This is a genomic window from Paraburkholderia xenovorans, assembly GCF_046030735.1.
Classification (GTDB): domain Bacteria; phylum Pseudomonadota; class Gammaproteobacteria; order Burkholderiales; family Burkholderiaceae; genus Paraburkholderia; species Paraburkholderia xenovorans_A.
This window is the reverse complement of sequence record NZ_JAQQBV010000014.1, coordinates 1-57,671: the sequence shown is the minus strand read 5'-3', so window position 1 is coordinate 57,671 and position 57,671 is coordinate 1. Positions and strand designations below refer to the sequence as shown.

The following is a 57,671-nucleotide window of genomic DNA, read 5'->3' as shown; positions in this document are numbered from 1 at the left end:
ACATTCGCGCGGCGGTTGCGTGGCATTTCATGTCGCGCGCGAATATCCGCGGCTCGTGAAAACGCTCACGCTCGCGGACCCGGGCGGCCCGTTGCAGATCGACGGGATGCCCGACGCGGCGCTGCCGCCCGCCACTAACGTACTGCGAACGCGGGTCGTCGAGTTGATCGAGAGCCAGCAGATCGACGAGGGACTCGAGCTTTTTGTCGACTCGGTGAGCATGCCCGGCGCGTGGCGCAAGAGTCCGATCGCGTTCCGCACGATGGCGATCGATAACGCGGGCACGTTGCCCAAGCAACTGCGCGATCCGTTGCCAGCTTATTCCCGCGACGCGGCGAGCGGTGTGAAATGCAGAACCTTGCTGATCGATGGGCAGCGCAGCCCACGCATGTTCCGCAATAACGTCGAAAAGCTCGTGGAATGGATCGACTACGCGGACAGACAAACCATTGCTGGAGCGTCGCACGGTATGAATGTGTCGAACGCCGGCAGTTTCAACCGGCTTGTGCAGGCGTTCGTCAGCTTTTGAGCGGCGGCGTCTGAAACGTTCAATGCGGGGAAAAGCGCGTCGTCGACTACAACCGACGCGACCAGCATGTACCCATCGCGATGCCGATCGTATTGCGCAATACAGACGCTAAGACTCGCTGCGACTCCGCGAATCGAATTCCTGCCGCGACTGTTCTATCGTCGGCCAGTTCTCCCGAATCCATGCAGTGAATCCCTCCAGCGCGGGCAACATGCTCTTTCCCATTGCACTCAATTCATATTCGACGCGTGGCGGCACTTCCGCGAAGTAATGCCGCACGAGAAGTCCGTCACGCTCCAGATTCTTGAGCGTGACTGTCAGCATGCGTTGAGAAATACCGTCGACACCTCTCTTGATCTCCGAAAATCGCAACCGATGATCCGGGGCGAGCGATAGAAGCGACACGATCAGAATCGTCCATTTGTCTCCAAGACGCGTCAACACATCGTGCGGCGCACAGGGCGAGAAGAGCGGACCTTTATCCTTTATCGCATATGAGCGGCCGAAAATCGTTCGAGACAAGGTTACCTCCATGTAACCGACGCACACCCTTGTGCCGTCTTGCGCAAAACATTTAGCGGCCTAGAATCGCCGGTGTCAATAGTTACTTATGGATACTGTCGTGAGCAAAGCAGATAAAACGATCCTCGTTTTCGGGGCAACGGGACAGCAAGGCGGCTCCGTAGCGAAGGCGTTGCGTTCGGCCGGATGGCGTGTCAGGGCATTCGTGCGTAACCCTGATAATGCCAATGCGAAAGCACTCGCAGCAACAGGCATCGAATTGGCGCGCGGAGATCTTGCTGATTCGCAATCCATCAACGATGCAATGGCGGGCATACACGGCGTATTCAGCGTGCAGCCGAGTTCCGGTCAAGGCGCGGCATACGGCGTGACGGATGAGGATGAAGTTCGATACGGCACAGCCGTCGCCGACATTGCTTTAAAGAACGGCGTTCGTCACTTCGTCTACAGTTCCACCGGCGCAGCGGGCCCTGATAAGACGGGCATGGGACATTTCGACAGTAAGAGTGAAATCGAAGCACATGTTCGCGGCCTCGATATGGTTCACACAATCGTGCGACCGAGCGCATTCATGGAAATCCTGATGCTGCCTGGAATGGGACTCGACAAAGGCGAGTTCACCTTTTTCATGCACGCGGATCAGCAGATGCAATTCATTGCGGTCGAAGATATTGGAAAGATCGTTGCGGGTATCTTTTCAGAGCCCGAACGGTACTCGTCTCGCACGATTGAGATCGCGAGCGACGCCGTAACCGGCAAGGATCTGGCAACCAAGTTCAGCGCAGTGGCAGCACGCACTATCGGCTATCGCCGCTTTCCAGATTCCTTGCTTGAACAGAATCCGTTTCTGGGAACCCTGGCAAAGCTTGCCGACGATGGACGATTGACAGGAAATGCCGACATTGCCGCGCTGCATGAAGCATTTCCTGGTCTACTGACTTTTGACCAATGGCTCGAAGGCGCTGGCCGCGATGCGTTGCTCGCGGCGATTAACGCGACCGGCGACACGGTTTCGCTTCGTTGAGTTGAACCGGTTGATGAACAAGTACTGGCGATTCATCCATCAACCGTACTCAACCCTTACCAACCGATCGCGACCAGCAATCTGCTCGGACTGTTACAGCCGATATCCGACGAGTACCCGCCGACATCGTCATAAGAGAACCCATACGCCTGGTTAGCGATTCCATGCGTATGCCAGAATTGAGCGTAGTAGTTCGCGGGAGATGTCGAATAGAAAGCACTGCTCGGCAGCGTACTCCAGAAGTTGGGGTTCACCAGCGTGCCATCTGACTTGAACGTCCCCGGCTTATCTGCAACGTGACGTTCAACAGCGGCAATGAGATCGGGACGCGAGCCGTCGGCGAAACGCAAAAACGGCGTGGGCTTCGGCACGACCGACGTGTCGATACCATTGGCGGCCCAGACCGTGTCGATATAGTTATTGAAGTACGCGGCATTAGCACCGCTGGCCTGAAAGTTCGTAGCCGTGCCCGGTTCAACGATGCGATACGGAGCGAACTGCGTACCGGTCGACTGAAACTCCGCCGGCACTTCGGCCAGATACTTCTGGAAAGTAATCGAGCGATCCTCGAGAAAGGTACCGTAGTCTTCCCCGCGCACTACGTCGGTTCCGTCCGCGCACTGCAGACGGATTGCAAGCTTCATTCCGAACGCGTCGACCCGAGTCGTGTCGCCATTGAAATTCCACGGCACGCTCGCGTTTGCTCTGCCAAGGTTGATTTCTATGAAGTCGTAGTAACTAGTGGGTGTCTGAGTCGCCGCACTGATATTGGGTGCAATGTAAAAGTACATGCGGGCCGAATTGATGCCCGGCATATCGAACGTCGGGGCATCCGCGATCGAGTGAAATTCGTTGACCGGCGCGCCCGACGCGGATGTGCCGGTGATCTGCCAGAAGATTTGACTATCCGGAAATTTTCCGTTCGTCTGATTGAGAAACTTGACTGTCATGACCTGCGTCGCGGCAGGAATGCTTGCAAGATCTCCCCAGAAACTGGCTGGCGGAGAGCCGTCTGCGGCGGGGTTGAGCGTCAATGCGGCCGATGTCGATGCTGTCGTTCCCGTTCCGTTCGACAGCGCGACGGCGAACGTTGCGCCCGAATCGCTGCTCACGGCGGGCGTTGCTTCGTAGCTCGACGACGTAGCGCCGGAAATGGCGACGCCATTTTTATACCATTGATAGGCCGTCGCGCCACTTGCTGCAACGCTAAAGAAGGCGCGCTGCCCTGCGGACACGGTTTGCGCGGCGGGTTGTGCGGAGATTTGCGGGCCGCCTGCCGTGGATGTCAAAGGCACGATGGCCGGAGTCGATGCACTTGCCTGGCTCGATGCATTTGAACCACCGCCGCCACCACAAGCGCTTAATGTCACCACGAGGGCACTGCAGAGCATCACGCGAGCGGGCCAGGCGCTCGCAAACAGCTTTGTTGTCATTGTTCGCCTTACTGTGCGATGAATAGAAAGATGTTCTCGAAAATAAAAATGTCCCTGACACCCGCCACTACGCCCTGCTTAAATAACGCTCGACCAATCTGGACCAGAACGCCGCCCCCACCACCAGGTTCTCGTCGTTGAAATCGTAGGTAGCGCTGTGAAGCACGCGGCCATTCTCCGCCGTACCGTTGCCGATGCGAAGAAAGCAGCCTGGGCGCGCCTCGAGCATATACGCGAAGTCTTCGCTGCCCATTAGCCTGTCCATATCCGCGACCACATTCGCGTCGCCAACCACTTCTCTCGCCACTTCGATCGCGAACAGCGTCTCGGCTTCGCTGTTACGCACGACGGGATAGCCGGCGACATAATCGATCTCGGCCTTCACGCCGAAGCTCTCCGCCTGGGCGTTCACAAGCGCCAGAATCCGCTCCTTCAACAGCACGCGAACTTCGGCGTGGAAAGAACGCACGCTAATGGCAAGCTCCACCTCTCCGGGAATCACATTCGGAGCGGTACCCCCGTTGATCTTGCCAATCGTGATGACCGCCGGCTTCGACGGATCGACATTCCGCGAAACAATAGTCTGCAGGCCCATCACAATCGCCGCAGCGGCCACTATCGGGTCATTCGCCAGATGCGGCCTCGCGGCATGTCCGCCCGTTCCGACGATCTTGATGAAGACCCGATCCCCCGCTGCCATGAATTCGCCCGAGCGAAACATCAGCTTGCCGGCCGGCTCGCCCGGATGGTTGTGCATGCCGAAGACAGCATCGCAGGGGAAACGGTCGAACAGGCCTTCGTCGACCATGCGCTTCGCGCCGCTATCGAAACCCCGCTCTTCAGCGGGCTGAAAAATCAGGTGAACCGTTCCGTCGAAGCGACGCGTCGCGGCCAGGTGCCGTGCGGCGCCCAGCAGCATCGCGGTGTGTCCATCGTGGCCGCATGCGTGCATCCGCCCCGCGACTTTGCTGGCATGTGCAAACGTGTTTGCCTCGCAGATTGGAAGCGCATCGAGGTCCGCTCTGACACCTATGCTTCTCGCCCCTGTGCCGCATTTCATCGAACCGACCACACCTGTGCCCGCCAGACCTGTCGTGACCTCATAGCCATACTCGGTGAGACGCGCTGCAACGAGCGCTGAAGTTTGCGTCTCGGAAAACGCAAGCTCGGGATGGCCATGCAACGTGTAGCGCAACTGGGTCAGGTCTTCTTGCAGAGGCGACAGGTCGGAAAGAGCGGTGAACATGCCCGATGTCATAAAACGACTCCTGGAATCTTATTGAGTTCGACAATACTTACCTCACCGCACCGTCTGCCCCAACTGCTCGCCGAACTGCAGCGCGGCAAGCTGTGCATAAAGCGGCGAGTTCAAAAGAAGCTCGGCGTGACGACCTTGCGCGACGATTCGCCCCTGTTCCAGCACGACAATGCGATCGGCCTGCTGCACGGTCGCGAGCCGGTGCGCGATGACCAGCGTCGTGCGGTTTTGCGCGGCATTGTCCAGCGCCGTTTGCACCAGCCTTTCGCTGGCGGCATCGAGCGCACTGGTCGCTTCGTCGAGTAGCAGGATGGGCGGATTCTTCAGGATTGCACGAGCAATCGCAATGCGTTGACGCTGTCCGCCAGACAGTCGCACGCCGCGCTCGCCGAGAAAGGTCTCGTAACCTTGCGGCAGTTCTTCGATAAAGCCGGCAGCAGCCGCCATCTCCGCCGCTCGCTGCACCTGTTCGAGCGTGGCGTCGGGCGCGCCATAGCGGATGTTGTCGAGCACGCTCCCGGAAAAGATCACCGACTCCTGCAACACCACCCCGATCTCCTTGCGCAATTCGACGAGCGGTACGTCACGCGTCGGCACGCCGTTGATCAGAATAGCGCCGGATTGCGGGTCGTAAAAGCGCAGCAGCAGTTGGAATAGCGTGGTCTTGCCTGCACCGGACGGCCCCACCAATGCGACGTGTTCCCCCGGACGAACATCGAGCGAGAGTGCCGAAAGCGCTGCAATGCCCGGGCGCGACGGATACGAGAAGCTCACGTTGTCAAAGCGGATACCCTCGCCTCGCGCAGGCAGTGCGATCGTGGTCCCGGCTTCCACCACCGGCGAGCGCGCCGCCAGCAATTGCAGCAAACGTTCAGTGGCGCCGGCCGCGCGCTGCAGATCGCCCCATACTTCGGCGACCGCGCCCACCGCGCCGGCCGTGAACACCGCATAGAGGATGAACTGGGACAATTGACCGGCCGTCATCCGTCCGGCCAAGACTGCCTGTGCGCCGAGCCACAACACGAATACGATGGCGGTGAACACCAGCACGATCACTACAGCGGTCAACCACGCGCGTGCACGAATGCGCGTAAGCGCGGTCTCAAACGCATGCTCTACCGCGCCGGCGAAGCGCCGCGACTCGAACGGCTCCTGCGTATACGACTGCACGGTCGGCATCGCATTGAGCACCTCGCCCGCCAGCGCGCTCGTATTCGCGAGCGTGTCCTGACTGGCGCGCGAGAGCCGCCGCACACGTCGGCCGAAGATCACGATAGGCGCGACCACGATAACCAGCGTCGCGATGATGTAGCCGGACAACACGGGGCTCGTCACCGCCAGCATCGCCACGCCACCGGTCAACAGGAAGAAGTTGCGCAAGCCCAGCGACAGGCTGGTGCCCACCACCGTCTGGATCAATGTGGTGTCCGCGGTCAACCGTGACAGCACCTCGCCGGTCTGCGTGGTCTCGAAGAACTGCGGGCTCATCCCCAGCACGTGTTCGTACACTGCACGCCGCAAGTCGGCCGTGACCCGCTCGCCCAGCCACGATACAAGGTAAAAGCGCAATGCCGTAGCCGCGGCCAATACCAGCGAAACGACAAATAGCGCAAGGAAATAACGATCGATGTGAGCCCGGTCGCCACTGGCGAAACCACGATCGATCAGGTATTTGAACGCCACCGGCAACACCAGCGTGGCGGCCGCCGACGTCACCAGCGCGAGAAATGCGAGCGCCCAGCGGCCGGCATAGGGTCGCAGGAACGGAAACAACGCAAACAGGGGGCCGATACGAGGTGAAGACCGCGAAGACGTAACAGCGTCTGTCATGTGGATTTCCAGGTGGAGCGAATATTCTCGCGATTGTGCCAGTCTTGCGAGTCAGCAGTACTTCAGTTGCTTCGCGCAACCTGCACTTCACTTCGCAACTGCGCACATCCACGGGGCCGCCATCGGTTAAAACGATGGGTCGCGCGCGATACGCGAGCGACCCCAATTCAACTGGATCAAGTTAATCAACTTCAAAGAGGAGTCTCTCGTGCGTATTTCGCGTCGTTCGATTCTCAAGAGTAGCGCAGCGGCTGTCGCGTTGGCCGCGATGGACATTCCGCTGCTATCGCGCGCGCTGGCAGCTTCGCAGCGAGCGCAGGTCAGCCCAGCCGGCGATGTCGTCGGCAAGATTACGGTTGGCTATCAAGGCTGGTTCGCGGCAATCGGCGACGGCGCCCCGATCAACGGCTGGTGGCACTGGTCACTCAACTGGTCCCAGACCCCTTCGCCGACGAATGTCGCGATCAAGGCATGGCCGGACATGCACGAGTACGCGCACGGCTATCAGTCGGGTTTTTCTTCGCTCAATAGCGGACAGCCGTCGACACTGTTTTCGTCGTATGACCAGGATACGGTCAATCGACAGTTCAGCTGGATGCAGCAGAACGAAATCGACACGGCCGCATTGCAACGATTCAACCCGTTCTCGAACGAGGGGCCGACGCGCGACGTCATTGCGCAGAATGTGCGCAGTGCCGCCGAGGCCTACGGTCGCAAGTTCTACATCATGTACGACGTGACCGGCTGGACCAGCATGCAATCGCAGATCAAGCAGGACTGGACCTCCAAAATGTCGGCGCTGATTGCGTCCAGTGCCTACGCGAGACAGAACGGAAAACCCGTCGTGGCCATCTGGGGCTTCGGTTTCAACGACGACAATCATCCGTTCGACGCAGCCTCGTGCTCCGACGTCATCAGCTGGTTCAAGTCCCAGGGGTGCTATGTGATCGGCGGCGTGCCGACACATTGGCGTACCGGAGATTCGGTGCGTCCGAACTTCCTGCCGGTATTCCATCAGTTCGACATGTTGTCGCCGTGGATGGTGGGGGCAATCGGCACGGTCGGCCAGGCAAACGCCTATTCAGTCGATGTCGCCGCCGCGGATAAAGCCGATTGCGACGCGAACGGCATCGATTTTCAGCCTTGCGTCTTGCCGGGCGACCTGTCGGTTCGGCAACGGGCTCACGGCAACTTCATGTGGCGTCAGTTCTACAACATGGCGCAACTGGGGGTGGCCGGCATTTACATCTCGATGTTCGACGAGTTCAACGAAGGCAATCAGATTACCAAGACGGCCGCCACGCAAGCAGACGTTCCGGCCGGCTCCGGATTCCTGAGCCTGGACGAAGACGGCACGCCTTGCACGTCCGACTACTATCTGCGCGTCACGCAGGACGGCGGGCACATGCTGAAAGGAACGCTGGCGCTCACCCAGGTTCGTCCGACAGCACCGGTACCGGGCAGCACGACGGGTGTCGCGACGATCATCAGCTTCCAGTCTCGCACCAATAGTCGCTACGTCACGGCCGAAAATGCCGGCAGCCAGCCGTTGATCGCCAACCGGACCGCCATCGGTCAGTGGGAGCAGTTCGACCTTGTCGATGCGGGCGGAGGTGCGATCGCGCTCCGCGCGCACGCGAACGGGTTGTACGTCACGGCCGCCAATGCCGGCGCAGCACCGTTGATTGCCAGCAGCACGAGCGTGGGTCCTTCGGAGACATTCGATCTTGTCGTGCAACCCAATACCGGCGGCGCTGTGGCACTCCGGGCCCACGCGAATGGGCAGTACGTCACGGCAACGAACGCTGGCCAGGCGGCGCTGATTGCAGGTGCGCCTCAGGTAGGCGGGTGGGAGCTGTTCGATATGATCTTGGCGTAAGCGTCCGGTCATAACGATTAATTGAGGATGTCCGCGCCCAGGTTGTGATTCCGTCGTCGATGCGGAGTCGAACCTGGGCCGCATCAGGTCGTACATGAACATCTGTTCTCCACCGCGTTCGATTCGCGCACCACGGTGCTGTCGCTTGCCGACGCGCTGTTGCTGCCAGCCCAGGCGTTCCTGTCACTGCAAGCAGTTCGTCAGCCGGGCGAGAAAATCATCGCATGCATCGAGCTGCGTCAGCGCCACGTATTCGTCCGGCTTGTGCGCAACGTCGATGTCGCCCGGGCCGCACACCACGCACGGTACCGACAGTCGCGTCGAGAACAAGCCGCCCTCCGTGCCGAACGCCACCTTGCGCTTCTGCGTGTCCGGCGGCAGCAGCGCTTCGAGAAACTTCACCGCGTCGCTCGCGATAGGCGTGTCGAGCCCCGGATACGCATTCACTTCCTCGACGACCGGTAAATGCTCGTCTCCTTGAAAAGCCGTAGCGCTCGCGATCGATGCCCGCGCGCGGATATCGTCGAGAATAGTAGCGGCCTGATCGCCCGCGAGCGTGCGGATTTCGAAGTCGAGCGTGCATTCGTTCGGCACGATATTGAGCGCCTTGCCGCCGTGAATCGTGCCGACGTGGATCGTCGAATACGGTACGTCGTAGCCGTCGTCGCGCACACCGCTTTCGGCGAGACCCTGCTGCGCCGCGCGAATGCCCGCAATCCAGTCCGCGGCGACGTGGATCGCGTTCAGATACCTGGGCGCGAGCGCCGAGTGCCCTTCCTGACCGCAACAGATCGCACGATACGCAGCCTTGCCTTTATGGCCGGTCGCGATCTGCATCATCGTCGGTTCGCCGACGATACACAGCGCCGGTCGCACTGGCGCTGTCTCCAGCACGTCGATCAACCGCCGCACGCCGACACAGCCGATTTCCTCGTCATACGACAGCGCCAGTTGTAACGGCTTCTTCAATGTCCGCGACGAAGCATCGATCATCGCGATCACCGCGCAGGCGACGAAGCCCTTCATGTCGGCCGAGCCGCGGCCATAGAGCCGCTCGTCGCGCAACGTGGCCTCGAACGGAGGCACCGTCCACGGCTGCCCTTCGACAGGCACGACGTCGGTATGTCCCGACAGCATCACGCCGGGCACATCCACCGGTCCGGTGCTCGCGAACAGGTTCGCGCAAGTGCCGTCGTCGTTCCTGACGATCGTACTGGCGATACCCGCCGCGCCGAGCAAACCGGCGACATGCTCGATCAGCGCAAGATTCGGCGTGCGCGAAATAGTGGGGAACGCGAGCAGCGTTTTCAGCAGTTCGGCGCTTCGGCTAAGCGACATTGTCAGGCGTCCGGTTTCACTGCGATGACGTCGATCTCCACGAGCCATTCAGGCCGCGCGAGCGCCTGCACCACGATGCCGGTCGACACCGGAAACACGCCCTTCAGCCAGCGGCCCATCACGTTATAAACCGCTTCGCGATAGCGCGGATCGATCAGATAGACCGTGACCTTGCAGATGTCCTCGAGCTTGCTGCCGCATTCGTCCAGCAGCATCTTGATGTTCGACATCGCCTTCTCGGTTTGTGCGGCGACGTCGCCGATGCCCACCGATTCGCGCGTGTCGAGATCCTGGCCGATCTGGCCGCGCAGATACACCGTATTGCCGGCGATCACCGCCTGGCACAGGTCGTTGTCCAGCTTCTGTTCCGGATACGTTTCGCGAGTGTTGAATGTACGGATGCGCGTATGAGTCGTCATGTCGTGATGATTCGAAAGTTCAGTGATGAAGAATCTTGGAAAGAAAGCGTTTTGCGGCGGCACTGGCGGCGTCCTGAAAGAACACGTCGGTCGGACTGTCTTCAATGATTGCGCCGTCTTCCATGAAGACCACGCGATGCGCGACACGCTTTGCAAAGCCCATTTCGTGCGTGACCACCATCATCGTCATGCCTTCGCGCGCGAGTTCGACCATCACGTCGAGCACTTCGTTGACCATCTCCGGGTCGAGCGCCGAAGTCGGTTCGTCGAACAGCATCGCCATCGGGTCCATCGACAACGCGCGCGCAATCGCGACGCGCTGCTGCTGGCCGCCCGACAACTGCCCCGGATACTTGTGCGCATGCGCCGACAATCCGACGCGCTCGAGCAGCTCGCGCGCTTTCGTGCGCGCGCGGTCTTCGTCGCGGCCGAGCACGATACGCTGCGCGAGGGTGAGATTGCGCGTCAGGTCCAGATGCGGAAACAGTTCGAAGTGCTGGAACACCATGCCGACACGACTGCGCAGCTTCGGCAGATTGGTCGACTTCGCGGTGAGCGAGGTGCCGTCGATCACGATGTCGCCCTTCTGCACCGGCTCCAACGCGTTGACCGTCTTGATCAACGTCGATTTGCCCGACCCCGACGGCCCGCACACCACGACGATCTCGCCTTTGTTCACCTGCGTCGAGCACTGCTTGAGCACGTGATGGCTGCCGTACCACTTGTCGACGCCACGAATTTCGATGACGGCCTGATTCGCGCTCATTTGTCGAAGTATCCCGCGCGGATCGACGCGCCGATCAGGTTCAGAATCAGGCGGCCCGCCGTCACACAGGAAATCAGATTCGCGTGGTCTTTCTCCGGCTGGATTTCGACGATATCCATGCCGACCACGCGCCCTTTATTCACCAGCCCGTGGATCAGCTTGCGCGCCTGCACGAAGGTCACGCCGCCCGGCGCCGGCCCCGCCACCGCCGGCATCACCGAAGGATCGAGTCCATCGGCGTCGATCGTCAGATAGTAGTTGCCGCCGTCGGGAATCCGCGCGAGCACCGCGTCCATGCCGATGTCGTGCAGTTCGTACGCCGTCACGAGTTCCGAGCCGTAAGCGCGCGCGGCGACGAGTTCCTCGGGACGTCCGCTGCCTTGCGCGCGCAAACCGATCTGGATGATGCGCTCGACGTGCGCCATCTCCGACGCGCGGCGAATCGGGCTCGACAGGCCTTCGCGGACGCCGTTGACGTCGTCGCGCCAGTCGAGGTGCGCGTCGATATGCACGAGCGTGATCGGACCTTTGGCGTCGAGGCCGCGCAGAATCGGCGTCGTAATGCCGTGATCGCCGCCGAGCACGATCGGCATCGCGCCGCCGGCCACGATGCGACGCACCGCGGCTTCGGCACGCGCGTAATGCTCGCCCGGCTTCGTCAGATCGGGCATCACGTCGCCGCAATCGACAAAGCGCACGTCGGTACGACCTTGCAGCAGCGGGCCGTCGATATCGAAATCGTAATGACCCGGCTTGCGCACCACACGGTCGGTTGCCTGACGGATCGCCGACGGCGCGTTGGTCTGGTCGTTGCTGAAGTCGGACGGCGCATACGGTGCGCCATACGGCATGCCGAGCACGGCGATATCGGCCTTCAGGTTGTCGATGTCGAGATCGAGTTCCGAGTAAAGCAGCGTGGGATGGCCGGTACGCGGCGCAACGGTATATTGGGTCATGCGAGTATCTCCAGGGGAATAGCCGGATCTGCTTCAGACGTGGCGCGTGCGCCCTCCGATCGCCGTCTCGAGACGGCGGCCGACGCCGGCCATCAGAACGCTGCAGATCCAGTAGATCAATGCCGTCGTGCCGAGCACTTCGACATACGCAAAGGTGTTGGCCGTGAGCAGATTGCTCTGATACGTCATCTCCGGCAGGCTCATTACCGAGAAGATCGCCGAGTCCTTGAACATCATGATCACGAGGCTCGTGGCCGGGGGCGTGATGTAGCCGAACAGTTGCGGCGCGATCACGTGACGCTGCGTCTGCCAGAACGTCATGCCGAGCGAAAGCGACGCCTGGGTCTGACCGCGCGGCACGCTGCGCAGCGCCGCGCGCAGGATTTCGCAGAAATAGCCACCGGTGTAGAACGCCGTGCAGCCGATCGCGACCGTCATCGCCGAAGCGCCTACGCCGAGCTTCGGCAGACCGAAGAACGACAGGTAGACGAGAATCAGGTACGGGATGTTGCGCACCAGTTCGACGTAGGCGAGCGCCACGGGCTTCACGAACGTACGCGATTGCGCCGCGTACGCCGCCGCGATTCCCGCAACGGCGCCAATCGGGATACCGATCGCGCTGACCAGTGCGGTGACACGAAGCCCGTCGAGCAGCACCGGCACCGCTTCGCGGACGATCGAAAAATCAATGGCCATGAGGCAGCATCCTCGAGACGCGGCGCTCGCACACTCGCGAAGCAGCCGAGATGCAGAACAGGATCAGGAAGTAGACCGCCGCGGTGATCGTGAACACCTGCAACGGCAAATCGGTTTGCAGCGTGGCATTGCGCGCGACCGTCGCGAGTTCCGGCACCGCGATGATCGACATAAGCGAAGACGCCTTCAGCAGCAATGTGAACTCGCTGGTGAGCGGCGGAATCGCGCGATAGATCATCTGCGGCAGCAATACGTAACGCCACACCTGTGACGCGCGCATACCCATCGCGTAGCCCGCCGCGCGCTGCCCCCACGAAATCGTGCCGAGCGAGCCGCGCAGAATTTCGACGATGTACGCACTGGTATTGCATGCGAGCGCGGCAATACCCGCGGTGATCGGCGAGATCGAAATGTTGAGCAGCGCGGGCACCATGTAGTACGCGATCAACATGTGAATCAGCGCCGGCGTGCCGCGAATCAGGCTCACCCACAGCACCACCAGCGCGCGCAGCGGACCGAACGGCGAGATACGCGCGAGCAGCAGCACGATGCCGAGTGCGAGTCCGATGACGAACGCACACGCGGAAGCGGCCAGCGTGAGCGCCGTTCCCGACACGACGCCGTCGAGAAACGGCGCGATCACGCCGCCTTTGTCGATCCAGTTCAGCATGGCGGCGCGCGTCAGATCGCGCCGGCCGGCAGGTAGTTCGCGTGCGGCGTGTCCATCGGCGCGCCGAACCACTTCGTCTGCAACGCGGCGAGCTTGCCGTTCGCGCGGAATTCCTCGAGCGAATCGTTGATGAACTTGCGAATCTCCAGATCGTTCGGATTCGCGACCCACGCGAGCAGCTTCGGCTGACCGATCGTGCCGGCGATACGGAATGCGTTCGGCTGTCGCTTCATCTGCACGGCGGCGATATTCGACGGCATCAGCGCGACGTCGACAGTTTTGTTCGCGAGCGCATTCGACACGTCCGGATACGCCTGAAACAGCTTGGTGCCCGCGTAGCCCTTGCCGGTCTTTTCCTTCAGCTCCTTCTCGAACTCGTCGGCGACAGGTTGCGAAGACGAACCCATCTGCGTGCCGATCGTCTTTCCGCCGATGTCGAGATCGCGCTTGACCGACGCATCGTCGGCGCGGACCAGCAGCACCGAGCGCACCACGCCGACCGGCTCGCTGAACGCAAAGCGCTTCGCGCGCTCCGGCGTAATCCCCACGCTGGTCGCGACGAAGTCGAACTTGTGCGACATCAGGCCCGGAAGCAGGCCCTGAAACGGCAGATTCATCTGCTCGAGTTTCACGCCGAGTTTGGCCGCCATCAGCTCCAGCACATCGTGACCGTACCCGACGATCTGACCGTTCTCGACGAATTCGAACGGCTCGTACGCGGCCTCCGTGCCGACCACCAGTTTGCCGCGCTGCCTGATGTCCGCGAGCGTGCCGCCTTCGGCCAGCGCGAGCTTCGGCAGCGCGAAAGCCACGCCCGACGCGAGCGTGGTTTTGATGAAGGATCGTCTGGTCAGGTGTTTCATTGCTCTCTCCGCGGGGTGGCGTGGGGTCGTGGTCGTGTGGGTGCCGGGCCGGCTTATCGCGGGGCTGTGCCCCACGTCATTGGCCTGTGACCCAATGTATTCCGCCATAAAGAGGGTGAAAAATGATTTTTTTATCGGTATGGTTCCGAAAAGTGAAACCTTTCGAATGGGCCTGTTCGCGCCGTTCATCTCGACTTCAGGAGTCGCTCAAGTGGCCCGACCCGATTTCACCGAACGCGATTTGCGCTCGCTACGCATCTTCTGCGCTGTCGCGCAGGCCAATGGTTTCGCGGCGGCGGAAAAGCAGTTGAACATGTCGAAGGCGTCGATTAGCCGTCACATCCGCGAAGTCGAGGAGACGCTCGGCGCCCGGCTGTGCGAGCGCGGTCCATCGGGATTCATGCTCACGCATGCGGGAAAAGTCGCACTGGATCTCGCACGCGACGCGATCCGCTCGCTAGAACGGATTCAGCCGGAAATCGACGCGGTGCGCGGCGTGCTGTCCGGCACGTTGTCGATCGGGATGGTCGAGCACATCGTCAGCGATGAAAGCTGTCATCTGCCCGAAGTGCTCGCCGCGCTGAAGGAGCAGGCGCCGGACGTGAGTGTCGAGTTGCAGGTGATGACCTTCAACGAACTCGATCTGGCATTGCGGGAGCGTCGCGTGCAGGTTGGGATTCGAGGCATGTACCGGCGCGAGGCGGGTCTCGATTATCTGCCGCTCTTCATCGAGCGGCAAACACTGTACGTGACGCGTCGCAAGCTGGGCGATGCAGCAACGCTACCGCTCGTCTATCGCGAGCAGCCGTTCGTGCACGAGGCGCTCAATGTGCTCGGAATGCAGCGTGGACCGTCGGCGTCGGGGCTCGAGGCCGTCGCGATGCTGGTGCTGTCCGGGCAATACGTGGGCCTGCTGCCGCAGTTCTACGCGGCGTCGTTCGCGAAGCGGCACGCGCTGGTGAAAGTGCCGTCCGGACCTGTCTATGAAAATACGATCAGCGCGATCATCGAAATTTCGCGGCCGAGGACGCGTGCGCTCGATCTGTTTCTGGATCTTGCGCGGCAACTTCATCGTATGGAGTGAGGGCTCGGCGATCCGTATCACAGCGATACGTAATACGGACTTTACCTATCAAGCCCGTTGCCCTGAGGATAGCGCGGTAACGGTGTGCGGTTCCGTACGACGGCCACGCCAACCGCCAACTCACCAGGGAGTATCCATGCTCGACGTTCAGAGAGAAAAACTCGAATTGCAGGTTCAGGGCGTGAGTTTGAGCATTTCAACGATGTACAGGGGCGGTATCGGTGAGCCGCTCGTCTTCCTCCATGGGTTCGGCTCAACGAAGGAAGACTACGCGGACATCGCGAGGCTCCCGGCGTTTTCCGGGCGACCGTTCATTGCCTATGACGCACCTGGCTGTGGCGAGAGCGAATGTAGCGACCTGTCGGCGGTCTCCGTGCCGTTTCTCGTCGACACCGCGCGGGCGGTTCTGAGTCGTTTGAAGGTCCAGCGCTTTCATCTGGTCGGGCATTCGATGGGCGGTCTTACCGCGCTGCTGCTTGCGCACGAGGAAGGTGACCACGTTCTCAGCTTCGTGGACATCGAAGGTAACGTCGCACCTGAAGACTGCTTTTTGAGCAGGCAAATCGTGAGCCATTCGTCCGACGATCCGCACCGGTTCTTTGCCGATTTCGTCGAACGAAACTGGCGAGGCGCCGACTTCTCGAGTTCGCTGTACGCGGCAAGCCTGAAACACAAAGTTCGCGCAGAAGCCGTTCATAGTATTTTTTCTTCGATGGTGGAGCTTTCAGACCATGGCGAATTGCTGACGAAGTTCGTCGGACTCGGTTGTCGCAAGATGTTCATGTACGGTGAGCAGAACGCCGGTCTGACTTACCTTGCGCATCTGGAGAAATCGGGCGTGACGCTGGCCTGCATATCGCACTCCGGTCATTTCCCGATGTACTCGAACCCCGTTGAAATGTGGGAGCGAATTGCGCTCTTTCTCGAATCCGCTTAAACCCCAGCGGTTTTTCTGGCGCCAGAGCGCTTCGCCCACGCCACCACCGCGTCGACCATCGGATGGTGGCGGCTCGAATTCCATGCTAACGCGGCCGTCACAACCATGATGCGTTCCTTCAACGGACGAACCACCACGTTCTCGGACGCCAGCTTTCGCATCGACGCCGGCACGAGCGCAATGCCTTGCCCGCAGCCCACATAGGCGATTTGCGAAGTCACTGAGCGCACTTCGTGCATGACCCGTGGAGCAAAACCATGAGACTGACAGACCGCGGTCAGAAAATCGAAGTAAGCCGGACTGACCTGACGCGACGACATGACTAGCGATTCGTCAGCAAGGGAGCGCAGGCGCACGCGGGAAAGCTGCGCAAATGGATGGTCTCGCGGCACGGCGACTGCCAGTCTGTCTTCAGCCAGCGGCATGGTGGCAATGCCATGGCCGATATTTCCATCGAGCCTCACGAACGCGACATCGAGCTCGCCTGCTTCCAGCGCGGGGATTGCGTCCACGCTGTCGATCTCCCGAATGAAGACCGTCAGGTCCGGATACTCGCGTTTCAACGCACTCAAAACCGAGGGCACCGTTTCAAGCATGGCCGACGTGATTGCGCCGACCTGCAACACGCCGGTCTGACCGGCGGCGACCTCGCGCACGACACGCTCGAGGCGCTCGACCTGATCCGCGAACTGGCGAACCGCCGGCAAGATCGCAGCGCCCGCCGCGCTGAGTTGCGTGCCGCGGCGCGAGCGTTCGAACAACGTCAGTTTCAGCGATTGTTCGAGCACCTTGATCTGCTCGGTCAGCGGCGGTTGCGACATGTTCAGCCGTTCGGCGGCACGTCCGAAATGTTTCTCCTCCGCGACGGCGAGAAACATCCACAGTTGGCGGATCAGGCGGAAATCAATGGTCGTCATTTCGATGCCCTTTTCGTTTTACGCTCATCTGCAAATCGTATCAGACAGATATCTGATTGCGAATTTACATATCAGCGTAGGAAACCGACGATCGGGTCATTGCCCTACCGGACTTCCTTCATGACCCAAGCATCCACCCTTGAGCGGCTTGCATCGCTCGATAGCAACACGGTTTCTGACGCACTCGACTTTCTCGCGCTCCCCGGCGCGACCTATGGCCTTCGCCCGCTTTGGGATTGCCCGAAGATCGTCGGCCGCGCGAGCACGATCCAGTTGGGTCCCAAAACCGACGCCGCGCCGACGCTCCACCTCATTACGCCGGTTGTCGAAGCCGTCACCACCGATGACCGGATTCTGGTGATCGGTGGCGGTCTCGAAGGCATTTCCTGCTGGGGCGACATCCTGGCGAACGCAGCGGTGGCGAAAAGGATTCGCGGCTCGATTATCGATGGCGCGAGCCGTGATATCGAGGGAAGCGAGTCGATCGGCTATCCGCTCTTCGGTCGTGGCATCACGATGATCAGTGCGAGAAACCGAGTGATTCAGATCGACTCGGGCAAGCCGGTGCAGATTGCCGGCGTAACGGTGCACGAGGACGACTACGTGATTGCCGACCGCTGCGGCACCGTTTTCGTGCGGGCGTCACGAATCGACGAAGTGCTGGATCTCGGAGAAAAGATTACGCGCCGGCAAGACGGGATGGTCGCCGCGGTCCGTGCGGGGCGCTCGGTCGCCGAGGTCATGCACGACAAAGAATTCGAAGCAATCCGAGCACACTGATCTTTCCCGGAGTAAAGCACATGACTCATCCTCAAATCGTCCCGACGGAACGCGTGCAGGCGGCGCTGGCCAATCGCCTGACTCCGTCCAACCTGCTCGGCTTGTCGACATGGAGGCAAGTTCGATGACCGCATCCGCAAACGCACTCAATCGTTTTCTCGCGTCTTCAAAACCGTCGGCAACATTTGGCGTGATGGATCGCGTTGCCGCCCGGCGTGCACAAGGTGTCGACGTGATCTCGCTAAGCGCCGGGGAACCGGACTTCGATACGCCAGAACATATCAGGGAAGCCGGCATTGCCGCGATTCGGAATGGCCATACGCTTTACACCCAGGTGGCGGGAGTACGCGCGCTGCGCGAGGCAGTCGCCAGGAAGTTTCAGAACGAGAACGGCCTCGATGTCGACTGGCGTCGAACCATAGTCTGCAGCGGCGGCAAACAGGTTATTTTCAACGCGCTCGCGGCTACGCTCAATGTGGGCGATGAGGTCGTCATCCCCGCGCCTTTCTGGGTCAGCTATCCGGAGATCGTGCAACTGTGCGGCGGTCAATCGGTTCTCGTCGAATGCGGTGTGCAAAGTGGTTTCAAGCTGACACCGGAACTGCTCGAGAGCGCGATTACACCGCGCACACGCTGGCTGATTCTAAATTCCCCGTCCAACCCGACGGGCGCCGTATACAGCCGCACCGAGTTGCAAGCATTGGCTGAAGTACTGCTCTCGCACCCTCAGGTGATGGTGCTCTCGGATGACATCTACGAGCACCTCGTTTTCGATGGTCTGACGTTCTTCACGCTGGCTCAAGTCGAACCTCGCTTGCGCGAGCGCGTGCTGACGATGAACGGCGTATCGAAGGCCTATGCCATGACGGGCTGGCGAATCGGTTTCGGAAGCGGCCCCGCCTGGCTCATCGACGCGATGGAAAAGCTCCAGGGGCAGCAAACGTCGGGTGCGTCGTCCATTTCCCAATACGCTGCATTGGCGGCGCTGAGCGGCCCACAAGACTTTATCCGGAAATCGCGGTCGGTATTCCAGCACCGCCGCGACTATCTGGTAGCGCAACTCAATTCGACCGACGGTCTGCGTTGCGACGTACCTCAAGGCGCGTTCTACGCTTTCGCCTCGTGCGAAGCGCTGATTGGCAAGCTCACGCCATTGGGGCAGCGGTTGAATTCCGACGAGGATGTGGTCAACGGCATGCTTGATCTCGCAGGCGTCGCGACCGTACATGGCAGCGCGTTTGGACTCGGGCCATATATCCGGATTGCCTACGCGCTCGATAGCGCAGCCCTGGAACGGGCATGCCGCGCTATCCGGCAATTTTGCGAGTCTCTTTCGAATTGACCGCTGCGGCGGCCGCACGTGCGGGCGTGCACCGTGAACCTCTGCTTACCGTGCCCGAATCGCTCTTACTGGATATTTCAGGGGGACTAACTTTATGAATATGAAAGACGATGTAATGAATATGAATGTAATAACGTAGAAAGGAAACGTTCCCGATATCGCAACATGCCGATGCTCCAATGCCGTTGCTTCACGCCCTATTAGAAGTGTGCTTGCAACACGACCTACAAAAACCCAGCAACTCCACGCGTAATGGTCTTGGAGCGCTGAACAGCGAATCTGGAGCCCCGAATGTTTCACAAAGCGATACTACCCACCGCAATTGCAGTGGCGTCGCTGCTGACAATCGCCGCATGCGGCAGCAGCCATAATAATAATACGTCGAGCACACCGACCACCCCGACAGCGTCCGCTCAGGACTCGCTGCAAACCGCAACGCCGATCAAACACGTCGTCGTCATCTTCGGCGAAAACGTGTCGTTCGATCACTACTTTGCGACCTACCCGAGCGCGAAAAACGTAAGCGGCGAACCTTCGTTCACCGCTGCTGCGAACACGCAAACGGACATTCAGACGCTTACAGCCGCTGGGCTGAACGGTGCCGCCAACCCGAACGCGCAAGCCGGTTCGCCGAACATCGTCTCCACGACGGTCAACGGCCAGACGACTACGCCGCCGACGCTCGGTGGCGCGCTGACGACGACCACCGCTCAGCCGTTCCGCCTCGACCGCTCGCAAGCGAACACGAAGAGCCAGAACCACGCGTATCAACCGGAACAGCTCGCCGACGACAACCTGAAGATGGACGCGTTCCCGCTCTTCACGTCGGCTAGCGGCATCGTTGCCGGCAGCACGGGCCAATTCGGTTCGTCGGCGCAGGTGCTGGGCTACTTCGACGGCAACACGGTGACGGCGTACTGGAACCTCGCGCAGAACTTCGCGATGAGCGACAACGCATGGACCGACACGTTCGGCCCGTCGACGCCGGGTGCAATCGAAGTTATTTCGGGGCAAAACCAGGGCGTGACGGTGACGCCGAACCCGAAGAACCCGACGGTGACGACCAGCAACAACGCGATTCCTGACGGCCAGGGCAGCTTCACGATGACGGGCGACCTCGACCCGACCAACGACGTCTGCACGATCGCCGCGCAAACCTCCGGCTCCGGCCCGACGGGCGCGATGAACGGCAAGAACATCGGCGATCTGCTGAATGCGTCGAACATCACGTGGGGCGGCTTCATGGGCGGCTTCAACCTGCAGACGGTCAACGCGAACAACACGACGGGCTGCGCTCGCTCGACGTGGTCGGACGTGCTCGGCAGCGCGCCGAACGACTACGTGCAGCATCACGCGTGGTTCCAGTACTACGCATCGACGGCGAACCCGACGCACCAGCGCCCGAGCTCGACCGCGCTGATCGGCTACACCGATCCGACGCTGGACAACACGGCTACGCCGGTTCACCACCAGTACGACACCGACGATTTCTTCGCGGCTGTGCAGTCGGGCAACTACCCGTCGGTCAGCTTCCTGAAGGCGCCGGCGGTCAGCGACGGTCACCCGGGCAATTCGGATCCGCTCGACGAGCAGGCATTCGTCGTGAAGGTCACGAACTTCCTGCAGCAACAACCTGACTGGAAGAACACGCTGGTCATCGTTGCGTACGACGACTCGGACGGCTGGTACGACCACGTTAAGCCGACCATCAAGAACTCGTCGTTCGACACGACGCTGGTCTCGACGGTGGGTACGGCAACCTTCACGGGCGCCGACCAGTTGACGGCACAAGGTCAGTGCACGGGCACGGGCGCGACGCAACCGCTGGGCATCAACGGCGGCGCAGTCAACGGTCGCTGCGGTCCGGGTACGCGTACTCCGTTTATCGTGATCTCGCCGTGGGCGAAGGCCAACTACGTCGACCATACGCAAATCACGCAAGCGTCGGTCGTCAAGTTCATCGAAGACAACTGGCTCGGCAGCAAGCGTCTTGGCCAAGGTTCGTTCGATGCAACGGCTGGCGATATCCGCAGCATGCTGAACCTGACCGGTTCGGGCAACAACCCGACCCTGTTCCTGGATCCGTCGCTCGGCACCAAGCTCGCAGCGGCACCGTCGTCCAACTGATTGGCGATTCGAGGTTTGAGGTCTGAGTGAAATACGCGTCCCGTTCCGCTTCGTGCACCGCGCCGGCTAACCCCGCGCGCGGTGCGCGAGGCGGCGGGACGCGACACAACTCGTAGTGGGTCGAGCCAGCGCGGCAACGTGCTGGCTCGACGTTTTTTATGGTTTTATCTCTGTCACTATCGCCATGAGCTCTCCGAACTCTGCATTGCCGCCGTCGCTGCCTGCCGGCGACGCTTCGCGCCCCGGCGGCGCAAAACGCCAGCTGCTGCGCGTGCTCGGCTGGACCGTCGTCGTCATTGCTGCGGGTTGCGCGGCCTTTATCGCCTACGCGGCAATCTATCCGGAGCGGATGCCCCTTGCGATTGGCACCCTTGTCGAAGACGTGACTGGCGCGAATCCGCAGCCGGTCGCGCTGCATCTGCCGCCCGAGCAGCCGCTGAGCGCGGTGGCGCTGCTCGGCAAAGAGATTTTCAATGACCCGTCGCTGTCGGCGTCGGGCAAGCAGTCGTGCGCGTCGTGCCATAGCGCCGCTCACGCCTATGGGCCGCCGAACGACCTGACAGTGCAGCTTGGCGGTCCGCACATGACGGACGCCGGCTACCGCCCGCCGCCGTCGCTGGCGTACCTGTATCGCCAGGCGCCGTTCTCGATCGGCCCCGACCAGAACGACATGGACGCCGCACCGGTCTCGCTGGATCAACTCGCGAACGTGGCAAACGGCACGCAGCGCGCGGTGAAGACCGCCGGCGTCGCGCCTGCCGCGCCGGCACTGGTGCCGCAAGGCGGCCTGTTCTGGGACGGCCGCGCGAGTACGCTGCAGGACCAGGCAATCGGGCCGATGCTGAACCCGGTTGAAATGGCCAACGCGACTACCGCCGACGTCGTGCAGAAGCTCACGAAGGCAAAGTATCTCGACCAGTTCAAGGAACTGTTCGGAGACCGGATCGTCAGCCAGCCCGATCTGCTGGTCGACGAGGCGATGTTCGCCGTGGGGCGCTACCAGTTCGAAGATCAGTCGTTCCATCGCTTCACCAGCAAGTACGACTACTGGCTGCAGGGCAAGGCCCGCCTCACGCAAGCGGAGTTGCACGGCTTGCGCCTCTTCAACGATCCGGACAAGGCGAACTGCGCCGGCTGTCACCTGAGCAAGCCGACCACCGATCATCTGCCGCCGCTCTTCACCGACACGCAATACGAAGCGCTCGGCGTACCGCGTAATCGTGACCTGGCGATCAATAAGGATCCGAAGTTCTTCGACATGGGCGTATGCGGTCCTTTCCGTACCGACGCGGCAACGCTCACGCAATACTGCGGCATGTTCCTGACGCCGACGCTGCGCAACGTTGCGACGCGCCACGTGTTCTTCCACAACGGCGTGTATCACGATCTGCAGCACGTGATGGACTTTTATAATCTGCGCAACACGAACCCGGAAAAGATCTATCCGCTCAATGCGGCGGGCAAGCCTGAAAAGTACGACGATATTCCGCAAAAGTACCAGGCGAATATCGACGTTGCAGATGCGCCGTTCGATCGCAAGCTGGGGGACAAGCCGGCGATGACGGATGGTGAGATCAAGGACATCATTGCGTTCATGAATACGCTGACTGATGGGTATAAGCCGTAAGTTCTGAAAATCTGCAGCACGTCAGGGTTGCGATATCAGGTTCGACGAAGCGATATCGGCTAGCGCCCTGGCGAAGCCTCCTTGCCGGGAGCGGACACATGAAGGTCCGCTCCCGGTATTACACGATGGCGGCAAAATTAAAAGCGCATGCGCACCGCTGTGCGTTCGCGCTGTGCGTTCGCTATAACCGCGCGACATGTAGAACACAATTCGCTACCTACGTGTCAAGACGGACTCTGTCTTCTCAGGAAGCGGTCGCATCCACTATCTCGGACACTACCTCTCCCACATCTGCCCTGGCGTCCAACCCCTTTCTGAACCGATTCAACGCCTGCACATTCCCAAAGGGCCGCTCGAACAGCACCGACAAGTTGTGCAAGATCCGCTCGACTACCTTCATCTCCCAGGCCGCGTCGAAACAGATCTGTTCGTCGAGCCAGCGCTCGAGCCATTCCGGATCCGGTAGACGCGATTGAATCGTGTCGCGAGGAAACAGCGCCTGATTCACGTGCAGATTGGTGGGATGCAGCGGCTTTTCCGTGCGGCGCGCCGACGCCATCAATACCCCGATCTTCGCAAACGCGGCACGCGCGACCTGACCGTGCTCCGCAAGCGCCTTCTTCATGTATCGCAGATACGCTCCGCCATGCCGCGCTTCATCGTGAGAGATGGTTTGGTAAATCGCCTTGATAACAGGCTCCGTGTGCCACTCCGCCGCACGGCGATACCAGTGATTCAACCGTATCTCGCCGCAGAAATGCAGCATCAGCGTTTCCAGCGGCGGCGCAGGATCGAACTCGAAGCGCACGGCGTGCAGTTCTGCTTCGGTCGGACACATGTGCGGCTTGAAACGGCGCAGATACTCCATCAGCACCAGCGAGTGTTTCTGTTCTTCGAAGAACCACACGCTCATGAACGCGGAGAAATCGCTGTCGTGATGGTTGTCGCGCAGAAACATTTCCGTGGCGGGCAACGCCGACCATTCGGTGATCGCGTTCATCTTGATCGTCATCGCCTGTTCGTCGGTAAGCAGCGACGCATCGAAGCGCTCCCACGGAATATCGGTTTCGAGATTCCAGCGCACCGATTCGAGCGAGCGGAAAAGCTCAGGATAGAGCATCACGTTTATCTCCCGTTGATCTTCAACGCATCGGAAACCGGTGCGTACGCATAGACCGCGGCATCGGGCGCGGACTGCCGGCTGCGCGTCTCGGCGTCGCGCACCACCAGATACACGCCGCTCACCGCCAGCCCGACGACAGCGACGTGGTACAGATGAAAATCCTCTCCCGCCAGCAGCACCGCGAGGATCGTTCCGCTGACCGGCGTAAGCGCGGTGAACGCTGACACCACCGAGGTCTCGAGCCGCTTCAAGCAGTCGTACATCAGCACGACGGCGACGCTGTTGACCGCCACACCCGAATAGACGAGCAGCGCCCAGCTTCGCCACGACACGGCGCCGAGCGACATCCCGCGCCATTCGACGCCGGCGGGCAACGCCACCATCAGCGCACCGATCGCACACAGCAGCCACGACAGCACCGGCGGCGCGAGCGGCTTCGACAGCAGCTTGCCGAACGTCAGAAAAACCGTTTCGCAGATCACCGCGCCGAACAGCAAACCCATGCCGAGCACACTGTGTTCGTTCGCCTGCGTACTGCCATTGCCGGCGGACAACACGGTCATTGCGCAGACGCCGCCCACTGCGATCAGAATGCCGCCGACGCTCATCCGGCTCAGATGCTCGCGAAACACGATGCACGCGGTGAGGCTCGTCACCACCGGCACCATGCTCAGCACGACGCCCGATTCGATCGCGCCGGTAAAACGCAGCCCATACAGCGCGAGCACGCTGAACAGCATGATGCCGAGCCCCGCCTGCGTCGTGACGACGCCGGCATCGCGCAGGCCGATGCGCGGCACACGGATGCGCCGCACCCACAGATAGCCGCTCAACGCGATCAGCGCGCTCAGCAACCGCACGAATGTCGCGATGAACACCGGCACTTCGTGCAGCACGAGCTTGCTCGCCACCAGATAAGAACTGAGCAGCAACGTCGCCAGCAGCAGCTTCAGATAATCGGCTCGCATGATGTCTCCGTGAAAAATGGCGTTTCGGTCGCGGCCTGCAGAATTGAATCGACGTGTACGCGCACGGTGTCGATCACCGGCACATCGACATCGTGCGGCCGGAGCACCAGCGGAATCTCGGTACACGCCAGCACGAGTGCCTGTGCGCCCTGCTCGATGAGCTCTTCCGCAATACTCAGGAAACGCTCGCGCGTCGCATCGCTGATCCTGCCGACCGATAGCTCGGTTTCGATCGCATGCTGGATGAAGCGCCGCCCGGCCGGCGACGGAATACTCGCGCGAATGCCGTGACGCGCGAATTCACCGTGGTAGAACGACTCTTCCATCGAGTACGCCGAGCCCATTAGTCCGACGTGCCGGAAGCCAGCAAGCGACGCGTACCCGGCGGTGCTGCGGCAAATATTGACGATCGGCACTTCCGTGCTCGCCTCGACCTCGCTCGCGAACTTGTGCACGGTGTTGCAGCACATCGCGATCAACTCGGCGCCGGCATCGGCAAGACGCGACGCCGCGGTGCACAGTTCCTCCTGCACCGCCCGGCGATCGCCGATGCGCAACCCGTCGGCGATGGTCTGGAAATTCAGGCTCTCCATCACGATGCGCGGCGAGCAAGCCGCGCCCAGATAGCGGTTCCCCAAACGATTGACGAGCTCGTAGTAGGTGATTGTCGACGGATAGCTGAGGCCGCCGATCAAGCCGATCTTCTTCATGGCTTTGGCCGTGGACATGACAATTTCCTCGTGCATGACAGTCATCCGGATCAATGACGCGCGATATCGATACGGCGCGCGGCTACCTGCGTCATGCCCTGCTCGACACAATCGTAGTAATCGATCGCGACATTGAAGCGGATCAGGCAACCGATACATACTTCCCGCAGCATCTCCGGATGCGCGGCAAGCAGCGGCAGCAGCACGCGGTTCAGCAGTTCCTTGCCGTGCTGCGCATCCACTTCGATATGCAACTCGTGGTAATGAATCACGTGCTCGGGCACGTCGAAGCGCCGCAGACCGCGCACCAGCCGCGCGAAACGCGCGGGCGCCGTGTGTTCCATGATCGCGAGCGCGCCGAGCAGACGCGGCAGATAGTGGCGGCGCAGTGCATACATCATCAGCAGATTGCCGTTCTTCAGCGCGGCCGTCGGCGCGTGCGGCGCCAGATCGCGCTCGCGCATATAGCCGCGCATATAGTCGACCGACCTCGCGAACAGTGTCGTGTGCAGATCGTCGAGCTTGCCGCGACCCATTTCGTCCCAGTAGTTTTCAGCGAGCGCGAGTTTCATGTCGCCGCTCATGCCGATTTGCGCGAGCGCGATCACGTCGTCGAAACGGCCGTCGACCTGCTCTTCCTGCATCATGTAGAACGCCAGTTCCTCGAGACTCGCGGTGTCGGCCACGTAGTCGAAAAACGGCGCAACGGCCTTGCGATGCTGCCGATGCAATGCCCAGTACCAGCGCGAGAAATCCTCCACGTTCTCCGGTATTGCATCCATATCGATGCGCTGCTCCTCCGCTTCGTTCCACGCCGCTTCGAGCGCGTGAATATGCGCATAGTCGGCGAGGCGCGGGGCCGCAGCGAACTGCGCGGGTGAAGCCATTTCGCGCAGATAGAACGCCTGCAACACGCGTTGAGCATCGACATCGTGCTCGGGTCGCGCTGCGTCGTCGAGCAGCGAATGCGGTAATTGTGCGAAGTTGGGAAATGCGGCGCGGCGCGGCGCCAGGGTCTCGACAAACATGCGTGCTCTCTCCAGTCAGTGACGCGCCCGCGGGTCCGGGGCGCGGCTCATGCATTCAGCGGATGAAGCGGTGCGCGACCGAGGTGTCGCGGCTTGATGGCGGTCTTCCTGCGATGTCAGGCGGTTTGTTCGGGCGCGTGCGAAAGTACTTCGACCGGAGTCTCGGCATCGGGTGCGTCCGTATCGGCTGTGTCGACGCTGCGCGGCACGATCCGGTCGCGTAGTACTGCCCAGTAAAACTCGCGATACGTGAGATGGTGGTAGCGGATGGACGGCTCGATCGACGCATGCAGATCTTGCAGCCGGTCGATGGACAAGGCCGGCATCATGTGATGTTCGACGTGATAGTTGTTGCCGTTCGTGAGCCATGTCATGAACGCATTGCTGACGATGGTGCGTGTGTTCAGAAGCGGGTCCGTGCTCGTCAGATCGCAGCGATAGTGCTCGGGCATTTCGATCAACGCATGCACGGGCGCCGCGACGAGCATCAACGGCGCGAGCCAGACCCAGGCAATGACCCACGTATGAAGCGCAACAGAAATCGCAGTCAATGCAGCAATGAATGCGAGCATCCAAAGATGTTCCCGGCGCACTCCTTTCGCCACGCCTTCATTCACATTTCGAATTGAAACGCCACAAACTGACTTAATCGCGATTTGGAAAAATTTACCATAGTGATTCGGCATAAATAACCGAATAAACCAGGAACGAATTCCTTGAAACGAATTGAATCCGTATTGGTCTCCGTAGTCGAAAAATTCTGTATTTTCCTTTGTACCGAGCATACGATGGTGCTTAAGGTGGCTATCCTGGTATCCGGAAAACGAGACCAGCATTGGGATTCCGACGATTATGCCAAATAGCACATTCCAGCGCTTGCTCTTGAAGCCATGATAGTGTAAAGCCTGATGCTGCAATTCAACGCCATGCGCAAACATCACGCCAATCAATAAAACGCCAACTATCCTGATTATTAAAAATTCAGAGAATGTAAAAAAAACTCCATGTGCGAGGACTATAAAGTAGATCGCCAGCTTGAGCGAAAAAACGACACTGCTCGGACGACTTTTCAAATCCTGAACGGTTTTGGGACGCGGGGTCAGTTGGGCGGTGGCGGACAAGACTCTCTCCTGGGCAGGTTCATCGAAGATGTTCGAACGTGTCGCCAGGATCAATGTGTTGGAGACCTGGCAAGGTCAGCGATCGGTCGCGTGTCGGAGTGAATTGTTCAGGTTGTGCCGCCACGCGACAAACGACATTTCGGAACTCAATGCATGAGGTTGAAGAATGAGAACGAGAAAGCGGTTGCAGAATCTTCCGTCACTCGATTTTTTACGCGGGTTCGACGCAGCAGCACGCCATCTCAGCTTCACTAAAGCGGGCCAGGAACTGAACGTGACGCAATCCGCGGTGAGCCGCCAGGTCAAGACGCTCGAAGATCAGTTGGGAATCGAGCTGTTTCACCGGCACATCCGCGCACTCACGCTCACTGAAAACGGCCGCGCATTGCATGCGTCTCTGGCGCATGCACTGATCGATCTCGAGAGTGCGATCGGCCGCCTGTCCTCGGGCACCGAACAGCGCTCGATTTCGATCTCCACCACGGTGTCGTTCTCCGCGTTGTGGCTGATTCCGCGCCTGGGCGGCTTCCGCTTGCGACATCCGGGTATCGACGTGCGCGTATCCGCAACCAGCGACGTACAGGATCTGAAGCGCAAGCGGATGAATCTGGCGGTACGTTATGTGAGGCCCGATGTGCAGTACCCCGGCGCGCAGCATCTGTTCGACGAGCAGGTCGTCGCCGTGTGCAGTCCGAGCCTGATCGCCGATTCAGGCAAGGAGGCCTTCGCGCCGACCGATCTCGGGCAACAGGTGCTGCTGCACATGGACGACACCTGCGGCACCTGGCCCTGGTACACGTGGGACAACCTGCTCGACCAGCTTGCCGAGCCGCATCTGAAACCCGCAGGCGGACTGTATTTCAGTCAGTATGACCAACTGATTCAGGCTGCCGTCGACGGTCATGGTGTCGCGCTCGGTCGTCGCCCGCTCATCAATGGGCTCGTGCAACAGAACCGGCTCGTCGAGCTGTTTCCCGAATGCCTCGTCGATTCGGGTGCGTATTGCCTGATCGCCGGTCACGATGCCGACGCCGATACCGAACTTGCCGCACTCACCGAATGGCTGCTGGAAGAAGCGCATGCCTCTGTGTCATGCGCGAAGCCCGACGGTCCGCACGACACCGACACCGACTCCCCACTTCGCATTCGCGCCGCGTAACCCACGCCGCGCGCATCGGCGCGCCATCCCGGCTGCCGGCTCTTCTGCGCTTTCAACGCTGCTTTTCACGCTGCCCGGTTCGCCACGCGTTGCCCGACGCGTGGCGCGGCACGTCACCCCGCCTCTCTACTCCTACACGCTAACGCGTCCGCTCCCGATACACGCAATGCGCTGACGCGCGCGACGCGTGCATGCCTCCCACGCATTCATTGCCTGCGAAATTACCGTTTGTCGGTCTGCGCGGTTTTTTCCAGAATCCGTTCATGCCAGATCGACGAACGTTGTTCGCAACACGTCAGCGCCACGTCGATCCATCCCACCCGCAGCTCATGCAAAGGGGTACGTTGTGACGCATTGCGCTTCCACTATTCATCGTCTCATCGATGCGCTGGAGTCGGCTGACGGCTCGCGGCATCGGATGACTTTCGTCAGCGACGCGGGCCGCGACGAAAGCATCAGCTATCGCGAACTCGCCGAACAGGCGTTCCTCCATGCCGGCGCGTTGCGCGAACTCGGCGTGCGCGAAAACGACATCGTGATGCTGGCGCTGCCCGCGTCGGTTGCGCATGTCACCGCGATGATGGGCTGCATCCTGAGCGGCGCGCTGCCGTGCACGGTGCCGATGCCCGCGCGCCGCATGGCGAGCAACGCGACTCAGGTCGTCGAAGTGGCGAGCGAGTTGTATCGCCCGCGCCTGCTCGTCACCACCGAAGCCTGCGCCGTGGGTCTCGCGCCGCTTGCGCAACGCACCGGCGTGCGCGTGATCGACGAGACGTTCCTGCGGGCAGCCATGCAACCCGGCAGCGCGCCGCTGATCAGCATGAAACGCGACGACGATCCGCATCACGTGCAGCTCACGTCCGGGTCGACCTCGCATCCGAAAGCCGCGGTGCTCAGCCATCGCAATGTGATCGCGAATGTGCTGGGGATCGGCGGCTCGGTCGGCTTCGATATTGCGAACGGCGACGGCACTGCATCGTGGCTGCCGCTTTACCACGACATGGGCCTGCTCACGCTGTTGTCGAACATGCATTACCGCGCGCCGCTTCTGATGATGCAGCCCAACAGCTTTATCCGCAATCCGCTCGGCTGGCTCAAACGCGTCGCCGACGCGCGCGCCACGACCACGTCGGTGCCGACGTTCGCGTTGCGCTACTGCGTGCGCCGCTTCAACGAAGCCGCGATGCAGGGCGCCGACCTGTCCGCGTGCCGCAACATTTTCATCGGCGGCGAACGGGTGGACGAAGAAACGTTGCGCGATTTCGCCCGCACCTTCGCGCCGTACGGGCTCGACGCATCCGCGCTGCAACCGTGCTATGGAATGGCCGAATCGACGCTCGCGGTGTCGATGCATCGCGCGCTGCACACCGGACGCGTGAGCGGTGCGCCCTATGTGATCGCCGATCGCATCGATAAGCGCGCGTTGATCGACACGCAGCGCGCGCTCGCCATCGAACACATCGATCTTGCCGATCACACCGATCACGAAAGCGTGCTTGCGATGGGCACGCCTATCGAAGGCATGGCCTACCGGATCGCCGGCGATCGCGGTGAAACGCTTGACGAACGCAGCGTCGGCGAAGTCGCGGTGCGCGGCACGTCGCTGATGAGCGGCTATCTGAGCGCCGCCGATCGCACAATCGTTTCACCGTGCAACGCGGACGGCTGGTTCATGACCGGCGACATCGGCTACATCGCCGGCGGCCAGCTTTACATCCTCGGCCGCAAGAAGGAAATCATCATCATCCGCGGCAGCAACTATTTCCCGCATGAAATCGAGGAAGCGCTCTCCGCCGACCCGGCGATGCAGAAAAGCACCTGCGCGGCGTTCGGCCTGTTCGACGAAATCTCCGGCACCGAGCGTCTGATCGTGGTCGCCGAAGCGCGCGCCGCGGATGCGAATGCACAAACCCGCGCCCGTTTCCAGCAACTGCTGCAGCAACAGATCGGTTTCGCCGCGCAGGAAATCTGCTTCGTCGAGCCGGGCGGCCTGCCGCGCACCACGAGCGGCAAACTGCAACGTCTGAAATGCAAGGACCTGTATGCGTCCGGCGCGCTTCAACTGACGGGCGTGAGCGCCGGTCTCGCGCTGGTTCCGACGACCCAACGCGACGTGACGCCGACCTCGGACAGCCGCGACGCCGCACTCGAAGGAGCGCTCGCATGATCGCCGACTTCGCCATGCTGCCGTCCGCCCAACAGCGCGCGCCCGCACTCGAACTGCGCGACATCACGCGCGCTTACGAAGGCGGCGCCGAAGCCCTCGTCGCCGTGCGTCACGCGAATCTGTCGATCCAGCGTGGCGATGTCGTCGCGCTCGTCGGCCCGTCGGGCAGCGGCAAGAGCACGTTGCTCAACATCGCCGGCTTTCTCGACACGCCGACAAGCGGCTCGCGCTGGCTCGAAGGCATCGAGATCGACGACACGCCGCGCACGCTCGAAGCGGTGCGCCGCGAACGGATCGGCTTCGTGTTCCAGAACTTCAATCTCGTGTCGGTGCTCTCCGCGCTCGAAAACGTCGAACTCGGTCTCTTCATGCAGCGCGACAAGCGCAAGCGCCGCGAGAAAGCGCGCGCGATGCTCGCGGCCGTCGGCCTCGCGGCGCGCGAAAAGCATCGCCCGGGACAACTGTCGGGCGGCGAGCAGCAACGCGTCGCGCTGGCCCGCGCGCTCGCGAAAGAGCCCGCGATCGTGATCGCCGACGAACCGACTGCGAACCTCGACAGCGCGAACGCCCACGCGGTCGCCGAATTGATTCTCGCGACCAACGCGTCGCTCGGCACCGCGTTTCTGATCGCCTCGCACGACGAACGCCTGTGCGCGCAACTGCCGCGCCGCATCGAAATGCGTGACGGCGTATTGCACACCCAACCGGAGACGAACCGTGAACTGGTCGATATTTGCGTGGCGTAACCTGTGGCGCAACCGGCGCCGCACGCTTCTGACGATGTCGATGGTCGGCGTCACCGCATTCGCGGCCAGCACCGCGCTCGGCTATGTGCTGGCCACCTTCGATGCGGTGCGCGAAGGTTCGATCGACAGCGGCGTCGGCCATCTGCAAGTGCTGCATCGCGGCTATCTCGACAAGATCGGCGAACGGCCGCTGCAATACGGGCTCACCGCGCCGGAACAGCAGGCCGCAAGCGAGGCGGTCGCGAAACTGCCGGGCGTCGCGAGCACCGCGCGTGAGATCGACTTCGAAGGGCTGATCTCGAATGGCGACCTGAGTTACGGCTTCGTCGGCGAGGCGGTCGAGCCGAATCGCCAACCGCCCGGTTTCGCCGACTATCACACGGTCATGTCCGGCCGCTATCTGCAAGCGCAATCGGCGGGCACGGAAGTCGTGATCGGCAGCGAACTCGCGCGCAAGCTGAACATTCATGCGGGCTCGGTCGTGCAACTGATGGTCTCGACCGCGCATGGCGGCATCAACGCGACCGACGCACAGGTGGTCGGCGTGATGAGCACCGGCAACAAGGACCTCGACGAACGCATCGTCAACGTCACGTTCGGCGCCGCGCAAGCGCTGCTGCGCACCGACCGCGCGTCGCGCTTCACCGTGTTCCTGCGCCACACGTCCGATGCCGCGCAGAGCGCCGCCACGCTACGCGGCACGTTGCCGACAATGGACGTGCGCACGTGGGACCAGCTTGTCTCGCTGTACCACCAGATCGTGTCGCTGTACCGCAACCAGTTCTCGGTGTTCGGCGCGATTCTCTCGGTGACGATCCTGCTGTCGATGAGCAACTGGATTCTGATGAGCGTGATGGAGCGTCGTCGCGAAATCTCGACACTGCGCGCACTCGGTGTGCCGTCCGTCACCGTGCGTTCGGTACTCGTGAAGGAAACCGCGCTGCTCGGCCTGCTCGGCGCATTCGCCGGGATTGCCGTGTCCGTGCTGCTGATGAGCGCGCTCAATCACGCCGGGATTCATCTGCCGCCGCCGCCGGGACGCGTCAATCCGATCCTGCTGACGTTCGCGATCTCGCCGTCCGCCGTCGCCGCCGTCGAAGCCGCCTTTGTGGTGCTCGGCATCGCGGCCGCCCTCCTCGCTACCACCGGCTTCGCCCGACGCGACATTCTCAAGGGGTTTGCATCATGAAACGTTCCGCCTTCCGTCCTGCTGATTCTCGTCCTGCTGATTCCCGTTCCGACGAGTCGTTCGTCACGGATTCCCGCCGCGCCGCAGTCTCGCAACAGCCGTTCATGCAGCGCCTGAAAACCGATCCCGAAACGCGCCGCCACACGTTGCGTGCGGGCGCCTCGGGGATTGCGCTGGCGCTCGCCATCGCCAGCATCCTGACGCAAAAGGCCGGCCATGCGGCCGAGCAAAGTTCGGCGACACCCGACGCCGCGGTGATGCTCGCCCGCGCCGACGCATTCCGCAGCACCGCCGACGACGCGAAAACCGATATCGACATCACCAATATCGACAACGGCCAGTCCGGCGACGACACGCACTACCTCGTCTATACGCGCGGCGACGGCGACACGCTGGCGCTGACGAAGAGCGGCGAGAACGAAGGCCAGAAGTATCTGGCGACCACGCGCGGCCACTGGTTCTATGTGCCGAACACGCGCAGCGCCGTGCGCATCAACGGGATGCAGCGGCTGCAAGGCGAAGTGGTGATCAGCGACATCACACGCACGCATTGGGCTGACAGCTATCGCGCGACGATCGCGCCGACGCCTGGCCCGGTCGCGAATGGGCACGCGACGACCGAGCTCGATCTCACCGCCACCGATCAGGACAACGTCTATCCGAAGATCAAGCTGTGGGTGACCTCCGACACCCAGGCGCCGGTTCGCGCGCAGTTTTTCCTCGCGAGCGGGCTGCTGTTTCGCAGCGCCGAATTCAGCGCGCCCGTGGCGGTGAACGGACGGCCGGTGATCAAACGCATCACGTATCACAACGAAGTCGAAAAGCAGCGCGCCAGCGTCGTCGAGATCGTCGACGGTCAACCGCACAAGATTCCGTCGGGCTGGTTCAATCCCGACACGCTCGCCGATGGCAACTGAAGCCGACAACCGGAACCTCGCCGATGACTCGCGCAATCGTCACCGCCGCCCACGTGTCATGCCGCTGCTATGCGCTGCGTTCAGCACGCTCGGCTCGCTCGGCGTGTCGGGCGCTGCCTACGGAGAAAGTCTGATGGATCAGCTCAGCACGCTCAACGGCATCGGTTACGCGCGCTCGGTGGACTACACCGGCGGCAACGCGCTGCTGTCCGATCTGATCGGCGAGGAACCGCGCAACCACCAGGAGGCGGCCGCGATTCTGCGCATCGACGGCGACAACCTGTTCATGAACGCGCGCCTGATCGCGAGCGACCATTCGCTCGGCGCGCAGCAAACGCGCTTCAACGAGATCGGTGCGCGTTATGGCTTCGATAACGGCGTGAGCGTGCTGGCCGGCAAGCGCATCGAAACGCTCGACACGTCGCAGGCTTTCTTTCCGCTCGGCTTCTTCCAGCTGCGCCCGTCGACTGCGGATATCTACGACCGCTACGGCGAAGTGGAAGGCGTGCCGCTTGCCGAAGTGAAGTGGGTGGGCGACCGCTTCTCGGTGCAGGCGATCGCGGGCCGCAACCATACGTTGCGCAACGACGTGGACGATCGCGACCTAGCAGGTGAAACCGAACTGGTGCGCGGCGGCTACAACTGGTCCGGAGGATCCGCGTCGCTGCTCGCCGGGCGGCATGCGGGCAAGCCCGGCGCCGGCGGCACCGTATCGCTCGACATCGGCCACTCGAGCACCGTCTACGCGAGCGGCTGGGCCGAGCGCGGCAGCACGCGTCCTATACCGGCCTTCATCGAAGACGACGTGACGCCCTCTTCTGCCGCCGATTACGCGGAAGTCGACCGGCGCAACGACCGCCAGGTGATGTGGCGCAGCGCGCTCGGCATGCAGAGCGCGCTGCCGGGCAACGTCTCGCTGATCGTCGAGTGGTCGCACGACGAAGCGAAATTCGACGCGCACCAATGGCGTCAGATGGTGGGTGCAATCGACACGAACCACGCGTTGATGCCGTTCAATCCCGGCGCGGCGTTGATGGGACTCGGCGACACCGCGCAATACGTGAGCGTGGACGGCAGCCTGCGCGACTACGTGTTCGCGCGCCTCGGCAAGAAAATCGGCCGCACCGAAGTATCGCTGCGCGGCATCTACTCGCCGCAAGACAAGGGTTTTCTCGCGGTGGCGCAAGCGGTCACCGACATCAACAAGCGCGTGAGCGTCGATCTGGCGATCACGCACGCATTCGCCGGGTCGAACTCGGAATATCGCGCGGTGGGTTTGAGCACCGAAATCGACGCCGCGTTGCGCGTGCGGTTCTAACAGGAAAAATCATCATGTCCACAACCATGCTCGATCCGAATCCGACAGACGTCATTATTCCGTCATCCTCATCATCCAGCACACCGACGTTGGCAGGCCTTGTCGCGTATCCGGTCTTGCGCCATCTCGACATGACGGGCCACGTGCCCGACGCAGCCGTCGCGTTGATCGAAGCCGCCGCACTGCGTCTGCTCGACAGCGAAATGATCATCGAGTTGCGCGCGGCGATGCCCGGCGCGGCCGCCGATGCAAGCGCGTCGACGCCGCTGCGTCACGAGGAAGCGCCGCTCACCGAAAGCATCTTGCTGCAGATCGAGGCCGACGGACTGCACAGCCACTTCAAGCCGTTCATGCGTGCGTTCATCCGCATCATGTTCGGGCTCTTCTTCACCGAGGAGCAGTACACGCGGGCATGCGACTGTCTCGACAGCGGTCACAACTTCGCGTTTCTGATGAGCGACGCGGGCGGCCCGACGCTCGGCGCGTGGAAAACCCAGGTGAAGAGCACCGAAAGCGGCATCGCGCTGCATGTCGCGAAGGTATGGGGCATCGAAGCGCAACGCGACTGCATGGCGGTGATCGCCGCGCGCCTTCCCGGCGTGATGTTTCCGGCCGCGTATCTGGTGTGGCCCGACGCCTATCGGCAACTGAAGCGCGAAACCTTCGGCGAGCCGTTCCTCGCCGGCAATCTGCAACTCGCGAATGTCAGCGGCGACGTGACGGTCGGCCCGAACGACCGGCTGCGCATCGGCGGCCCGACCGTGTTCAACAAGTACCTGACCGTCGTGCGCCCGTACTTCGTGCGCGCACTGATGGCGCATGTCACGTGGCTCGCGAATACCGGCCGCGTGCGGCTCGACCGCGAGCACGCACAGTTGCATCGCTTCATCGCGGACGCCGCATCCAGCCAGACCCAACTCGAGCACTACGACTTCCGCAAGGTGCAACGCGTGCTCGCGATCAAGCTGCTGTCCAACGAATTCCTCACGTCGCTCGTAAAGAGCGGCGCGGTCTCGCGTTTTGAAGACCAGCGCGACCTGCTCGCCTTCTCGAAGATGGAGGGCAGTTCGTACCGGTGTTACCACGAGTTGCGCAAAAGCTTGCGCAGCCATTCCGCAGTCGCCTGAAGTTCTCAACCCCGATGTCCATTCACCACCTTTGAAGGAGCAAACCATGTCGATCCAGACCGTTCCCAACGATGCGCTCGAAATCCTGTCGCGCGAAGTCGCCAAGATTCTCAACGTCGAAACCGTCGCCACCGATGCGGGCATCGGCGAACTCGGTATCGACTCGCTGAACATCGTCGAGCTGATCGTGTTCTGCGAGCAACTGTACGGCGCCATCGATCCCGAAGCGCTGAACATCACGCAATACACGACGCTGCAACAACTCGACGCGCAACTGCGTCATCAACAGCACGCTGCGTGAGCGAATCATGCTGGCGCCCCTTCAACATCGGGACCACGCTGCCGCCGCGCCGGACGCGCCGGCAGCGGCGCTCACCGTGCGTGCGCTCGGCTACCGGCGTGTCAGGTCGTCGCGGCCCGACGAGGTCGCCGATCTGGGCGCCGCAGCGGACGCACTCGGCCGGCTCGCGGCCAGCGAGCGGGAACACCTGTGCGGCGACGCGCACGTGGACGACTACGTGGTGAGTTCGACCATCCTGTCGATGCTGCTGCTCAACGGCTCCGCGTGCGGCCGGCGCTTCACCGATGCCGTCTCGCACGCGGCGCCGCGCCCGCTCGACTGGATGACCTGTTCGTACGAATGCGCGGGCTGGGGCTATGTGTTTGCGCGCTCGCTCGCCAAGGCCGCGGTCGACGGTCCTCGCACCTTGCTGTTGCAGATCGTCGACGTGGATGCGCACGGTTTCAGCTACTGGCACGCGAACCCGATGTGGGGAGGCTCGGGTTTCGGCATCTCGACGCTGCTCGTCGACGTGCGGCCTGCCGACGCCGCACCGCTCGTCAACGAAGCCGCGCATCCGGGCAGCGCGGTCGTGCAGTTGGGCCGCCGCTTGCGGGCCTTCTGCGCGGAACATCCCGACGCGCGTCTGGCGATTCCGTTTTTTCCGGCGCCGTCGCGGCGCGCGTTGCTGGTGGGCGTGGGCCGTGTGCCGCTGTTGCCCGACGGTCATCAGCGCTTCGGCCATTCGTTCGGCAGCGATCCGTGGATCTCGTTGCTGCTCGGACTGGTGGAAGAACGCGGCGCCGACACCGAGGCCGTCGTCAGCTCGCTTGCTTTGAACGGCTACTACTCGATCGCGCGGATCGCGCTGGCCGCCGATGCACGGTTTTCCCTGGAGGTCTCGACATGAACGCGCCCGCGCGTCTCACCTATCGGCTCGCACGCGACGCGCAGCAACCGGTCACGGTCGCGGCGAACGCTTACCGGATGCCGCTTGCAAGCATCGCCGATTACGCCCGTGTCGTGCAATGCGACGACTGGCTGCCGGCCGAGCCGAAGAACGCGGCCATCGCGACTCATGAAACCGCGCCGGCCGGCGAGCGCCGGGTGTTGCTCGACCACGTGCAGTACTTCGCGTTTCTCGCCGAACTGAGCGGCCGCGTGCGCAACGAAATCGACGCGTCGGCGCGGCTGTTCTTCGAAGTCTGCGCGCCGTATTTCGGTTCGCTACCGCCTGCGCTGCTGCAACCGCGCGTATTGCTCGGCGTCCGGCTGTTCGACGAGGCGCAGTGGTACGGCGCGCGCGGCGAAACGGTGGTGTGGGTCGGCGACCACATCCTGCGCGATCTCGACTACGCCGGCGACAACTCGATTCACTGCGCCGTATGGCCCGCGCATCTAGCCAGCGCGGTCGATGCGGTGCTGCTCTCGGACTGGTCGCGCTACGCGATTCGCGCGTACACCGACCCTTCCGCTTCTTTCAACGCAGCCGACGTGCTGCTCCGGAGTACACGACATGAATGAAATAGCTGAGCACGCCACGCCGGTCGCGTTCGAACCGCAGGACGTGCGCTGGACGATGCCCGTCGATGCGTTGATGTCCGACGATTACGAAATGCGCGACGAAGCACTCAATCGCCTGTATGAGAAAGCCAAGGCGGCGCAGTGGGACGTCGCGAAAGACGTCGACTGGTCGAGCGAGCTCGATCCCGACAACCCGCTCGGGATGCCCGATCCGACGCTGCTGATTTACGGCACGGATCTGTGGGGCAAGCTCGACGACAAGGGCCGTCGCGAAGTGCGCCATCACGCGCAGGGCTGGCTGCTGTCGCAGATTCTGCACGGCGAACAGGCCGCCGTCATCTGTGCGTCGAAGCTCGCGTCCGCAGAAGAAGGACTGAGCGCGCGGCTGTGCGCGGCGACCCAGGTGATGGACGAAGCGCGCCACGTCGAAGCGTATGCGCGTCTCGTCGAAAAACTCGAAGTCCGCTATCCGATGAGCCGGTCGCTGCGCAGCCTGCTCGAAGACACGATTACGTCGAGCGCACTCGACATGACCAATCTCGGCATGCAGGTGCTCGTCGAAGGGATTGCGCTGTCGATTTTCCAGAGCGTGGTCGCGTATAGCAGCGATCCGTTCATCAAGGATCTGTTCGCCCGGATCCAGCGCGACGAATCGCGCCACTTCGCAGTCGGCCGCATCACGCTGTGCCGCGTGTACGCCGACATGAGCGCGCGCGAATTGCGCGAACGCGAGCAGTTCATCTGCGAGGGCGCGTCGGTGCTCTACGAACATCTGTGCGCGGACGACATCTGGGAACCGATGGGTCTATCGCGCCGCGATTGCAGCGAAATGGTGCGGCAGTCGCCGGTATCGAGTTCGATCCGCCGGTCGATTTTCCGGCGTCTCGTGCCGACCATCCGCGAGATGGGATTGCTCACGCCGACGGTGCAATCGACCTTCGAAAAGCTCAACGTTCTCGACTACGCGGCCATGCCGCTCAACTGACCATGACGACTTCCTCTCTCAGTCACGACGGCGCGCAATGGCTCGGCATCGAGGCCGTGGCCTATGAACTGCCCGGCGCGCCCGTCGACATCGAGTCGTGGGCGGCGGAGCGCGGCTATCCGGCGCGCCGCGCCGCGGCAATCGCGCAGTCGGGGAGCCGCTATTTCCACATGGCGCTCGATACCAGTGAGACCGACCTCGCGATCGATGCGGTCGGCCGGTTGATCGACACGGCGCGCGTGCGTCCGGGCGAAATCGGCGCGATCGTGCACGTGCACACCCAGGCGTTCAGCGTGCCGCCCGCGCCGCGCAGCCTGCCGCACGAAGTCGCCGCGCACTTCGGCATCGAGCCGTTGTGGCTCGGCTCGGTCGCGCAGCTCAATTGCGTGTCGGTGGCCTCCGGACTCGAAACCGTCGACGCGTTGATGCGCCGTTTCCCGCAACTCGATGCGGCCGTGATCGTGTCGTCCGACCGCGTCTACGGCGAGGATTTCCGCATGCGCCAGATGAGCGGCGTGCAATGCGACGGCGCGGCCGCGATGCTCGTCACGCGCAACTGCACGAAGAACCGGCTCGGGCGCATCGCGATCCGCAGTCACGCGAAATGGTACGGCGGCTCCGATACGGTCGCCGACAACGAAGCGGATCTGATCGCGCTGGAGTGGCCGTACACGCGCAAGGCGATCGAGGCGGCCGTCGCGTTCGAGGACGTCGCGCTCGAAGACTACGACCTGCTTTTGCCGCACAACGCCGACCTGCCCGGCTGGAACTCGCTGTGCCGCGCGATGCGTTTGCCGCAGGAACGCCTGTACGCCGCGAACATCTATTCGCGCGGCCACGCATGCTGCTCCGATTTTCCGATCAACATGGCCGACGTCGGGCTCGATGCGCTCGCCAGCGGTCAGCGCGTGCTCGGCGTGATGCAGTCGAATTGCGGTGCGTACGCGGCGGTGACGCTGCATCCGGTGGCTCGCCATGCAAACTGAACTCGTGATCGACGACACCCGCGCGCTCACGCGCGCGGCGCCCGACGCTGAAAAAGCGACCCCGGACTACGCGTGGCTGCAGAATCTGAAAACGCCCTGCTACGTGTTCGATCCCGAAGTCGCGATCGAACGTTACCGCGCGTTGAAGGCGCGGCTCGGCACGCGGCTCATCGTGTCGCTGAAGGCCAATCCGAACCAGGACATGCTGGTGCGCTGCGGCCACGCGTACGAAGACGGCATCGAACTGGCGAGCCGCGGCGAGCTGGATCTGGTGGTCGGCCGGATCAAGGCGCCGAAGTATCTGAACAACCCCGCGATGAACGAAGACTTCATTCGCGCAGGACTCGCGTCGCGTTGCAATTTCGTACTCGACAATCCCGACCTCGTCGCGCGCTTCATCGCGTTGGCGCAGGACGCGATCGCGGCGGGCGCGACGCCCGGCAACGTGCTGCTGCGTCTGAACGCGGGTGCGCTGGCCGGCGACGCGGCGCGCACGCACTGGCACGATCACTTCGGCATGACGCCCGCCGAAGCGTTCGACGCCACCGCGCGGCTCGCTGCCGCCGGTCTGCGCGTATCGGGTCTGCACGTGTTCTCGGGTTCCCATACCTTCACGCGCGGCGGCGCGGCCACTGCCGACACCGTCGCGCTGCCGCCGCGCGCGGCCGCGCTGGCGCACGAGCTGGCCGCGCCGAACGGCGCGCCGCTCGCGTCGCTGAGCCTCGGCGGCGGCTTCTCCGAAATGGGCGATTCACCCGCGGCATTCGCGCAGTACCGCGATTCGCTCGCGCCGCTTGCCGCCGATTTCTCGCTTGCGCACGAATCGGGCCGCGCGATTTTCGCCGATGCCGGCCTCTTCGTCACACGCGTGATGGCGGTCAAGCATTGGCCCGATCGCAGCGTCGCCATCTGCGACGGCGGCATCAGCCACAACTTTCTGCTGGCGCAAACCGAGCTGCCGCTGCGCCGCTTGCAGGCGCCGCTGCTGGTGCGCGACGGGCGCCTCGTCGGCGACGAAAACACTGAAGAAAGCGCGGGCGAAACCGGCGCCGCGACTCGCGACACGGTGTTTGCGGGCAGCACCTGCAGCCGCGCCGACGTGATCGGCCGGCGCCACGCGAGCGCACCGCCGCGTCCCGGCGATCTCGCGATCTTTTCGCGCTGCGGCGCCTACAACCGCACGTACACGATGGAAGGCTTCCTGTCGCATCAGGCGGCTCACGTCTACGTCAAACCCGCCTGACACGACCAGGCTCTTCGACAAGGAACGATCATGAACGCTCTCATCCGGATTGCCGACGTCCTCGAAGACGGCGCGCGGCGCTGGCCCCACCATCTCGCGTATGCCGACGCGCGCCGCGAGGTCGCATACGCGCAACTCGCCTATGCGGTGCGCTGCGCGTGCGTCGCACTGCGCGAACACGGCGTAGCGCGCGGCGACCGCGTCGCCGTGTATGCGCCGAAGCAATATGAAACCGTAGTGTCGCTGCTCGCGATCAACGCGCTCGGCGCGATTTTCGTACCGGTCAATCCGCAGTTGAAGGAAGCGCAGGTGCTGCATATTCTGCGCGACAGCGGCGCCAGGCTGTTCATCACCGGCGTGCAGCGTCTGAAGCGCATGGCCGAGGTGCACGATGCGATGGGCGCGGGCGGCGTGCTGCTCACCGAAGCGCTCGCCGAAGTCGTCCACGTGCGCCTCGGCACGGTGCCGGATCTGCCCGGCACGAACGCCGACGTCGCACTCGCCGCGCTCACCGCGGTCGACGACGATCCCGCCGCGATCCTCTACACGTCGGGTTCGACCGGCGCGCCGAAGGGCGTCGTCGTCACGCAGCGCAATCTGGTGTCCGGCGCGCAGAGCGTCGCCGCGTATCAGCGTCTGCATTCGAGCGACGTGATCCTCGGGGTGCTGCCGCTCAGTTTCGACGCCGGCCTGAGCCAGCTCACCAGCGCGCTGGTCGCGGGCGCCTGCTACGCGCCGCTCGACTTCATGCAGGCAAGCGAAGTGCCGCGCTACTGCGACGCGCGCAACGTCACGTCGATCACCGGCGTGCCGCCGCTGTGGATGCAGCTCGCGGCGGTGCAATGGAGCGACACGAGCCGCTCGCGGATCCGCCGCTTCGCGAATACCGGCGGCCATCTCGCGACGCCGCTGCTGGAACGTCTGCAGGACCTGTACGTGAACGCCGATCCCTATCTGATGTACGGACTCACCGAGGCGTTCCGCTCGACCTGGCTCGCCCCCGAAGACGTGAAGACGCGCCCCACGTCGATCGGCAAGGCGGTGCCGAACGCCGAGGTGCTGGTGCTGCGCGCGGACGGCTCGGAATGCGATGTCGACGAACCGGGCGAACTCGTGCATCGCGGCTCGTTTGTCACGCTCGGCTACTGGAACCAGCCGCAACTCACCGCGCAGCGCTTCCGGCCGCTGCCGAACACGCACCGGCAGATTCCGCGTCCGGGCGTCGCCGTGTGGTCGGGCGACATCGTACGGCGCGACGCAGAAGGCTACCTGTACTTCGTCGCGCGCGGCGACGACATGATCAAGACCTCCGGCTACCGCGTGAGCCCGACTGAAGTCGAAGACGTGCTGTTCGCCCGTCCGCACGTGCGCGAAGCCGCAGTGTTCGGCGTGCCGCATCCGGCGCTCGGGCAGGCGATCGTCGCGTGCGTGGTCAGTTCGCTCGACGAAGAAAGTTGCCGCACCGACATCGCGCGCATTTGCCGCGAAGCGCTGCCCACTTATATGGCGCCGCTCATCGTCGACGTGCAGGCGTCGCTGCCGCGCAATCCGAACGGCAAGATCGACCGCCCCGCGCTGAAGGCGCTGCATGCCGACGCGTTTGTCGCGCTCGCCGACGCGCCCCGCGCCGCCGCTCACGCGAGCGACGCCGCCGTGCGCGTGCTGCCCGGCGTGCTGCCAGCCGTACTGCCCGGCATCCCGCTGCCGGCCGCGTCCCCCGTCGCATCGCAAGCTCGTCCGCAGACCGAAGCCAATACCGAGGAGACAGTCGCATGACCCACCTGACGCTCGATCTACCCGTGCACGACAGTAGCGCCGAAGCGGCGGCGACCGTCGCCGCGCTCACCGCACCGCCGATGGCTCAGCGAGCACCGGCGACGCCGCCCGCGCAAACCACGCCGTCGTCGCAAGCGGCGCGCCGCGCGAGCGTCGATGCCGGCACGCTCACACTGTCCGGCGGCACGATCGTGATGCCGTCCGCGCAGCCCTTCAACGCGATCCAGGCCGAAGAGCGCCACTCCGGCTACCGTCATCTGCTGCTGCCGCAGGCACGCTTCGCGCGGCCGCGCGGCGAGGGCAAGCTCAGTGCCGACGAAGCGGCGCGTCTCGCGCCGACCGGCCTCGCGTCGTTACGCGTCGCACCGCCGGGGCAGAGCCTGTCCGATCTCGCGGTGGATGCCGCGCTCGATCTGCGCGACCAGATGGGCTCCGAGCGGCTCGCTCGCACGACCCATGTGGTGATCGCCAGCTCGTCGCTCAACGAGAAGATCGGCGATTCGGTGGTAGGCCGCGTGCAGTACGAACTCGGCTTGAATCATTCGGTGCCGTTTGCGCTCGGCCAGAACGGCACGCTCGGCTGGTACTCGGCGCTGCTGTTGCTCGACGGGATGCTCGGCCCCGACGATCAGGCGCTGGTGGTGCTGAGCGACAAATGGCTCTATCCGTTCTTCCGCCAGTTCGGCGACCTGGTCGGCTTCGGCGACGCTGCCGCTGCGCTACTGGTGAGCCGCGCGCCGGATCCGGATCGCGTCGACGCGACCTGCTGGGGCACGGTTTCGTCGGTCGTGATGGAGTTCGGCGACGCGATTCGCGATCCGTGGGGCGAATCGCCGGAAGCGGTGCGCGATGCGCTGGCGCCGCTCGCCGCGCGCACCCTGCACCGCGCGCTCGACGCCGCGGGCCGCGCGCCCGAGCGCATCGACTGGTGCGTGCCGGCCGGCTTCGACGCGTCGTTCGCATCGCGCGTCGCGGATTGCGCGGCGATTCCGGTCGGCGCGCGCGTGCAGCACGAAACCACCGGGCACTGGTCGTCGGCGGATTCGGCGGCCTCGATGATCCGCCTCGCCGCGTCGCTCGAGGCCGGCGAAACCCGCGTTGCGCTGGTGTGGGACGCGGCCCTGCACGGCGCGGCCGCCGCCGCGGTGCTCGAACTGCGCGGCGGCTTCGCCACCGCCGAACAACTCGACGGGGAGACGCGATGAGCGCCTATAAAGTGTCGTTGCGCGAACTGCGCTTCTTTCTGTGGGAACTGTTCGAAGCGGACCGCCGCTTTCTCGGCGCGGGGCCGTACAGCGTGCACGACCGCGCCTATTTCGACGACCTGCTGGTCCGCGCGCGCGATTTCGCGCTCGAACTCGGCCGCAGCTACCAGGCCGCCGATCTCGAAGGCTGCCAGCTTCTCGACGACGGCCAGGTGCGGATTCCGTCGCACTTTCACGCGCTGTGGGCGCGCTTTCGTGACGAATGGTCGAACACGCTGTTCGGCACCGAGCACGGCTTGCCGCCGATCCTCACGCAGATGATCTACGAGATGTTCATGGGCGCGAATCCGTCGTTCATGACTTATGGCGGCTTTACGCGGCCGGCCGTCAAGTTGCTGCAGATGCACGGCACGCCGTTGCAGAAGCGCTTCATCGCGCCGCTCGAAAGCTATCGGTGGGACGCGTGTTTTTGCGCGACCGAGCCGCAGGCCGGCACCGATCTGACCGCCGTCGCGCTGCGCGCCGAACCGCTCGACGGCGACGTGTACGCGATCAGCGGCGAGAAGATCTACATCTCGGCGGGCATGCACGAACTCACTGAAAACACGCTGTATTTCGTACTGGGCCGCATCGATACTGCGTCGCCCGATTCGTTCTCGCTGTCGTGTCTCGTGGTGCCGCGCTACTGGCCCGACGACGAAACCGGCGAACTCGAACCGAACCACGTCGAATGTATCGGCCTGCCGCGCAAGATGGGACTGAAGGGCTGCGCGAATACGCATCTGAAGTTCGGCGCCGGCAAGGACGGCCAGAAGACTCGCGGCTGGCTGCTCGGCGGACGCCGCAACGTGGGCCTGCTGCAACTGATGCCACTGATGAACCAGGCGCGCATGAGCACCGGCATGTTCGGGGTGGGGGTAGCGTCGAGCGCCTATCTGCATGCGGTCGAGTATGCGGCGAAGCGCATGCAGGGCCGCCCGATCGAGCGCGCGTCGAACACCAGCGCGGCGCGTGTCGCGATCATCGAACATGCGGACGTGCAGCGCATGCTGCTCGACATGAAGAGCCGTGTCGACGGTTGCCGCGGGTTGCTCGGCAAGCTCGCCGCGACCGCGACCCATGCATCGATTCTCGAACACACACCGGGCGCCGACGCCGCCGACATCGAAAAGCATCGCAAGCTGCAATTGCTGCTGACGCCGGTGTGCAAGGCGTTTATTTCGGATCAGGCATGGCGCATCTGCGAAACCGCGATTCAGGTGCACGGCGGACTCGGCTATACCGACGCGAGCCCGGTCGAGCAGAATGCGCGCGACGTGAAAATCCTGTCGATCTGGGAAGGCACCAACTATATCCAGGCGCAGGATCTGGTGCGCGACAAGCTCGGCTTCGGACGTAATTCGCGGCTCATGCGCTATTACCGTGAAGAGCTCGACGCGTTTCTCGACACGCAGAACGCAAGCGGCACCGACACCGACCTGCGCCCGTACTTCGACCAGTTGCGCCGCGCGGCCGATCTGATCGAAGCCGCGCTCGACCACATCGCCGCCGAGGTGCAGGACGGCCACACGCATCGCAGCAGCCAGTTCTACACACGCTTTCTGGAAATGTTCGGGCTCGTCACGTCCGCGTGGGTGCTGCTCGAATCGGCCACGATCGCTGCGCGCCGTCTCGCCGATACGGACGTCGAGAACGACCCCGCCGAAGCCGCGTTCTATCGCGGCAAGCTGAAGAGCGCGCGCTATTACTTCGCCAATGTGCTGCCGCTCGTCGAACAGCATGAACGGGCGATTGCGTCGATCGGACACGCGGCGTGCAGCGTCAGCCGCGAAGAACTCGCGCAGGTGGAATGACATGGACACCGTTCTCCTCGAAGCAGCGCCGCCGGCCGGGTCCGCTCCTTCTGCTCCCGCTTTACCTGCTTCACCTGCTTCACCCCAGGCCGACGCGCCGCGCAATTTTCTCGCGCGTCCCGCGACGCGCCATCGCGGCACCGACATCGACGGCGCATCGCTCGCGCCCGAAGGTCTGTGGGTGCGTGACCGTGACCTCACCGAACTGATCGGCAGCATGACGTTCGAAGGCGCGCTCACGTATCTGTGGCACGACAACGAAGCGAACGACGCCCGCGAAGCGCAAATCCACGCCCGGCTCGCCGCGCTGGCCGCCGCGTTCCCGGGCGGCACGGCAGCCCAGCAGATCGCCGCGCAGATGGGCAGCGCCGGCGTCGAAATGGTGTTCGCCGCGGCGAGCGGCTTTCTGCGTGGGTTCGACGACGCACTCGCACGCACCGAAGGCGCCCCGCTCGACGATGCCGACCTCGACACGCTGCTGGTGTGTCTGGCGGCCGCGCCCGCGTTGATGCAGGCGGCGATCGCCGCGCGCACGCCGGAGTTTCGTGGCGATGCCGATGCAGATGCCGGTGGCGGCGGCAACGCAAACGCCCACCCCGTCACCTCGCACGCACAGCGGATGCTCGCGCTGACCGGTGCGCGCCGCCGCGACCCCGTCGCGCGGCAGGCGATGGACGCGCTGCTGGTCGCGTGGCACGCGGGTTTCGGTTACATCACACCGACCGTGCTGGCGCCGCGCGTGGCGATCGGTACCGGCGTCACGCTCACGCAGGCAATCGCCGCCGGCTTCATGGCGAGCGGTCCGTCGCACGTCGGCGCGGCGCTCGAAGCGATGACGTGGCTCAAGGCGCTCGCCGCGTCGCTCGATCCGGACACGCTTACCTCGCCCGACGCATTGCACGCTGCCGGCGCAGCCGCCGTCGATCGGATTTTCGACGCCGACGGCGCGTTGCTGTTCGGCTTCGGGCATCCGCTGTTCGTCGCCGATCCACGTCCGCCGCACATGCGCAAGCTGTTCGCGGCGTGGGGTTTCGACGGCCCGTATCTGCGCCTGTTCGACGCGTGCTGCGCCCGCGCGCACGAGCGCAAAGGCCTCAATCCGAATATCGACTTCCTCACCGCCGCCGCGCTGCTCGAACTGGGCGTCGACGCGCCGTCATGGGGCGTCGGCGTCGGTCTCGCCGCGCGCATCGCGGCCATGGCCGCGCATGCGGTCGAACGTCGCCGCCGTCCCGCGTTCGGCGTGAACAGCGCCACCGCCCGCAAGCTGCTCGCCGCCGTCCCGGTCGGCTGGCTTTGACATCGAGACTTCGACATCAAGAGTCGTGTATCGCCGTTCAACCTCACTGGAGATAGACATGCTGCTCAAGAACCTGCGTCCCGCCAACGACTACGACCGCTTCGCCACCGAAACCCTCGAACCCTGGGATCTGCTGTTCATCAGCCGGATCCGCCAGATCGCGCGCGACATGCAACCCGGTTCGCTCGCCGATATCGGCACCGCGACCGGCGTCGTGCCGGTGCGCCTCGGCGTCGATCCGTCGATGGCGGGCTGGCGCTTCATCGGCGTCGATCTCGACCCGACGATGCTCGAAGAAGGGATGCCGCGCATCCTCGAACTCGGTCTCGCCGAGCGCATCGACATGCAGGTGGGCGACGCGCTCGATCTGCCGTTCGCCGACAACAGCCTGACGATGGCGGTGGGCCGCGCGACGCTGCACCATCTGCCGGACAAGGCAAAGAGCCTCACCGAAATGTTCCGCGTGATCGAAGCGGGCGGCGTCGCGCTGGTGCACGACATGCGCCGCGACGCGCCGCAAACGCTGCTCGACCGCTTCACCGCGATGCGCGCCGAAGCGAACTATCCGCCGAGCCACGTCGAAGAAAAGATCACGCTCGACGAAGCGCATGCGCTCGTCGAGGAAGCGGGCCTCACGCCGTACGCGACGATCTATAGCCCGAGCGTGGGACTCGGCGCGCTCGGCTTCGAAATCCTGCTGAAGAAACCGGCGCTGGTGTGACGACCATGAACGCCACGCTCCTCTCAAGCGCGACGCCCGCGGAGCATGCGGACGACGCGCAAAACGCTCACGACACAGGCGCCGCGCTTGCCGCCCGTCTCGCGTACGCGGCCGAACGGCTCGGCGTATTCGACGTGCGCTGCACCTGCGTGCCCGAAGGCCATGTGTTGCCGCTGTGCGTAAGCCCGCTCGATCCCGCGCTCGCGTCGTCGACCGATGCGTTCATCGCGTGGTATCGCACGCGGCTCGATGCGATCGACGCGCTGCTCGACGAATTCGGCGCAATTCTGTGGCGCGGCTTCAAGGTGCCCGACACCGCGTCGTTCGCGCGCCTCGGCGAACTCTATCCGCCGCATGCACACGGTTATACCGCCGGCGCCGCGCCGCGCAATCAGGTGGCGGGCGCGGTGTACGAATCGACGCGCATGCCCCCGCCGTTCAAGATCGGCCTGCATCAGGAAAAGGCGTACATGGCCGCATATCCGCGTGTGCTCGCGTTCTATTGCCGCGTGCCCGCCGAGGCGGGCGGCGAGACGCCGCTTTCCGATATGCGCGCCGTCACCCGCTCGATTCCGCAAGCCGTGCGCGCGCAGTTCGACGCGCGCGGCGTGATGTACCGCCGCAACTTCGCCGCGCCGGACAGCCGCGCGCCGGCCGCGACGAGCGCAACTCCGGCCACGACCCCGACCGCAGCCGGCGCTCATGCCACGCCGTTCGCCGAATATCACCGGCCGTGGCACGAAGCGTTCGCTACCCGCGAGCGTGTCGACGTCGAAGCGTTGTGTGTGGAACGCGCGCTCGGCTTCGAATGGCTTGCCGACGGCAGCGTGACCGTGTCGCACACCGGCGCCGCGCTGCACACGCATCCGCGCACCGCCGAGCGCGTGTGGTTCAACCAGGCGAGCGCGCAGCATCCGAACGCGCGCTCGATGGGCGAACTCAGCTTCCGCTATTTGCAGCGCCTGTATGGCGAACGGCTCGCGTATCCGTACGAGATCCGCTTCGGCGACGGCTTGCCGATGAGTGCATCCGATCTCACCGCCGTCTACGACGCGATCGATACGCACGAGCGCGCGTTTCGCTGGCAAGCCGGCGACGTGCTGGTGGTCGACAACATGCTCGTCGCGCATGGCCGCAATCCGTACAAAGGCCCGCGCGACGTGCAGGTCATGATGTTCGACTGACGACAGAATCGAGGCAGATATGAGCGAGTCCTTATTGACATCGATGCGCGCCGCGCTGAACCCGTTGCAGGCGTTCGACTGGCCGCAACTGTTCGGCGCCGTGCGCGTGCGCGAAGACTGGGATGCCGATTGCGCGCTGTCGGCCGCGCGCATCGGCGTGAAGCTGGGCGGCTTCAGTCTGGAGGCGCGCCGCGTGCGTTTTCGCCGCGGCGCCGCGACCGCCGTGATCGGCCCGAACGGCGCGGGCAAGACCACGCTGCTCGAAGCGCTGCTCGGCTTTAGAAGCGGCGCGGGCGAAGGTCTGCGGATTCTCGGCACGCCCGTCGAACGCTTCATGCGCGACCGCGCCGCGCTGCGCCGGCTCGGCGCGCAATTGCAGAAGGTCGAGTATCCGGATCACGTGAAAGTCGACGAGATCGTTGCGCTGCATCGCGCGCTGTATCGCGTGCAGGACGCCGACGTGGACGCGGCGCTCGGCATGCGCGAGCTCGTCGGCAAACCGTATCGCGGACTGTCGAAAGGCCAGAGGCAGCGCGTCGATCTGTACGTCGCGCTCGCGCACCGGCCCGATCTCGCGGTACTCGACGAACCGTTCACCGGGCTCGATCGCCATTACACGCGCGTCGTGATCGATCTGCTGCACGCGCGCCCCGCGCAGGCGAGCATCGCGATGATCTGCCATTCCGGCGAAGAACTGGCGTCGGTCGACGACGTGATCTGGGTCGCCGACGGCGGCGTGCGCTACCAGGGCTCGCTCGCGAAGCTGAAGGCCGAGCGCGTCGGCGAAGCGCGCGCGGTCGTGCATTGCCGCACCGACAGCGAGGCGCTCGCGCTGCGTCAGCGGATCGCCGCGCTGCCTTGCGCGCTCGACGTGCGGATCGCCCAGCCGTTGCAGATCGAAGCCTTCGGCGACGCGACGTTGCACGCCAACGTGCAGGCGCTGCTGCAGGATCAGACGATCCGTCACGTCGAACTCGCGCCGAGCGGCTATGGCGATCTGCTGCGTGTCTGCGCGAAAGGAGAAGCTCATGAATAACGTCTTCGCGATTCTCGTGCGCAACGAGCTGCTCGGCTTCGTACGCAGCCGCTCGTCGCTGTTCTGGACGCTGGTGTTTCCGGTGTTTCTGCTCTCGGTGATGCTGTTCGCGTTCGGCCGCTCGAGCTCGCTCGGCCCCGTCGACATCGTGTTCGACGCGACGCCCGCGACGCCTTTCGCGCAGGCATGCCGCGCCGCCGTGCAGCAAGGTCTCGAACACAGCGAGACGGTGCAGGCCAAAGTCGTCGATGGCGCGGCGAAGGCGACCAACGACCGCGTCGTCGTGCGGCTTGCCGCGGATGCGCGCGGCACGACGCGCGTCGCGTACGACTTCAACGGCTCGCTCGGCGCGCGCGCCGCGTCGCGTCTGATCGAAATGGCGCTGACGCGTTGCGCGGCCGAACAGCAAGGGATCGCCGCCGGCAATCTGGTGCGCTTCGACAACACCGCGCCGACGCGGCGTCCGTTCGACTACGGCGCGTTCTTCGCCACCGGCATTCTGATCATGTCGTTCATGGCGATCGGCCTGAATTCGACGGTCGCCGCGATCGCGACGCTGCGCGAGCGCAACACCTTCAAGCTGTACGTGTGCTTTCCGGTGTCGCGGCTGATGTTCGTCGGTGCGTTGATCGTCGCGCGGATGGTCATGATGGCGCTCTCCGCGGCCATCCTGCTGATGGTCGCACGTTTCGCATTCGGCATCGCGCTGCCGCTGTGGAGTCCGTCCGGTTTGCGCGCGCTGCCTGTCGTGCTGCTCGGCGCGGCGATGATCCTGAGCTTCGGCGTGCTGCTCGCGAGCCGCGCCCGCTCGCTCGCGGCCGCGGAGCTCGCCTGCAACGTCACCTACTACCCGCTGCTCTTCTTCAGCGACCTGACGATTCCGATGAACGGCGCGCCCGCGTGGTTGCGCGACGCGCTCAAGGTGATCCCGACCAACCAGTTCGCGGTCGCACTGCGCGGCGTGCTGGTGGACGGTGCGCCGTATCCGCAGTTCGCGCTGCAACTCACCGCGATGTGCGCGTGCACGGCCGTGTTCCTGCTGCTCGCCGCGCGTGCGTTCCGCTGGCATTACGCGTGACGCGGCGTTCTCTGTTTCCCGTCCTTCAAGGAGGTTCGATCATGAAATCGCAAAACTGGCTCACCGATTATCTGAAGCACGCCGTCAATTTCATTCCGGTGATCGTGTTTCTGTTCTATGGACGTTTCGGCCCGGGCGATCCCGGCGCGCGCTGGACCCACGCGTTCGTGATCGGCGCGGCGCTCGCGCTCGTGCACGGCGTCTGGCTGATGCAGCGCACCGAGCGGCACAGCATCGCGCTGGGCGTCGATTTGTATCTGCTGATCGGCGGATTGCTCGCGCTGGTGTCCGGCGAGGCGAGCGAAGCCTGGGGCGAACAGCTCGGGCCGGCCGCCGTGCTGGTCTGCGTGCTGGTGGTCGGTGTGCTGAATACGCTGTGCACGTCGAGTGGATTCATCGACCGCATCGGCGCCGAGCCCGCGCGCACGCGCATGCTGTCGCTCGTGATGGTGGGAGTAACCGCCGCCGCGCTCGCGGTGTCGATCGCGATGCGTCATAGCCCGTTGTGGGGCGGCGTGGTGCCGATCTTCGCGCTGGTGGTCGTGCGTGGACGCTTGCAGCGTCTCGCGTTGCAGGCGGGCTGAGCGATGGACGCCGCTATCGCCACAACCGAACGCGCCGCCGTCGGCGCACCTTCCGCCGAGCGCTCATCGCGCGATGCGTTCGCGAACGCGCTGCCCGCCGGCTGCGCACTCGCCGCGGATCATCACAGCCTCTACGAAACCGATACGCTGCGGCACGGCGGCACGGCGGCGGTCGTCGCGTTGCCCCGCTCGACGGACGAACTGTCAACGCTCGCGCGCGCCGCGTTCGCGCATCGCATGCCGCTCGTCGTGCAAGGCGAGCGCACGGGTCTATGCGGCGCGGCGGTGCCCGATCGCAGCGGCACGCAATGCGTGGTGTCGCTCAAGCGGATGACCCGCGTGCGCGCGTTCGATCCGGTCAATCGCAGCATCACCGTCGAAGCGGGCGTCCGGCTTTCGGAGATCAACCGCCATGTCGCCGAAGCCGGCTTGTGCCTGCCGATCGATCTCGGCAGCGATCCGTGCGCAGGCGGACTCGTCGGTGCGAATGCGGGCGGCAGCCGCCTGATCAAATACGGCGACGTGCGTCGCAACGTGCTCGGCATCGAAGCGGTGCTGGCCGATGCGCACGGCACCGTGCTCGATCTGCTCGCGCCGCTACGCAAGAACAACGCGGGGCTCGATCTGAAGCAGATGTTCATCGGCGCGAACGGCGCGAACGGTATCGTCAGCGCGGTATCGTTCGCGCTCGCGCCGATCGAGCAGTCCACGCATTCGGTGCTGCTCGCGTTTGCCTCTTACGACGCGGCGACGCGCGCGCTGGTCGCCTTCGAAGCGGCGTTCGGCGATTTGCTGTCGGCGTATGAGTTCATGTCCGCGACCGCGCTGCAATGTGCGTTGCACGCGTTGGGCGATACGCAGACGCCGTTTCCCGGCGTCGACGTGTCGTGCTATGCGCTGGTCGAAATCGCGAGCGGTATGCCGCGCCTCGACGGGTTGTTCGAAGCGCGTTCGCTCGAAGTCACGGGCGCGCTGCTCGACGAAGGCGTGATCGTCGACGCCGCCATCGCGTCGGGTGAGCGTTTCTGGCGCCTGCGCGATCATCTGCCGCTCGCGGTTGCGGCGGATGCGTTGCCGCTGTCGTTCGATGTTTCGCTTTCGCGTGGCGCGCTCGCGGCGTTTCTCGATGAAACCGCGCGCTGGATGGCCGACGCGCACCCGCAACTGCGCTACTACGAATTCGGCCATTTCGGCGACGGCGGCTGTCACGTGATCATCGCGATTCCGCCCGACGTGCTCGGCATGTATGGCGCGCTGAAGCAGATTGCGCTGCGCACCGAGTTGTATGAACGCGTGCGTCGCGCAGGCGGCAGTTTCAGTGCGGAGCACGGCGTGGGGCCGGTGAATCACGCGTTCTACAAACGCTTCACCGCGGCCTCGACGCGCGCGGCGTCCGCCGCCGTGCAACACGCACTCGATGCACGGGCACTGGTCGGGCGTGTGCGCTATTGATCGCCGGCCGCCGGAAACCGATGCGTTTTACGTCAGGAATCTCATATGACCAGTTCGAATATTCCGTCACAGACGGACGAGCCGATTCAACCCCTGTGCAGGAACGAGAGCGCATGCGCATTGCCCGCATCGGGCGCACTGTTCCAGGTGGATGGTACCGCTTACGTTCTCGCGTTGGAGGACAACGCCGAGATGCGAACGCCATCGTTGTGGCGATTGCTGGAGCGGAAAAAAGACAACATGCGACGAGGGGAGTGCCCTGAGAGTGAACTGGTGAGGCTCGCCCCACCACCGGGTTCCCCTTAGATACCAACGCCGGCATGCGGCGCTGAATATTCGGTGCCGAACCGAAACGTGGCGACTGCTTTAGTCAGTTTGCGCCCTTGATCCTCGAGCGATTGCGATGCAGCGGTCGCCTGCTCGACCAACGCCGCATTTTGCTGTGTCACTTCGTCCATTTGCGTGATTGCGATATTGACTTGTTCGATACCGCGACTTTGCTCACTCGACGCAGCCGCGATCTCTCCCATGATGTCGTTCACGCGCGCGACAGCACGTGTGACTTCAAACATGGTTTGACCCGCTTCGCTCGCAAGTCCAGATCCGGTCCGAATGTTCTGCACTGAGTTCGAGATCAGCTCCTTGATCTCCTTCGCCGCAATCGAGGATCGTTGCGCGAGACTACGCACTTCGCTCGCGACGACGGCGAATCCTCTGCCATGTTCACCCGCACGAGCGGCTTCGACTGCCGCGTTCAGCGCAAGAATATTGGTCTGGAACGCGATGCCTTCGATAATCCCGGTGATATCCGCTATCTTTGCAGAGCTCTCGCTAATGTCGGACATCGTGTCGAGGACTCGCCCAACGACACCGCTTCCCCTGGCAGCGACCTCCGATGCATTCGATGCCAGCGAACTCGCCTGTGCAGCATTTTCTGCGTTTTGCCTAACTGTCGAGGTCAGCTCCTCCATACTTGCAGCGGTCTCTTGCAATGAGGCCGCTTGCTGCTCGGTGCGTGAAGACAGGTCGATGTTGCCCGACGCAATCTCGCCGGACCCGGTGGCTATAGCGTCGGCGGCCGTTCTGACTTCGCCCACCAGCTTTACCAGGCTCCCCTGCATCTCGCCCATCAATGCAAGCACGCTGCCGCCAGGGGCGAGATCAACGCCGCTAATGGGATTGAGATCCCCGCTTGCGACCCGTTTCGTCACTTCTCCGAGCGCGGCCGGTTCGGCACCCAGCGCGTTCGTCAGCCGGCGAATAGTCAGCGTGGCCATTCCGATCGCTGCTGCGAGTGCGATCAAACCGATAACGATAAGCAACGTGCGTTTGTTCGAGAACTCGGCCTCCGACTGCGCTGCCTGCGCATTGGCGTGAGCTTGCGTGGACTCGGCGTATTCGTTGGTCGCTTTGGTCAGCTCGGCGAGGAGAGGGCGACACTGCTCGTCAATCATCCGGATGGCCTCGTCACGCTTGTTGGCGAGGGCAAAGTTGGCGATAGTCGTCGAGACCGGACCATATGAAGCTTCGACGCGATTGATCTTCGCAACCAGGTTTCGCGCCTTGAGGGAGACGTCGCTGTCGTGTGCGATATGCTCGTTCAACTGGTGTAATGCGTCGCGGACATCTGCCTGTGCTTTCAGCACAGCCGCTTTTTCGATATCCGAATCGGCAGGTTTCACTAACAGCACGAGATTGCGCGTCGCAATCGCCCGTCGATCAGCAGCTGTGCGTATCTTTTCCACGAGATGCGCGCGTAACTGAACACCCGAAACATAATTGGAAAATCGATCATTTGCGTCGCTGAGCGCATTGACGGCAAAGATCGAAATAGCCATAGCCAGGATAGTCAGTGTTCCAAATCCCCACGAGAGCATAGCTCTGACCGAAAGTGTCCTGAAGTTCATGTGGAAGACCCGTCCTGTTAGCAAGGTAGTGAAATCTCCTCCTGAATCAAAGTTCAGTCGGTTGCGCGCTGCGTGCTGGCCCACCAGTTCTTCAACCACTGATCATTGCCGCCTTGGGCAATCAGATCGCGCAATGCCTCCGGTACCGCCGGAAAATCACGCTCAAGGTTGCGGGTGTGATTAACGAATTTGCCCGAATAGAAATTGACTTCAAGCTCATCGCCGGTATCACACAGAGCAGTCACACCAGAACACTCCGATAAAACAGGCAGGCCTGCGTTCACGGCGCCGCGGTACGACTGGGTCGGAATGGACTCGCACAGGAGGCCCAATCCCAACGCACGCATGGCAATGTAGCCGGTGGCTTTAGGCCCGACACCAAAGTTGCGCCCCGTCACAATAATGTCTCCCGGCTTACTGCGAGTCGAGAAACCTGGGTCAGTGCTGATGAACAAATGTGGAATCAGGATGGCGGGATCGACTTCGCGATCGATGATGAATCGTGCAGGAATCACCCCGTCCGCGTGCGGCACGTCATCTCCAAGCTTATAGCAGCGGCCGCGAAGAACCCATGAGAACTCAGGCATACGCCGCCTCCATCTGATCGTACAACGCCTGATCAGCGGGAACTTGACGAGGGTCGATAATTGTCCCGGCCACCGCCGACGCCGCGACGGTCAGCGGACTGCCGAGAAACAACTTCGCATCGCGCGCGCCAAAGCGACCGGTATTGCTATTGGTCGCCGTCGATATCGACACTTCGCCCGTGGCGAGAGGGCCCACCACGGCGTCGTTGCAGGGACCGCAGCCGGGCGGCAGCAGCATCGCTCCGGCGTCGAGGAAGATCTTTGTCACACCCTCGTCGGTCATCCGGCGCAACGACCGCTGGGAACCTGGGACAATAAACAGCCGCACACCTGGTGCGACTCGTCGCCCTTTCAGCACGCTCGCCGCGCTTAATAAATCATCGTACATTCCGGAACCGCAGGACCCGATAAACGCGTGGTCAATCGCGGTGCCAGCGACCTCTCCTACGTCAACGGAGTTGCCTACGCCGCCCGGCAATACGACCTGCGGCTCGATCAATGCGAGTTCGAGCGAACCGCATGCTTCGTAGTGCGCGTCTGGATCGCTAAATATCGGTGTGAATTCCCGCTTCGCGTGTTGCTCGCAGTAAGCAAGTATTGCTTCGGATGGCGGCAAGAACACCGCAGCCGCGCGCATTTCAGTAGGGCTACTACAAAGTGCCACGCGCGCGCCGAGTCCGAACTGATTCAGATCCCCTGAATACTCGATCACCCGATAATCCATCTGGACAGGAAGTTGGCCCGACTTCACTTTCCGCGCCAGATAAAAGCCGATGTCGCGCCCCTGCACCTGCGCGGGCAATCGTCCCTTGAGTTCTATGCGCACAGTTTCCGGCACTTTGACCCAAGTCGTTCCCGTTGCCAGCACGCGCGATATTTCCGTGCCGACTCGCAATCCAAACGCACCCACGGCACCCGCGTTCGTTGCATGCGTATCGTTATCGAAATAGAACATACCGGGCAGCACACGCCCCTCTTCCATCGGGAAGATATGTCCGTGGCCGCCTTGCCCAACATCGAAAAATTGCTCGACACCCCACGCTTGCGCCGCCTTCCGGTTGAATGCACCACGCTCGGCCGCACGCGCGCTGCCGTAGATGACGTCGTGGTCGCTCACCATCATCACTTTCTTACGCGATGCCAATTGGGCGATGCCGATCCGATCAAGAACCTGCTTGCTTTGTTGCACCAACCCGTCGTGGACCATGATCATATCCGGGTCGGGATAGACAATGTCACCCGCTCTTGCCTGCGCCTGACGGCTTGCGCGTGCGAGTACTTTTTCAATCGCGGTGAATCCCATTGGTTCTCCCCTCGCCTAAGATTTCTTCAACTATCGCAGGTCGCGATTGGCAAGTAAAATTTCGTATATTTATCGATTGATATCGATATTTTATGAG

51 protein-coding genes and 2 pseudogenes (1 of these 53 running past the window's edge) are annotated in these 57,671 nt (G+C 63.1%); 33 read left to right on the top strand and 20 right to left on the bottom strand.

The window, feature by feature from the left end:
* Positions 1-529, top strand: partial view of an alpha/beta fold hydrolase gene (locus PQQ51_RS15725; RefSeq protein ID WP_408497710.1) — the 3' portion only. Its footprint begins 323 nt before the window's first position; 529 of the gene's 852 nt are visible here — the last part of the coding sequence; its start codon lies off the left edge, out of view; its stop codon occupies positions 527-529.
* 108 nt (positions 530-637) lie between these two features.
* Here PQQ51_RS15725 and PQQ51_RS15720 read toward each other — a convergent pair whose 3' ends face one another.
* The gene (locus tag PQQ51_RS15720; RefSeq protein WP_408497709.1) at positions 638-1,063 is read right to left on the bottom strand and encodes a winged helix-turn-helix transcriptional regulator; all 426 of its coding nucleotides are present in this window, start codon (positions 1,061-1,063) and stop codon (positions 638-640) included.
* A gap of 88 nt (positions 1,064-1,151) precedes the next feature.
* Here PQQ51_RS15720 and PQQ51_RS15715 point away from each other — a divergent pair, with 88 nt between their 5' ends.
* The gene (locus tag PQQ51_RS15715) at positions 1,152-2,075 is read left to right on the top strand and encodes an NmrA/HSCARG family protein (protein WP_408497708.1); all 924 of its coding nucleotides are present in this window, start codon (positions 1,152-1,154) and stop codon (positions 2,073-2,075) included.
* A 56-nt stretch (positions 2,076-2,131) separates the two neighbouring features.
* Here the strand turns inward: PQQ51_RS15715 and PQQ51_RS15710 are convergent, their stop codons facing one another.
* From PQQ51_RS15710 to PQQ51_RS15700, 3 genes are all read right to left on the bottom strand, one after another.
* Positions 2,132-3,508 (bottom strand): beta-1,3-glucanase family protein, encoded by a 1,377-nt coding sequence (locus PQQ51_RS15710; protein WP_408497707.1) that lies wholly within the window; start codon positions 3,506-3,508, stop codon positions 2,132-2,134.
* A gap of 67 nt (positions 3,509-3,575) precedes the next feature.
* Positions 3,576-4,766 carry a M20 aminoacylase family protein gene (locus PQQ51_RS15705; protein WP_408497706.1) on the bottom strand — a complete coding sequence of 397 codons (1,191 nt, stop codon included), beginning with the start codon at positions 4,764-4,766 and terminating at the stop codon, positions 3,576-3,578.
* A gap of 42 nt (positions 4,767-4,808) precedes the next feature.
* Positions 4,809-6,596: an ABC transporter transmembrane domain-containing protein gene (locus PQQ51_RS15700; RefSeq protein WP_408497705.1), complete on the bottom strand. Its 1,788-nt coding sequence runs from the start codon at positions 6,594-6,596 to the stop codon at positions 4,809-4,811.
* A 208-nt stretch (positions 6,597-6,804) separates the two neighbouring features.
* On the opposite strand from PQQ51_RS15700, the gene PQQ51_RS15695 reads away from it, so the two are divergent.
* Both PQQ51_RS15695 and PQQ51_RS15690 read left to right on the top strand, forming a co-directional pair.
* A complete protein-coding gene (locus PQQ51_RS15695) occupies positions 6,805-8,475 on the top strand; it encodes a DUF7910 domain-containing protein (RefSeq protein ID WP_408497704.1) in 1,671 nt (556 codons plus the stop codon).
* Positions 8,476-8,553: 78 nt separating this feature from the next.
* Positions 8,554-8,646 (top strand): annotated as a pseudogene (locus PQQ51_RS15690) (cysteine hydrolase); the annotation flags it as partial.
* Positions 8,647-8,658: 12 nt separating this feature from the next.
* On the opposite strand, the gene argE reads toward PQQ51_RS15690, so the two are convergent.
* The 7 genes from argE to PQQ51_RS15655 are packed head-to-tail and all read right to left on the bottom strand — an operon-like array spanning position 8,659 to position 14,183.
* Positions 8,659-9,813: an acetylornithine deacetylase gene (argE, locus tag PQQ51_RS15685; protein WP_408497703.1), complete on the bottom strand. Its 1,155-nt coding sequence runs from the start codon at positions 9,811-9,813 to the stop codon at positions 8,659-8,661.
* Positions 9,814-9,815: 2 nt separating this feature from the next.
* Positions 9,816-10,232 (bottom strand): RidA family protein, encoded by a 417-nt coding sequence (locus PQQ51_RS15680; protein WP_408497702.1) that lies wholly within the window; start codon positions 10,230-10,232, stop codon positions 9,816-9,818.
* A 19-nt stretch (positions 10,233-10,251) separates the two neighbouring features.
* On the bottom strand, positions 10,252-10,998 hold the full coding sequence (locus tag PQQ51_RS15675; protein WP_408497701.1) for an amino acid ABC transporter ATP-binding protein: 747 nt from the start codon (positions 10,996-10,998) through the stop codon (positions 10,252-10,254).
* Complete coding sequence (locus tag PQQ51_RS15670; RefSeq protein WP_408497700.1) at positions 10,995-11,954, bottom strand: agmatinase; 960 nt, start codon at positions 11,952-11,954, stop codon at positions 10,995-10,997. The genes PQQ51_RS15675 and PQQ51_RS15670 overlap by 4 nt, the downstream gene beginning before the upstream one ends.
* Before the next feature lie 33 nt (positions 11,955-11,987).
* Positions 11,988-12,650, bottom strand: coding sequence for an amino acid ABC transporter permease (locus PQQ51_RS15665; protein ID WP_408497699.1), 663 nt, complete (start codon positions 12,648-12,650; stop codon positions 11,988-11,990).
* Positions 12,640-13,320, bottom strand: a complete 681-nt coding sequence (locus PQQ51_RS15660; RefSeq protein ID WP_408497698.1) for an amino acid ABC transporter permease — start codon at positions 13,318-13,320, stop codon at positions 12,640-12,642. Before PQQ51_RS15660 ends, PQQ51_RS15665 begins: the two co-directional genes overlap by 11 nt.
* An 11-nt stretch (positions 13,321-13,331) precedes the next feature.
* Positions 13,332-14,183, bottom strand: a complete 852-nt coding sequence (locus PQQ51_RS15655; protein ID WP_408497697.1) for a transporter substrate-binding domain-containing protein — start codon at positions 14,181-14,183, stop codon at positions 13,332-13,334.
* A 211-nt stretch (positions 14,184-14,394) separates the two neighbouring features.
* On the opposite strand from PQQ51_RS15655, the gene PQQ51_RS15650 reads away from it, so the two are divergent.
* Complete coding sequence (locus tag PQQ51_RS15650; RefSeq protein WP_408497695.1) at positions 14,395-15,267, top strand: LysR family transcriptional regulator; 873 nt, start codon at positions 14,395-14,397, stop codon at positions 15,265-15,267.
* Between the two features lie 136 nt (positions 15,268-15,403).
* Positions 15,404-16,204 (top strand): alpha/beta fold hydrolase, encoded by an 801-nt coding sequence (locus PQQ51_RS15645; RefSeq protein WP_408497845.1) that lies wholly within the window; start codon positions 15,404-15,406, stop codon positions 16,202-16,204.
* On the opposite strand, the gene PQQ51_RS15640 is transcribed toward PQQ51_RS15645, so the two are convergent.
* On the bottom strand, positions 16,201-17,121 hold the full coding sequence (locus PQQ51_RS15640; RefSeq protein WP_408497694.1) for a LysR substrate-binding domain-containing protein: 921 nt from the start codon (positions 17,119-17,121) through the stop codon (positions 16,201-16,203). The genes PQQ51_RS15645 and PQQ51_RS15640 overlap by 4 nt on opposite strands.
* A gap of 120 nt (positions 17,122-17,241) precedes the next feature.
* Here PQQ51_RS15640 and PQQ51_RS15635 point away from each other — a divergent pair, with 120 nt between their 5' ends.
* The 4 genes from PQQ51_RS15635 to PQQ51_RS15620 all read left to right on the top strand — a co-directional run bounded on the left by PQQ51_RS15635 (position 17,242) and on the right by PQQ51_RS15620 (position 22,997).
* On the top strand, positions 17,242-17,901 hold the full coding sequence (locus PQQ51_RS15635) for an RraA family protein (RefSeq protein ID WP_408497844.1): 660 nt from the start codon (positions 17,242-17,244) through the stop codon (positions 17,899-17,901).
* Between the two features lie 124 nt (positions 17,902-18,025).
* Entirely contained in the window at positions 18,026-19,243 is a 1,218-nt protein-coding gene (locus PQQ51_RS15630; RefSeq protein WP_408497693.1) for a pyridoxal phosphate-dependent aminotransferase, read from the top strand.
* A gap of 291 nt (positions 19,244-19,534) precedes the next feature.
* Complete coding sequence (locus PQQ51_RS15625; RefSeq protein WP_408497692.1) at positions 19,535-21,370, top strand: phospholipase C; 1,836 nt, start codon at positions 19,535-19,537, stop codon at positions 21,368-21,370.
* A gap of 184 nt (positions 21,371-21,554) precedes the next feature.
* On the top strand, positions 21,555-22,997 hold the full coding sequence (locus PQQ51_RS15620) for a cytochrome-c peroxidase (protein WP_408497691.1): 1,443 nt from the start codon (positions 21,555-21,557) through the stop codon (positions 22,995-22,997).
* Between the two features lie 244 nt (positions 22,998-23,241).
* Here PQQ51_RS15620 and PQQ51_RS15615 read toward each other — a convergent pair whose 3' ends face one another.
* The 5 genes from PQQ51_RS15615 to PQQ51_RS15595 all read right to left on the bottom strand — a co-directional run bounded on the left by PQQ51_RS15615 (position 23,242) and on the right by PQQ51_RS15595 (position 27,947).
* Entirely contained in the window at positions 23,242-24,126 is an 885-nt protein-coding gene (locus PQQ51_RS15615) for a ferritin-like domain-containing protein (RefSeq protein ID WP_408497843.1), read from the bottom strand.
* Entirely contained in the window at positions 24,123-25,088 is a 966-nt protein-coding gene (locus PQQ51_RS15610; protein WP_408497690.1) for a DMT family transporter, read from the bottom strand. The genes PQQ51_RS15615 and PQQ51_RS15610 overlap by 4 nt, the downstream gene beginning before the upstream one ends.
* Positions 25,070-25,816: an aspartate/glutamate racemase family protein gene (locus tag PQQ51_RS15605; protein ID WP_408497689.1), complete on the bottom strand. Its 747-nt coding sequence runs from the start codon at positions 25,814-25,816 to the stop codon at positions 25,070-25,072. Before PQQ51_RS15605 ends, PQQ51_RS15610 begins: the two co-directional genes overlap by 19 nt.
* Before the next feature lie 32 nt (positions 25,817-25,848).
* On the bottom strand, positions 25,849-26,826 hold the full coding sequence (locus tag PQQ51_RS15600; RefSeq protein ID WP_408497687.1) for an iron-containing redox enzyme family protein: 978 nt from the start codon (positions 26,824-26,826) through the stop codon (positions 25,849-25,851).
* 116 nt (positions 26,827-26,942) lie between these two features.
* Entirely contained in the window at positions 26,943-27,947 is a 1,005-nt protein-coding gene (locus PQQ51_RS15595; protein ID WP_408497686.1) for a fatty acid desaturase family protein, read from the bottom strand.
* 166 nt (positions 27,948-28,113) lie between these two features.
* Between PQQ51_RS15595 and PQQ51_RS15590 the strand changes: the two genes are divergently transcribed.
* From PQQ51_RS15590 to PQQ51_RS15480, 23 genes and pseudogenes are all read left to right on the top strand, one after another.
* A complete protein-coding gene (locus tag PQQ51_RS15590) occupies positions 28,114-29,106 on the top strand; it encodes a LysR substrate-binding domain-containing protein (protein WP_408497685.1) in 993 nt (330 codons plus the stop codon).
* A gap of 346 nt (positions 29,107-29,452) precedes the next feature.
* A complete protein-coding gene (locus PQQ51_RS15585) occupies positions 29,453-31,273 on the top strand; it encodes an AMP-binding protein (protein ID WP_408497684.1) in 1,821 nt (606 codons plus the stop codon).
* On the top strand, positions 31,270-32,019 hold the full coding sequence (locus tag PQQ51_RS15580; RefSeq protein WP_408497683.1) for an ABC transporter ATP-binding protein: 750 nt from the start codon (positions 31,270-31,272) through the stop codon (positions 32,017-32,019). The genes PQQ51_RS15585 and PQQ51_RS15580 overlap by 4 nt, the downstream gene beginning before the upstream one ends.
* Positions 31,991-33,208 (top strand): ABC transporter permease, encoded by a 1,218-nt coding sequence (locus PQQ51_RS15575; protein WP_408497682.1) that lies wholly within the window; start codon positions 31,991-31,993, stop codon positions 33,206-33,208. The genes PQQ51_RS15580 and PQQ51_RS15575 overlap by 29 nt, the downstream gene beginning before the upstream one ends.
* Positions 33,205-34,125 carry an outer membrane lipoprotein-sorting protein gene (locus PQQ51_RS15570; RefSeq protein WP_408497681.1) on the top strand — a complete coding sequence of 307 codons (921 nt, stop codon included), beginning with the start codon at positions 33,205-33,207 and terminating at the stop codon, positions 34,123-34,125. The genes PQQ51_RS15575 and PQQ51_RS15570 overlap by 4 nt, the downstream gene beginning before the upstream one ends.
* Before the next feature lie 58 nt (positions 34,126-34,183).
* Positions 34,184-35,443, top strand: coding sequence for a hypothetical protein (locus PQQ51_RS15565; RefSeq protein ID WP_408497842.1), 1,260 nt, complete (start codon positions 34,184-34,186; stop codon positions 35,441-35,443).
* A gap of 14 nt (positions 35,444-35,457) precedes the next feature.
* Positions 35,458-36,570 (top strand): hypothetical protein, encoded by a 1,113-nt coding sequence (locus PQQ51_RS15560; RefSeq protein ID WP_408497680.1) that lies wholly within the window; start codon positions 35,458-35,460, stop codon positions 36,568-36,570.
* 46 nt (positions 36,571-36,616) lie between these two features.
* A complete protein-coding gene (locus tag PQQ51_RS15555; protein ID WP_408497679.1) occupies positions 36,617-36,871 on the top strand; it encodes a phosphopantetheine-binding protein in 255 nt (84 codons plus the stop codon).
* A gap of 7 nt (positions 36,872-36,878) precedes the next feature.
* Positions 36,879-37,760, top strand: coding sequence for a hypothetical protein (locus PQQ51_RS15550; protein ID WP_408497678.1), 882 nt, complete (start codon positions 36,879-36,881; stop codon positions 37,758-37,760).
* Complete coding sequence (locus tag PQQ51_RS15545) at positions 37,757-38,374, top strand: hypothetical protein (RefSeq protein WP_408497677.1); 618 nt, start codon at positions 37,757-37,759, stop codon at positions 38,372-38,374. Before PQQ51_RS15550 ends, PQQ51_RS15545 begins: the two co-directional genes overlap by 4 nt.
* Complete coding sequence (locus PQQ51_RS15540) at positions 38,367-39,359, top strand: ferritin-like domain-containing protein (protein ID WP_408497676.1); 993 nt, start codon at positions 38,367-38,369, stop codon at positions 39,357-39,359. Before PQQ51_RS15545 ends, PQQ51_RS15540 begins: the two co-directional genes overlap by 8 nt.
* Before the next feature lie 2 nt (positions 39,360-39,361).
* Positions 39,362-40,345: a beta-ketoacyl-[acyl-carrier-protein] synthase family protein gene (locus PQQ51_RS15535; RefSeq protein ID WP_408497675.1), complete on the top strand. Its 984-nt coding sequence runs from the start codon at positions 39,362-39,364 to the stop codon at positions 40,343-40,345.
* Positions 40,335-41,588 (top strand): type III PLP-dependent enzyme domain-containing protein, encoded by a 1,254-nt coding sequence (locus tag PQQ51_RS15530; RefSeq protein ID WP_408497674.1) that lies wholly within the window; start codon positions 40,335-40,337, stop codon positions 41,586-41,588. Before PQQ51_RS15535 ends, PQQ51_RS15530 begins: the two co-directional genes overlap by 11 nt.
* A gap of 30 nt (positions 41,589-41,618) precedes the next feature.
* Positions 41,619-43,223, top strand: a pseudogene (locus tag PQQ51_RS15525) (acyl-CoA ligase (AMP-forming), exosortase A system-associated); the annotation flags it as partial.
* Positions 43,224-43,360: 137 nt separating this feature from the next.
* Positions 43,361-44,569 (top strand): hypothetical protein, encoded by a 1,209-nt coding sequence (locus PQQ51_RS15520; protein ID WP_408497673.1) that lies wholly within the window; start codon positions 43,361-43,363, stop codon positions 44,567-44,569.
* Positions 44,566-46,422 (top strand): acyl-CoA dehydrogenase family protein, encoded by a 1,857-nt coding sequence (locus tag PQQ51_RS15515; protein WP_408497672.1) that lies wholly within the window; start codon positions 44,566-44,568, stop codon positions 46,420-46,422. The genes PQQ51_RS15520 and PQQ51_RS15515 overlap by 4 nt, the downstream gene beginning before the upstream one ends.
* 1 nt (position 46,423) lies before the next feature.
* Positions 46,424-47,722, top strand: a complete 1,299-nt coding sequence (locus tag PQQ51_RS15510; protein WP_408497671.1) for a citrate/2-methylcitrate synthase — start codon at positions 46,424-46,426, stop codon at positions 47,720-47,722.
* Between the two features lie 58 nt (positions 47,723-47,780).
* A complete protein-coding gene (locus PQQ51_RS15505; RefSeq protein ID WP_408497670.1) occupies positions 47,781-48,443 on the top strand; it encodes a class I SAM-dependent methyltransferase in 663 nt (220 codons plus the stop codon).
* A 5-nt stretch (positions 48,444-48,448) separates the two neighbouring features.
* Positions 48,449-49,627: a TauD/TfdA family dioxygenase gene (locus PQQ51_RS15500; protein WP_408497669.1), complete on the top strand. Its 1,179-nt coding sequence runs from the start codon at positions 48,449-48,451 to the stop codon at positions 49,625-49,627.
* A 19-nt stretch (positions 49,628-49,646) separates the two neighbouring features.
* Entirely contained in the window at positions 49,647-50,663 is a 1,017-nt protein-coding gene (locus PQQ51_RS15495; protein WP_408497668.1) for an ATP-binding cassette domain-containing protein, read from the top strand.
* On the top strand, positions 50,656-51,741 hold the full coding sequence (locus PQQ51_RS15490) for an ABC transporter permease (protein ID WP_408497667.1): 1,086 nt from the start codon (positions 50,656-50,658) through the stop codon (positions 51,739-51,741). The genes PQQ51_RS15495 and PQQ51_RS15490 overlap by 8 nt, the downstream gene beginning before the upstream one ends.
* A 41-nt stretch (positions 51,742-51,782) precedes the next feature.
* The gene (locus tag PQQ51_RS15485; protein WP_408497666.1) at positions 51,783-52,325 is read left to right on the top strand and encodes a permease; all 543 of its coding nucleotides are present in this window, start codon (positions 51,783-51,785) and stop codon (positions 52,323-52,325) included.
* 3 nt (positions 52,326-52,328) lie between these two features.
* Positions 52,329-53,777, top strand: a complete 1,449-nt coding sequence (locus PQQ51_RS15480; RefSeq protein WP_408497665.1) for an FAD-binding oxidoreductase — start codon at positions 52,329-52,331, stop codon at positions 53,775-53,777.
* A gap of 302 nt (positions 53,778-54,079) precedes the next feature.
* Here the strand turns inward: PQQ51_RS15480 and PQQ51_RS15475 are convergent, their stop codons facing one another.
* Genes PQQ51_RS15475 through PQQ51_RS15465 form a run of 3 tightly spaced genes read right to left on the bottom strand, consistent with a single transcriptional unit; the run spans position 54,080 to position 57,574 of the window.
* On the bottom strand, positions 54,080-55,684 hold the full coding sequence (locus PQQ51_RS15475; protein WP_408497841.1) for a methyl-accepting chemotaxis protein: 1,605 nt from the start codon (positions 55,682-55,684) through the stop codon (positions 54,080-54,082).
* A gap of 53 nt (positions 55,685-55,737) precedes the next feature.
* Positions 55,738-56,271 (bottom strand): 3-isopropylmalate dehydratase small subunit, encoded by a 534-nt coding sequence (locus PQQ51_RS15470; RefSeq protein ID WP_408497663.1) that lies wholly within the window; start codon positions 56,269-56,271, stop codon positions 55,738-55,740.
* Complete coding sequence (locus PQQ51_RS15465) at positions 56,264-57,574, bottom strand: 3-isopropylmalate dehydratase large subunit (protein WP_408497662.1); 1,311 nt, start codon at positions 57,572-57,574, stop codon at positions 56,264-56,266. Before PQQ51_RS15465 ends, PQQ51_RS15470 begins: the two co-directional genes overlap by 8 nt.
* Positions 57,575-57,671: the final 97 nt, after the last annotated feature.

Bases quoted from the DNA above. Each gene is read 5' to 3' on its own strand.
- PQQ51_RS15720 (WP_408497709.1), bottom strand. From the start codon at position 1,063: ATGGAGGTAACCTTGTCTCGAACGATTTTCGGCCGCTCATATGCGATA.
- PQQ51_RS15710 (WP_408497707.1), bottom strand. From the start codon at position 3,508: ATGACAACAAAGCTGTTTGCGAGCGCCTGGCCCGCTCGCGTGATGCTC.
- PQQ51_RS15705 (WP_408497706.1), bottom strand. From the start codon at position 4,766: ATGACATCGGGCATGTTCACCGCTCTTTCCGACCTGTCGCCTCTGCAA.
- PQQ51_RS15700 (WP_408497705.1), bottom strand. From the start codon at position 6,596: ATGACAGACGCTGTTACGTCTTCGCGGTCTTCACCTCGTATCGGCCCC.
- argE (WP_408497703.1), bottom strand. From the start codon at position 9,813: ATGTCGCTTAGCCGAAGCGCCGAACTGCTGAAAACGCTGCTCGCGTTC.
- PQQ51_RS15680 (WP_408497702.1), bottom strand. From the start codon at position 10,232: ATGACGACTCATACGCGCATCCGTACATTCAACACTCGCGAAACGTAT.
- PQQ51_RS15675 (WP_408497701.1), bottom strand. From the start codon at position 10,998: ATGAGCGCGAATCAGGCCGTCATCGAAATTCGTGGCGTCGACAAGTGG.
- PQQ51_RS15670 (WP_408497700.1), bottom strand. From the start codon at position 11,954: ATGACCCAATATACCGTTGCGCCGCGTACCGGCCATCCCACGCTGCTT.
- PQQ51_RS15665 (WP_408497699.1), bottom strand. From the start codon at position 12,650: ATGGCCATTGATTTTTCGATCGTCCGCGAAGCGGTGCCGGTGCTGCTC.
- PQQ51_RS15660 (WP_408497698.1), bottom strand. From the start codon at position 13,320: ATGCTGAACTGGATCGACAAAGGCGGCGTGATCGCGCCGTTTCTCGAC.
- PQQ51_RS15655 (WP_408497697.1), bottom strand. From the start codon at position 14,183: ATGAAACACCTGACCAGACGATCCTTCATCAAAACCACGCTCGCGTCG.
- PQQ51_RS15645 (WP_408497845.1), top strand. From the start codon at position 15,404: ATGCTCGACGTTCAGAGAGAAAAACTCGAATTGCAGGTTCAGGGCGTG.
- PQQ51_RS15640 (WP_408497694.1), bottom strand. From the start codon at position 17,121: ATGACGACCATTGATTTCCGCCTGATCCGCCAACTGTGGATGTTTCTC.
- PQQ51_RS15635 (WP_408497844.1), top strand. From the start codon at position 17,242: ATGACCCAAGCATCCACCCTTGAGCGGCTTGCATCGCTCGATAGCAAC.
- PQQ51_RS15630 (WP_408497693.1), top strand. From the start codon at position 18,026: ATGACCGCATCCGCAAACGCACTCAATCGTTTTCTCGCGTCTTCAAAA.
- PQQ51_RS15625 (WP_408497692.1), top strand. From the start codon at position 19,535: ATGTTTCACAAAGCGATACTACCCACCGCAATTGCAGTGGCGTCGCTG.
- PQQ51_RS15620 (WP_408497691.1), top strand. From the start codon at position 21,555: ATGAGCTCTCCGAACTCTGCATTGCCGCCGTCGCTGCCTGCCGGCGAC.
- PQQ51_RS15610 (WP_408497690.1), bottom strand. From the start codon at position 25,088: ATGCGAGCCGATTATCTGAAGCTGCTGCTGGCGACGTTGCTGCTCAGT.
- PQQ51_RS15605 (WP_408497689.1), bottom strand. From the start codon at position 25,816: ATGTCCACGGCCAAAGCCATGAAGAAGATCGGCTTGATCGGCGGCCTC.
- PQQ51_RS15600 (WP_408497687.1), bottom strand. From the start codon at position 26,826: ATGTTTGTCGAGACCCTGGCGCCGCGCCGCGCCGCATTTCCCAACTTC.
- PQQ51_RS15590 (WP_408497685.1), top strand. From the start codon at position 28,114: ATGAGAACGAGAAAGCGGTTGCAGAATCTTCCGTCACTCGATTTTTTA.
- PQQ51_RS15580 (WP_408497683.1), top strand. From the start codon at position 31,270: ATGATCGCCGACTTCGCCATGCTGCCGTCCGCCCAACAGCGCGCGCCC.
- PQQ51_RS15570 (WP_408497681.1), top strand. From the start codon at position 33,205: ATGAAACGTTCCGCCTTCCGTCCTGCTGATTCTCGTCCTGCTGATTCC.
- PQQ51_RS15565 (WP_408497842.1), top strand. From the start codon at position 34,184: ATGCCGCTGCTATGCGCTGCGTTCAGCACGCTCGGCTCGCTCGGCGTG.
- PQQ51_RS15560 (WP_408497680.1), top strand. From the start codon at position 35,458: ATGTCCACAACCATGCTCGATCCGAATCCGACAGACGTCATTATTCCG.
- PQQ51_RS15555 (WP_408497679.1), top strand. From the start codon at position 36,617: ATGTCGATCCAGACCGTTCCCAACGATGCGCTCGAAATCCTGTCGCGC.
- PQQ51_RS15550 (WP_408497678.1), top strand. From the start codon at position 36,879: ATGCTGGCGCCCCTTCAACATCGGGACCACGCTGCCGCCGCGCCGGAC.
- PQQ51_RS15545 (WP_408497677.1), top strand. From the start codon at position 37,757: ATGAACGCGCCCGCGCGTCTCACCTATCGGCTCGCACGCGACGCGCAG.
- PQQ51_RS15540 (WP_408497676.1), top strand. From the start codon at position 38,367: ATGAATGAAATAGCTGAGCACGCCACGCCGGTCGCGTTCGAACCGCAG.
- PQQ51_RS15535 (WP_408497675.1), top strand. From the start codon at position 39,362: ATGACGACTTCCTCTCTCAGTCACGACGGCGCGCAATGGCTCGGCATC.
- PQQ51_RS15530 (WP_408497674.1), top strand. From the start codon at position 40,335: ATGCAAACTGAACTCGTGATCGACGACACCCGCGCGCTCACGCGCGCG.
- PQQ51_RS15520 (WP_408497673.1), top strand. From the start codon at position 43,361: ATGACCCACCTGACGCTCGATCTACCCGTGCACGACAGTAGCGCCGAA.
- PQQ51_RS15515 (WP_408497672.1), top strand. From the start codon at position 44,566: ATGAGCGCCTATAAAGTGTCGTTGCGCGAACTGCGCTTCTTTCTGTGG.
- PQQ51_RS15510 (WP_408497671.1), top strand. From the start codon at position 46,424: ATGGACACCGTTCTCCTCGAAGCAGCGCCGCCGGCCGGGTCCGCTCCT.
- PQQ51_RS15505 (WP_408497670.1), top strand. From the start codon at position 47,781: ATGCTGCTCAAGAACCTGCGTCCCGCCAACGACTACGACCGCTTCGCC.
- PQQ51_RS15500 (WP_408497669.1), top strand. From the start codon at position 48,449: ATGAACGCCACGCTCCTCTCAAGCGCGACGCCCGCGGAGCATGCGGAC.
- PQQ51_RS15495 (WP_408497668.1), top strand. From the start codon at position 49,647: ATGAGCGAGTCCTTATTGACATCGATGCGCGCCGCGCTGAACCCGTTG.
- PQQ51_RS15490 (WP_408497667.1), top strand. From the start codon at position 50,656: ATGAATAACGTCTTCGCGATTCTCGTGCGCAACGAGCTGCTCGGCTTC.
- PQQ51_RS15485 (WP_408497666.1), top strand. From the start codon at position 51,783: ATGAAATCGCAAAACTGGCTCACCGATTATCTGAAGCACGCCGTCAAT.
- PQQ51_RS15480 (WP_408497665.1), top strand. From the start codon at position 52,329: ATGGACGCCGCTATCGCCACAACCGAACGCGCCGCCGTCGGCGCACCT.
- PQQ51_RS15475 (WP_408497841.1), bottom strand. From the start codon at position 55,684: ATGAACTTCAGGACACTTTCGGTCAGAGCTATGCTCTCGTGGGGATTT.
- PQQ51_RS15470 (WP_408497663.1), bottom strand. From the start codon at position 56,271: ATGCCTGAGTTCTCATGGGTTCTTCGCGGCCGCTGCTATAAGCTTGGA.
- PQQ51_RS15465 (WP_408497662.1), bottom strand. From the start codon at position 57,574: ATGGGATTCACCGCGATTGAAAAAGTACTCGCACGCGCAAGCCGTCAG.